Source organism: Butyrivibrio sp. INlla14, assembly GCF_900102515.1.
Lineage (GTDB): Bacteria > Bacillota > Clostridia > Lachnospirales > Lachnospiraceae > Butyrivibrio.
In genome coordinates this window covers 1-57,671 of the sequence record NZ_FMVS01000010.1, presented here as the reverse complement: position 1 = coordinate 57,671, position 57,671 = coordinate 1, and the positions used below count along the sequence as shown (strand labels likewise).

Genomic DNA, 57,671 nt, shown 5'->3' with positions numbered 1-57,671 from the left:
AACAACTTAATAATACACTTTTTACGGCATTTCTACAACCAAAGTTAGACAATTTGGGACACTTTTGCGTTATTGTGAAAAAAAGCTGCGAACCGCATATTTACACATTTTAGCGATTCACAGCTTAGTTATTAATAAAACTTTTATCAAAATTTCGGTTATTTCACATGATTTCTTTTACTCTTACAGCTCATAGTATTCTGCATTAATATATTTGGTGTCATCTTCAAAGGCAGATGGTGTCTCCTCTTCATAGCCTTCATCTGATCTAGCGCCAAAAAGATTGCCAAATAATGACTTGATATTATCTGAGCCGATGAATGCTACGTCGCGGGATACAGCGCTTACAGCAGCCTTCTGTTCACTTGAACAGGTAATCTTAGCGCAGTCCCTTACCCTTAGCTTCTGTGTGATAAGTTCAGCAGGAACGTCCTTGTCTATTTTGAGAAGGGCGCAATCCCTGACAGTTATTCCGCCAGGTGCTTCTTCCAAGGTTCTTCTATCTATGCTGGCGATTGCTACATCCTCAATCGTTGTTCCTCTGCTGATTATGAGCTTATTGCATTTTACATATATCTCTTTTAACAGCTGTTCACAATCTGCATCTACTGTAAGGTTGCCCTCAACAATAAGAGACTTGATCTTTCCGATCATGTCTTTGTTCTCTGCAGAGATATGTGCATTGCCTATGATATATAGACTTTCTCCGTTAGCATCGATGAAGCTTGAATCAATTTCACTTTGGTCTGCCACAACAACACTGCAATCATCAGGTATTTCAGCAATTTCAGCCTCTATATTAAAAAGCGGAATTGCGGTTTCAATATGGCTCTTTCTGATATAGGCCTTATCTGTGCTGAACTTTATATTTTTCTCTGCCATTTTTGCAAAATCAACTGCCATTTCTGAATCATAGATAAAGTTAGCTGCAAAGTATCCGGAATTCTCAGGCGCTCTCATAGCAAAATACTTGTCCAGCTTGTATCTGTTATCCATAAGTGTGTAATTATCAGGATAAGCCTTGGTCATTCCGTTTATTGTCAGACCTGGAAATGGTAAAAGAGCTGCTATGCTCTTGGGGCATAAAATCAGTCCATTTACAGATATCCTGCTAAATTTCTTTAATGCCTCCTGTGAACCTGGAGCCACCTTAAGCACTCCATTTATAGTGATAGAGGTTCCCTCGGTCACATTCGACTGGGGCGAAATTTCATAGATACCATTTATATTAATAGTTTTACCGCCATCCTCGCTTAAATCCTTGCTTCTTACTTCTTCAGCTTTAATGTTAAATGGCAGCCTGTTGAGTACCTCCTTGCTCCTGTCATCAACAATAAGTTCCTCTGTATAAACTTTTATCTGACTAAATTCCTTATAGTTCTCTTCATTGATCTTTCTGGCATCACAGGTTTCACAATTGATCCGTAGCTTCATCTTCTCCTCCTATAACATTTCTTTCAGGTGTTTTCTTGCATCGTGTAATTTGCTTCTGACTGTTCCCGGTGGGATTTTTAACATCTGCCCTATTTCTTTGGATGAAAAGCCATCAAAAAATTTCAGTACTAAAATCTTTCCTTCTAGTACATCCAGGGCTTCTATCAGGCACATAATATCTGCTTCTTGGTACCTATCCAAGAAGAAGTCTTCTGTCACATCCGCGGTTAGACTTTCATTCTTCCTCTTTCTCAAAGTATCGATATAAATGTTCTTGATAGTTCTATAGAACCAGGCGCGTTGTCTACTAAAGTCCAGCCCCTGGATATCACCATAGTGATCTATAGCCCTCAAAAATCCCTCCTGAACTATTTCTTTTGCCATATCCTCATCCTGGGTCATCATGCGACACCACCTGACAAGCTCAGTATTAAGTTTTTCATACAGGTAAGCAATCTCCTGCTCCATTCCCCTAGACTCCCCAAGTAAAAAAAGATATGTCAAAAGACTTTTCTGTATATATAACGTTTGGAAAAGAAAAAGTGTTGGAAAAAAATTAAAAAAATTACAAAAATCCCCCAGCGCATATCAAATAACACTGGGGGAATAATTATTTCTTTTTACTTATTCTGCATCTTCTGTTGCAGTTGACTTGATGTGAAGCTCTTCAAGCTGCTTGTCTGTTACATAGCTTGGAGCGCCCATCATAACGTCTGCTGCATTCTTGTTCATAGGGAAAGGAATAATCTCACGGATTGAGTCCTCACCTGCAAGAAGCATTACCATACGGTCTACGCCAGGAGCAATTCCTGCGTGTGGTGGTGCACCATAGCAGAATGCGTTGTACATAGCTGGGAACTTAGCCTTAACATCTTCCTCGCCAAGTCTTACCATCTCAAATGCCTTGATCATGATCTCAGGATCATGGTTACGAACAGCACCTGATGAAAGCTCGATTCCGTTTACAACAAGGTCGTACTGATCTGCTGTAATTGAAAGAGGATCGATCTCGCCTCTCTCTGCCTTAAGAAGTGTCTCAAGTCCGCCTGATGGCATTGAGAATGGGTTGTGGCAGAATTCAAGTTCTCCTGACTCCTCGCCAATCTCATACATAGGGAAGTCTACAATCCAGCAGAATTCATATTTCTCTTTGTCCATGTGTCCAGGAACAGCAGCACCAAAGGTCTTAACGATAACACCAGCAGTCTTCTGAGCCATGTTAAGCTTGCCTGCTGAGAGAACTACAAGGTCTCCAGCCTTAAGTGAAAGAGCTGAAACTACAGAATCCTTGATAGGAGCAACAAACTTGGAGATTCCTCCAACAAGTTCTCCGTTCTCATCCATTCTAAACCAGTAAGCCTTGTTACCTGACTGAACCTCTACATCACCGATAGTCTTGTCGATGAACTTACGGCTCTCCTTGAAATCAGAAATAACAACAGCCTTAATTCTAACGCCTGTTTCTGCGCCTGCTGTAAGAGCGCCCTCACTTGCCTCTGCTGCCTCAGCAGAAACTGTTGATGCAAATGGACCAAAGCCGCAATCCTTGAGAACCTCTGTAACATCGTCTACTGTAAGATCAATTCTAAGGTCTGGCTTGTCTGAACCATATTTCTCCATAGCCTCAAGATATGGAATACGAGTAAATGGAGCCTTGGATGCACGGTTATATGTTCCAAACTTCTCAAATACTGGAGGAAGAACATCCTCGCATACTGAAAATACATCTTCCTGAGTAGCGAAAGCCATCTCCATATCAAGCTGATAGAACTCTCCCGGGCTTCTATCTCCTCTTGCATCCTCATCACGGAAGCATGGTGCAATCTGGAAATAGCGATCAAATCCAGCTGTCATAAGAAGCTGCTTGAACTGCTGTGGAGCCTGTGGAAGTGCATAGAACTTACCAGGATGCTTTCTTGCTGGTACAAGGTAGTCTCTTGCTCCCTCAGGTGATGAAGCTGTAAGGATAGGAGTTGTGATCTCCATGAATCCATGCTCTGTCATAGCCTGACGAAGTGCTGAGATAACATTGCTTCTAAGGATAATGTTCTTCTTAACCTCTGGATTACGAAGGTCAAGGTAACGATATTTAAGACGAGCTGTCTCATCAGCTTCTCTTGAATGGTTGATCTCGAAAGGAAGCTCGTTGTAACGGCAGCGGCCCAGTACTGTGATAGACTCAGGAACAACCTCGATATCGCCTGTCTCCTGCTTAGGGTTCTTACTGCTACGCTCTCTTACTACACCCTTAACGGAAATTGTTGACTCTTTATTGATGGCCTTGGCAGTCTTGACCATTTCCTCTGTCTCAAGGACGATCTGTGTTGTGCCATAGAAGTCACGAAGGACAACGAATCCAAGTCCTGAACCAACTTCACGCATGTTCTCAAGCCATCCAACAAGAGTAACGCTCTCGCCAACATTGGCCATGCGCAGCTCACCACAGTTATGTGTACGTGATTGCATCATGATATTTCTCCATTTCTTTTAAATCTAGCAGAAAAATCAGGAAAACCTGCATCCTGCGTTATTTACATCATACAAAAAATAAGTGCGTGATACAGGAAAAAATCCAATATCACGCACAACATTTTAAAACAACATTATACTTGTTGCAAGTTGAATTTATACTTTATATCAATACAAGTTTATTTAACTTTATTGCCGCCCCATTCAACTACTGTAAAGCCGCCGCGAAGTGGTGTCTCAAGATACTGAGGATTGATCTTGATGTATCTATCTGTTGGATACCAGGCCATAAATACACGGATCAGAGTATCAGGTTCAGGTGAAACTGTAAGCTTAGCTCCGCGATTATAGGTATTGCCCTGGAAGCTCACCATATTATAGGGATTCTTTTCCATCATAGGAAGCCAGAACTCGATAAATTCTGCTCTCTCAGAATCATTCAGTCCAAGGATTGCAAGCTTCTCATTAAGGAACTTCTCTGTATCCTCACCCTTTACACAGAAGCCTGAATAAAAGTCATAGGAATAGTTTGGATCGCCTTCCCAGAAAAGATAGTCATAGGTCTGTCCCTCAAAAGTTATCTTACCGTCTCTATTAGCGGTTACATTCCAGGTGTTCTCTGCATTAAACTCCGGAATAAGGTCCACAAGATTTCCATCATAATCAAGCCTTACAGATATTTCTGTATTGTCCTCTAATGGATACAGGTAAATTACCGGCTTGAGGTCTCCAGAATCCGCAGGGCTTCCGCCAGTTCCCACTGTTCCATCTGTGCTATTGCTGCCAGCAGAAGTGCAGCCTACAAGTCCCATTAGTAATGCAATTAGTATCATTCCAACAATCGATCTTCTCTTCATAAGAAAACCTCCTTAACACCCCTAGTACAAAAACGAAAAGCTACTGTACTACTATAATTATAGCGCCAAAAACAATGTTTTTGGCGCTATTTACAGAGAATTTACAAAGTATTAACAATATCGTTTAAATATTAGTCTAGCTTAAGAAGCATTGTGAGAACACGAGCAGCGGATTTCTCTAAATCTTTTCTTGAAAGTGCCTTTTTATCAATAGCAGCAAGGAGCTGGTCTGTATAGCCACAGCCCATTTTGATGTCATTGCCTGCAAGGACTTCCTTGTAATGCTCACCATAGCCCCACCAGTCACTTACTACTACACCTTCAAATCCCCATTCATCTCTGAGGATTCCTGTAAGAAGATCATGGGACTCAGAAGCTCTCTGTCCGTTAATTACATTGTAGGAAGACATGATGCTCCAAGGTTCTGCCTCTTTTACAATTATTTCAAAGGCCTTTAAGTAGATTTCTCTTATGGCTCTTTCTGATGCTCTTGAATCGCTGCCCTTTCTGTTGGATTCCTTGTTATTAAGGGCGAAGTGTTTAGGTGTAGCAGCGATATTGTTGCTCTGGATACCGCGAACCATAGCTGCTGCCTGCTTACCAGCAAGGAATGGATCTTCTGAGTAGTACTCAAAGTTTCTTCCGCAAAGTGGACTTCTGTGGATATTTACTGCAGGAGTAAGCCATGCACCAAAGTTACACTCTTTTGCCTCAGCACCACCAGCAACACCAACATCATAGCAAATGTCTTCGTTCCAGGTGCATGCAAGAAGAGTTGAGCATGGAAATGCTGTTGTCTGAACGCCAACTTCAGGTGCGATCCTGACTCCGGCAGGACCATCGCAGGTCATGGCTGATGGAACACCAACTTCTGGAAGGTTGCCATAGCCAAAGGTGTTGGCCATACCCATATTGGGCTGTCCGCCAAGGAGGGAAGCAAGCTGCTCATCAGAAAGCTGCTTCATGAAATCTTCAAGGGTCATCTTGCATTCTGCAACTTCAATGAATTTCTTCGGATCCTTGTCACTTGGTGGAAGGAAGAGCTGGAACATATCCTGCGGACGAACCTTAGGTGTCTTTAGTACTTTCCAGTTGATAGTTTCCTTCCAGTCTTTATCTCTTTTAAAGATTGTAGCGTAGGTATCAACAGGCTTAAGCTGTGGAAGCTCTTCGAAGCTTCCGTCAGAGAGCATTCTCTTTTTAAGTGATGTTGGCACGAGCTTATTTGAAACCTGCTCTACAACTACGTTTTTCTTAAGTTCATATTTATAATCAAGTTCTCTTACGTCTCTTACGGATGTTCCAAGATAGAACTTATACTGGCCTTTTTCCAGAACCCAGGCAGCTTTTTTAACCTTTCCAAGGTCATCATAGGAAGCCATATCATCCATATAAAGAGCTATTGTCACGCGCTCGCTCTCACCTGGTGCAAGAAGGCGTGTCTTATAATATCCGCCAAGAACCTTAGCGGGTTTTCCAAGCTTGCCCTGAGGTGCGATGTAGTAGAGCTGCACTACTTCTTTTCCTGTACGTTTTCCAACATTGGTAACAATTGCTCTTACTACGATAGCATCAGCAAGATTATTTTCTGTCTTTGTTTCATCAGCTGATTTTCCTCTGTTTTCCTTCGCTTTTGTGGATACGGCAATTGAATCTTCTACAACGCTCTCAACTGTGAAAGCTTCTGCCTTGCAGTCCTCAAGCAGGAATGTAGTGTAGGAAAGGCCAAATCCAAATGGATAGTTTACCTTTTTAGCAGCCCCTGGAATTGTCTCAAAGTATCTGTAACCAACATAGATATCTTCTGTATAATCTACGTACTCATCATCCTCATGGAATCCGTCTGTTGATGGGTAATCCTCAAGCTTTGCCGCAAATGTATCTGCAAGCTTGCCTGATGGATTGACCTTACCTAGAAGGATTCTTGCTGCAGCAAGGCCGCCTTCTATTCCGCCCTGCCATGCCATAAGAACTGATGAAATTTCATCATCATTTTTAAACCATGTAGTATCAACTATTCCGCCTACGTTCATAACAACAATAACGTTAGAGAAGCTTTCCTTAACCTGCTTGACCATTTTCTTCTCAGCATTGGTCAGATAGAAATCACCGTGTTCGAATACTTTGTTGGCCTGAGCTACAAGTCCTACGTCCTCACACTTGATCTCTCTGTCTACTCCAGCTACCTTTCGATCCCAGCCTTCGCCGGAAAATCTGCTGATAGAAATGATTGCAGTATCTGTGTAAGCTGCAGCGTCAGACAAAATATCATCCGGGAGTGCTGGTTCTTTTAACATGCCAGGGGCAATGCCCTGTCTGTACTGCTCTTCTACGTACTCTTTGTAGAACTTGGCGGACTTGTCATAAATCGCAATATCCTCTGTATACTGAGAAAGTCCCTCATACAGGTTTCTCACATAAGGCACGGTAACATCTCCGCTTCCGCCACCTCCCTTAACATAGTCAAAGGTTCCCTTTCCAAAAAGCGCTACCCTTTTACCTTTCCTTATTGGAAGAACGTTTCTTTCATTCTTAAGAAGCACCATACCTTCGCAGGCTGCATCACATGAAAGTGCGATGTGCTCCTTGCTGGCTGTGACTCTCTCACCATTTGCGCCAAGTGGAAGATTTGGTGTGTATTTGATTCTTGCCCATTTTTCCATAATATACCTCGCTAAACCTCTAATATTTTTATGATGTATTTGTCTAAATCATAATGCACATAAACTTGCAGATTATGCTCATTGACTTTATGCCCAGAACAAATATGTGTAATCAGGAATTCACGTAACATATATATGCTTTGCACTTGAAATCATAGCATATAGCTGCATTTGAAACAATTATGGCAAGCGTTATTTAACACAAATTTAACTGTAAGAATCACGCTAGAAATTTCATGCAAAAGTTAGCGTTATAGTTACAGCTATAGTCCAGGCATACTGGTGCATTACTGGCAACTTGATCATTATGGTTGATATCGTCATATTTACAACCTGATTATCATAATTGACATAGTCACTTTTATGAGTTATAGTTTCGATGTTTCTGAATTTCTATCTTTAGTAATTCACTAAGTGGCTCCAGTTTTAATCTAGCCACGAAAATCAGCAATTATATGCCAAAATGATGCTAGTAAGAAGAGCGCATAGCGAGTCATAGCTTCTCTTTTGGCTTAAGCATGCTTTTAACATGCAGCTTAATAAAAGTCCTTGTTTCGCATGTACACCATTCACCGCTTAATTCAGCGGAAACATGCGCAATACTGTGCTGTTGTATCTGGCGTGTATGCATTTTTATTCAGTCAGACTACTTACTGGTACACATGTATTCCGACTGAATATTTTAATATGCATTGAACATGTTTGACTTTTATGTACACGCATAATGACTCCTTAATCACAACTGCATGTATAGCAAGCTTAGGTAAGATCAACTAGTACATGCACCCAAAAACTAGTTGTAAATATGCGAGTAGTGCTCTAACCGCAGTAATATGCACAAAGATTGTCTTCCGTGCACTGCGGACTCGCTCTCTTGCTCTCTCGTTCTCTCTAGCCTATTAACTGTGGTAAACTTATATGTAGATTTTATTATTGCAAGTTTTAAGCAGATAGAATGACCTATAAAGTATATATGAATTACCAGGGAGAATTAACACTATGAACATATGCCTTCTTAATGATTCCTTTCCGCCTGTCATAGACGGCGTTGCCAATGTAGTCATGAATTACGGAAGTATCCTGACTACAGAACTTGAATCAAATGTAATAGTAGGTACACCCAGATACCCAGATGCCAGTTATGATGGATATCCTTACAAGGTTGTTGCCTATCCAAGTTTTGATACAACCGATTTTGTAAAGGGTTATAGAACAGGTTATCCACTATCCATAAGGGAAATTGACCAAATGGCTGATATGAAGCCTGATATCATACACACTCACTGTCCTGCTGCCTCTACAATCATGGGCAGAATCCTTAGAAGAGAGACAGGAGCTCCTCTTATCTTCACCTACCACACCAAATTTGATGTGGATATAGCAAGAGCTGTGGGCGATGGCTTACTAAAAAAGGAAACAATCAAGACAATGGTTAAAAACATCGAAGCCTGCGACGATGTCTGGGTTGTATCAGAAGGAGCCGGCGAAAACCTGCGCTCACTGGGCTTTCAAGGTGAGTACAGAGTAATGCCAAACGGCGTTGATTTCCCTAAAGGCCGAGCCAGCTTAGAGGCGGTAAAAGAGCTTCAGAATTCCTATGATATTCCTGTAGGAATTCCACTATTCCTATTCGTCGGCCGTCTCATGAAGTATAAAGGTCTTCCGATCATAATTGATGCCATGAAAGAATTATCCACGAAAGGTATCGATTACAGGATGGTCTTTGTGGGCGGAGGCGCTGATGCTGATGAGATGCAGGCGCTTGTAAAAGAGTACGGAATATCTGACAAAGTCATCTTTACTGGCCCGGTTCGCGACAGAGAAAAACTTAGAGCCTGGAACACTAGAGCAGACTTATTTCTCTTTCCATCTACATACGATACAAACGGCATTGTAGTTAGAGAAGCGGCTGCCTGCGGACTTGCCAGCGTTCTGATAAAAGGCTCCTGCGCAGCAGAAGGTATAACCCATGACAGGAACGGATATCTCATAGAAGAAAATGCTCAGTCAATGGCAGCTCTCCTTGAGCTGCTATCTGGAAACCTTGATAGAATGCATCAGGTTGGGCAAAACGCCATGGATGAAATCTACATTTCCTGGGATCAGGCCGTTCGAATAGCCTATGACAGATACAAGGAAATCCATGAAATGGCCAAAAGTGGAGAACTTGGAATCAGAAAGCATCAAAGTTTTGAATACCTTATGAACTCTGCAGCTGATATTCTCAATGGAACACAGAGGGTATTCGTTGATATTCCAAGAGAAATCCACGAAGGTATGAGGGAGAACTACGAAGAATTTAGGATTAACGCTCGAGAGAATTATGAAGAATTCAGGAGTAATGCTCGCGAAAACTACGAAGAATTCAAGGACAATGTTCGTGATAACTACGAAGAATTCAAAGGAAAAGTCAGCGATAACCTCCAAGAGATGAAAGGCAACATGGAAGATTTTAAGCAAGACTTCCGAGAGAATGTCGAAAGTATCAAGAGTGATATAAACGATGGTATCGACAGACTTAAAGACAACATAACAGGCGACTTCTCAGATGATAAATATGATGATACCTGAAACATCGCGCTAATAACACATTTTCTGTATCTATCCTAATCAGTAAAGAAGGCTAATATGAAGAAAGAAAACATCAGTCAAAATAATCATGATTGGTACAAACCCATGAGCTTCTACCAGATCTGGGTCAGGAGCTTTTGTGATGGAAACGGAGACGGAATCGGAGACCTGTACGGAGTCTATGACAAACTGGAATATATCAAATCCCTGGGAGTAGATGGCATATGGTTTTCTCCAATTTACCCATCCCCCAATGCGGATTTTGGATATGACATTTCAGATTATAAGGATATCCATCCTGATTTCGGAGACCTTGACCAGTTTAAAAGAGTGTTAAACAAAGCTCATAGTCTCGGACTTAAGATAATCATGGACCTTGTTATAAATCACACTTCAGATGAGCACCCCTGGTTCATTGAATCAAGAAAGGGCAAGGATAACCCCTATAGTGACTATTACATTTGGAGAGATAAGCCCAATAACTGGAAGAGCCTTTTTGAAGGTGAAGCCTGGGAATACGATCCCATAAGAGGTCAGTACTACCTTCATATATTTGCAAAAAAGCAGCCTGATCTAAATATGGATAACCCCAAGGTCCGCCAGGAGGTAAAAGATATCATGCGGTTCTGGCTGGATATGGGCGTGGACGGTTTCAGAGAAGACGTGATAAACTTCATTTCCAAAAAAGAAGGACTTCCTGATGGATTATCTTTTTTACCGGCAGCCACAGGAATGTCCCATTACAAGGATGGTCCTCACATTCATGAATATCTGTCAGAATTTAGGAAGGTCTGCAATGAATATGACTGTTTTCAGTTAGGCGAAGGTCCCATGACAACAGTTAATTCCGCCATGAAATACCTCACAGGCAAGACCAAGTCCCTGGATATGATGTTTTCCTTTGATCATATGATGGCAGACTGTCTGTATACAGAATATCTCCACAGGCCATTTTCCCTGATAAAGCTAAAAAAAGCTTTCACTAAATGGCAAAATGCCTTAAATGGCAAGGCCTGGAATGCGCTATATCTTGAGAATCACGACCATCCCAGGATCATAAGCAGGTACGGAAGCGAGTACTTCTGGAGAGAAAGCGGAACCATGCTGGCAGCAAGCTACATCTTTCAGCAGGGAACGCCTTTTATCTACCAGGGCCAGGAAATTGGCATGACCAACATTAAGCTCATGTCAATTGATCAGTACATGGATGTTTCATCAATCACCAATTACCACACTTATCACCTAAAGGAAGACCCTGAAAGACGTCTTCACCGCATCCACTTATCCAGCAGGGATTCAGCCAGAACTCCAATGCAGTGGAACGCTACTGACAACGCAGGTTTTTCCAAGGTTAAGCCCTGGTTCTACATAAACCCCAATTACAAGCGTGTGAATGTGGCAAAAGAGGAACCTGATAGCCTTAGCATTTTGAACTTTTACAGAAAATGCCTCTCCCTCAGGAAATCTTCTGAGACGCTTATCTACGGACAATACACAGAGCATTTTCCAAAGGACAAGAATATCTATATGTATGAGCGAAGCCTTGACGATGAAAGCTATTTGGTTATATGCTCTTTCTCTAGGTTCCCTGTTAAGGCCCATAAGCCCCCAAAATTTTCCGGATGCCACGGAGAGCTGGTTCTATGCAACTATCCAGATATGAAGACAGATCCTCACGCAGGAATAGTCGGTAATATCCATCTGGGCCTTAATGAACAGGAGCTTAAAAAGGGATATCTTCGTCCTTATGAAACCAGGGTGTATAGATATATACGTCGAAGATAAAGCTATTACCTTCTTTCGATGTACAAATATGAGGAGAATTATTATGAAAAGAAAATCTGTTAAAACTATCGCTGCTTCTATAGCAATGATAATGTGCCTAAGTGCCTGCACCAGCACTGGAAATGTAGTAAATGATGATGGTGCAACCGGAGTTTCAGCCGAGGCAATTGGAGATGCCACTAATTCAAGTACTGTATCAGACGACACAGCAGCCACAGGCTACCAGGTAACTGTGGTTAACCACCCTATTTCCTCATCCCAGGATGGAAAGGTTCTCTGCACTGGCAGCTACCCTGAGATTGTCCTGTCAGATGAGTGCAAAGAAAAATATCCAAAGCTCTCTGAAAACTTAGATAATTACAATGAGACCAATAGCTTTGGGGCAACTAATAACATTTCCGAATATGCCTCATGGGCACTGGAGGATACATACAATAGCGAAGGCTATTACGACTCTAAATCAGCTGAAATAGTAAGATTTGACGACAAGCTTTTTACTATATTTGAAACAAGTGGTAGTTTTACTGGAGGGGCTCATCCAAATCATTATACATATGCTACAAATTATGATCCTGCAACTGGTGAAATATTAAGACTTGATAAGGTTTTAAATGATTCCTCTCTACTTTCTGATGGCATCAGAACTGAGCTTGAAAAGGCTTATCCAGGAATCATGGAAGAGGTAGACAGTTTCTATTTTGCAGAAGATGGCGCAGATCCTGATCAGTTTGTTCAGAAACTAAAGGACGATACCTATACCTGGACAATAGATGATAAGGGACTTAACATTTTCTTTTCACCCTATGAGATTGCTTCATATGCAGCAGGAGATCTTAATATAGTTCTGTCTGCAAAAGACTATCCTAATCTTGTAAAAGCTGATTACCTGCTGGATAAGCCCCAGGACCTTTCTTCTATTGTAAAACACACAGACGCTGAAACTATAGAGGTTGCGCCAACTGAAAATGAACCAGTTCCAGAAAGCGTATCTATTTCAAATCCTACCTGGAAATATTATAAAGCATCGGAAGCTACAGTTCCGGCCAGCAGCCACTTAAAGCTGACTAAGACCAAGGAAGAAAAATCCGACTATCTCGACATCTACACATGGGCTGAGGCCAATGATCTGCAAACAGAAATGCTGACCCACGAGGATGACAACTATTTTTATAGCGGAACAAACGAAGTAGAATATGCAAACTCCTACCAGGGGATTGATATCTATGATACTGAGATGAATACCATGTATTACAGCTATGATCTGTCTGAACTATGCGATGGTCCTGACTATGAAGAGGAGAAAACTTCTGCAGTTCACCAGTTTATCCGCTATGCCACAATCGTTGACAATATTCTATATGCAGAAATTGGCCACCTTGATTATTCTTCTGAAGAATCAGATTCCAGCTATATTGTTGCTATAAACCTTGCAACAAATGAGCTTGTATTTAGAAGTGAACCTCTTGTTGCAAATGGAAGCAACTTCAAAATAGTTGATGACACAATCATCTGCGGTTATGGATTTACTTCAGAACCTGATCATATCTATCTTCTTGATAGATTTACCGGAGAAAAATATGACTCAATCCAGATTAACTCTGCTGCAGACCAGTTCCAGATAAAGGGCGACACTCTATACGTTGCCACCTACAATACAGCTTACGAATTTACAATTTCACGCTGAGTGGCATATGGCCCTAAATTCGCATCAGCCAAGTTGCAAATGAATTTGTATGCAAGCATCCATTCGCTTGCCGGTCTTGTGCAACAAAAAGCGCTCCAGGACAAAATGTCATGGAGCGCTTTTTATATTCGTATTGGACTGGCTTTCACACTAAGATGAATACGTATCTAGCAACTTGCATATCGCGGAATATTCATCACGTAGCCAGATGCAGCAGGTTTGTTGCTATGTTGAAGTACACGAGAAGTGAAAGTGCATCAACAATAGTTGTGATAAATGGACTAGCCATTACAGCCGGGTCAAAGCCCACCTTGGATGCCAGCATAGGAAGACAGCATCCAACCATCTTGGCGATCAGAACTACTATCAGCAGTGTAAGGCAGATTACTGCTGCCACTGTGATTGCAAGCTTATCAAACAAAAGCAGCTTTATAAAGTTTGCAACAGATAGTGTAAGTCCGCAGAGCACTGCTACACGGATTTCTTTCCATACTATCTTTAAAAGATCTGAAAATTCTATCTCTTTAAGTGACAGGGCACGGATAATAGAAACACTTGCCTGTCCTCCGGCGTTACCACCCGTATCCATCAGCATTGGGATGTATGCTGTCAGTACAACATAGGCTGAAAGAGCATCCTCAAAGCCTGTAATTATGGCACCTGTAAAAGTAGCACTTATCATGAGGAATAAGAGCCAGGGTATTCTGTTTTTGTAGGTTTCAAATATTCCAACCTTGGGATATGGCTTATCGGATGGCATGATAGCAGCCATCTTCTCGATATCCTCGGTAGCCTCTTCTTCCAAAATGTCAACTACGTCATCGATAGTGATGATACCAACCATACGTGTTTCCTGATCTACAACAGGCATGGCTGTGAAACCGTATTTCTGGAACATTCTGGCAGCTTCTTCCTGGTCAGTAAGGGTTCCGATACTGATGACATTGGTGTTCATAATATCACCAATGACTTCATCTGGTTTCATAATGAGCAAATATCTGAGGGCAACAGTTCCTACCAAAACCTTTTGGTTTGTAACAACATAGCAGATGTTGATTGTCTCTGAGTCAAGGCCCTTTTTGCGAATACGCTCTATAGCATCTGCTACCGTCATATTCTCCCTAAGGTCCACATACTCCACAGTCATGATACTGCCGGCGGAATCCTCAGGGTACTGAAGAAGATGGTTGATATCAGCTCTGGTCTCAGGGCTGGCATTAGCCAGAATACGCTTAACAACGTTGGCAGGCATCTCCTCCAACAGGTCGGTAGCATCATCGGCCATCAGATTTTCAATAACGTTGGAAGCTTCTCGGTCCGACAGTGAACGGATAATATATTGCTGGTTATCCAGTTCCAGATCGGCAAATACATCAGCAGCCATGTCCTTGGGCAGGATTCTGAACATCTTAAGGGAATCCTCGTCCTCCATCTCTCCCATTGCAGCAGCGATATCAGTAGTGTTCATATCTGCAATAGTCTGGCGAAGCTTGGTATATTGCCTGGACTCAAGAAGTTCTTGCAAGATTTCAGCGATTGTCTTCTCTTCTTGTAATTCCATTGTAATAATCTCCTATTATATTAAGTTGGGTGGTTTTTAACATGGTACTTCGACCAGGAGCAGGATCACTACTACTAGCATATAAATGTGAACTTGACTTCATAAAAACCACCTTCCTTTCTTTCGGAGATTTATTCATTATGGAATGCCCAGAATAGTGGGTTTTCTCGAATGAATACGAAAACGCATCAGATTTATATTAGTGGCAAAAGAATTGCCGGAAACTTTTTTCTGCGCAATATTACTTTAGCACAGAATCAAATCAGTTGGTACTAAATTTTCTAACATGTTCTATTTTCTACATTTTATCCAATGGTACTTACAGTCCAATGTATTTTTTTCTCAAATATAACCCTAAAACTATAAGTCCCAGAGTCTCTATCAGGTGAAAAATAACCGAAGTCCACACGATTCCAATCCTATATCCTCCAACTGTTATGGTCTGCATTTCAAGAAGGACAAAAGATAATAGAAAAAATGCCATAAGTATCATGGTCAGAACCTTTATAAGCTTGTCATTAAGAAATATTCCGGTCATCAGACTTCCCAGCAAAAGAGCTATGAGGATACCAATATACTTAAATCCATGAGTGTTATTGTAAATAGCAATAAAATCCTCATTTGAAATAGAATCGCTGCTAAAATCAATAAGATCTGCTATGAATCTTCTGTAAACCAAAGAACATATATCGTAAACCATTCTGACAGCTACAAGAATAACTCCCCACAGCTCAAGGAGCCTTAATATGGAATTTCCTGTAAGTGCCGGCACTTTGTTGCCCATAGCCTCTTTCTGAAGGACGGCCATTTTAAGACGATCCGCTTCATCCACCACAGATAAGGCCTTTTTAAGCCTGTCATAGGCCGATATAAAAACTATTGCCATGAGAATGACCTGCGCTGCTGCCACTGCAATCTGCCCTACCAGAATTGCAGGATTTGCAAGATCAGGCTGACTAGCGTTTGCCTTCGGAACAAACCTTCTTACTAAAAACAATGCAATATTAGATAAAACATGTATTCCTGCTGCCCAGAAAAGGGAATTTGACAGGAAATGTTCTTTTCTATTTACATACATATACGAATCCTCACATCACGCCCGTATTGCCCATCTCATCTTGGTTGATTTACTTCTAGGATTTACTCTGCATTCCTCAGCAGATGGCCTTGTTACATCATCAGAAATATCGCTGTAGAGTCCAGCCTTCTTGCCCTCTTTAAAGGCTTTTTTAACAAGTCTGTCCTCTCCTGAATGGAAAGTCAGAATTGCTACCCTCGCTCCTGGCTTCAATATTCCAGGAAGCTTTTCCAAAAATGCATACAAAACCTCAAACTCACTGTTAACATCTATTCTAAGAGCTTGAAAAACCCTGGCGCAACTCTTTTTAATAGCATCACTTTTTTCCTCTTTGGGAACCTTCCACAAAGCTGCCTCTATAGCCTGTCTAAGAGCTGTAGTGGTATCCATAGGTTCTCCCTTTTTCATAAGGTTAAATACTTTGTCGGCTATCTCCTCAGCATAGGGTTCATCGGAGTTTTCCACCATCATTCCTACAAATTCATCTCTGGTTATGTTGTGCAGGCGCTCTGCTGCTGATTCTCCATGCTCTGGATCAAGCCTTAGATCCAAGGGCCCGTCAATCTTATAAGAAAAGCCCCTGCTGGGATCATCGATCTGCATGGAGGATACTCCAAGATCTGCCAGTACAAAGTCAAATTTCCCTGCTTCTTCGGCAACCTGATCGATATTGGCAAAATTTGTAAGCCTGAATTTAAAAATATCCTCTCCAAATCCCGCGTTTCTAAGGCGTTCCACAGTCTTTTTTGATTCTATTGGATCAACGTCAAGGCCGTAAATACAACCACTGCTAGTAAGCTTTTCCAGCATCTTCCTGGTATGGCCACCATATCCTAAAGTACAATCAAGGCCCTGCTCTCCTGGCTGTATTTTTAGCACATCCAGTATTTCTTTTACCATAATGGAAATATGCATCCCTGCAGGAGTTGAGCCCTTTGATATTACGTGTGCAACAGTATCTGCGTATTTTTCCGGGTTCTGCTCTTTATATTTTTCCTCAAACTTCTTAGGGTATTTACCTGAATAATGCACTCTTCTCTTGTGCTGCTTTTCTTCCATAATGAAACCTTTCAATTAATCCTCTGTCTAGGTTACAGCGGCATTGCCCTTCTTCTGGAATGCATCTTGGCTTCCATTGCATGCTGAACATAAATATCTGCGTTCTCTGTGATGCCGTGTTTCTCCTTATCACTGATAGGTCTTACCACCTTGGCAGGGCTTCCAAAAGCCATCATGCCGTCAGGAATAACAGTGTTCTCTGTAACAAGGGCTCCCGCTCCTATGATACAGTCATTTCCAATCTGAGCTCCATTCATAATGATAGCTCCCATGCCGATCAGAACATTGTTGCCAACGCTGCATCCATGAACTATGGCGCTGTGGCCGATTGTCACGTTGTCACCTACAGAAAGCTTATAATCCTTGTCCACATGAAGAACTGCCAGATCCTGGATATTAGTGCGGTTTCCGATGTGGATTTCTCTTGAATCTCCTCTTATTACAGAGTTGTACCAGATGCCGCAGTCACTTCCCACTGTTACATCTCCCACAACCTGTGCTCCTGGTGCAATAAATACACTGTTGTCAATCTTTCTCATACAATCCCCTCACTGCAAATCTTTTCAAAACTAACTCATTTTATCTCTTATGTTATTGCAAAAAAAGACTTGTTTTTTTCCAAAAATATTATAGCTCGTACTTGGATTTTTTCCTGCTGATCTCACTAATATAAGCAGCTGTTATCATACCAGACGGAAGAGCGATCACAGCCACTCCTACCAGTGCAGATACCATAGTTATCAGGCGTCCCACATTGGTTGTTGGATAAATATCGCCATATCCAATTGTTGTTATAGAAATAGTCGCCCAATAGAGTGCATCAAAGAAATTTGCAAAAAGATCCGGCTCTAGTTGGAAAATAAGCATCGCCGATACAAAAATGTAAATGATTATAAGTATCAGTACTGCCAAGAGCTCTTTTTTTACTTTTCTAAGGACATTTGCAATGACAACAGCAGTTTTCGAATACCTGATCAGTTTGAGCACTCTGAATGCTCTAAAAAGCTTTAGTAACCCGATAGATGCTCCCACCGGCGTAAAAAGATAAATGACCGGCACAATTGACAGGAAATCAAAAAGAGCCATCGGTGAGAGAATGTAAGCGATATAAGCTTTAAAGCTCTTGTAGCCCATCTTGTAATCCGCAGTCCAGACACGTGATACATAATCAATAACAAAAATCAGTGTCGTCAGCATTTCAATTGCATAAGTGTAAGAATTATCCGACTTTAAAGTCAGTGGAATCATTCCAACAATTACAGCAGTGGTCATAAGTACATCATAAGCTCTGCTGGAAGCATCTCCGATACTCGATACTTCGATAACCTCGTAAACCCTTTTCTTGATCTGCTCTTTCTGCATATCTTTCTGGCCCTCTCACAGTCTTTTCTTTAGCTACCAAAATTACCTGTTACAAATGCAAGAATCCCCAAGGCTGCAAGTATAATGCTGAAGATCCGACATAAGATTACAAATATTCTGGAGTATATGCCGACTTTAGACTTTTTTACGCCCAAGTCGTCTATATATACGTCTTTCCCATGCTTGTTTGTCATAAATTCTTACCCTGCCCCTCTTTAAGAAATCAGCAAAACCGACACATCATTGACGTTTGTTCCTGTCGGGCCCGTGATAATAAGCCCATCCACAGCCTTAAGAGCATTGTAAGCATCGTTATTATCAAGATACAAATTGATATTCAGCCCTTTTTCCTTAAGATCTGATACTGTTTCTCCATCCGCATATCCACCTGCTGCATCTGTTGGGCCGTCCGTTCCATCACTTCCAACAGAGAACACTGCTGCATTAGAAAGGCCGTTTAGTCCTATTGCTGCAGATAGGGCAAGTTCCTGATTGCGGCCGCCTTTACCTGTACCTTTTAAGTGAACCACCGTCTCACCTCCAGCAATAAAGGCAAGTTTCTTATCGCCCTTTCTACTGTTACTTATTGCAATACTTGCTAAAAAGCTTCCTGCATCTTTTGCTTCACAGGAGAGCATATCAGTAAGAATAATAGGTTCATAGCCAAGATCTTTTGCAGCATTTGATGCAGCAGTGCAAAGTTCCCTGACTGAGCCGGTAATAACTGAAGTTACATTGCTTAATTCCTTTGGTGTCTCTTTTCCAAGAAGATTTCTAGCTTCATCTGACAATTTGAGATTGTACCTTGCTGCAATTTCCTGTGCCTGCTGACATGTAGAAGTATCTGGAACCGCAGGGCCACTGGCTATCATATCAAGGGGGTCACCTAAAATATCACTTAGCACAATGCTGTAAACCTTGGCAGGCGCAGCAACCTCTGCAAATCTTCCGCCCTTTACTCCGCTAAGGCGCTTTCTGATGGTGTTTATCTCCACAATATCTGCGCCACAGGCAAGAAGCTGCTTAGTAATATCCTGTAGTTCCTCCCCCGGAATAAGCGGTGATTCAAATAATGCGCTTCCGCCACCAGATAAGAGAAAAAGCACTGTATCATCCTCTCCAAGTGGCCTTACCAGATCAAGGGCTTTTCTGGTGGCACTAAAGCTATTCTCATCCGGAACCGGGTGTCCCGCCTCACAACAAGTTATGCCAGGAATGTTTCCTTTTACGTGGTCATATTTTGTTACAACAATTCCTTCTGAAATATCCGGCATTTCTTTTACAGCAGCATTTGCCATCTGCCAGGCCGCCTTACCTGCTGCCACTAAAACCACCTTGCCAGTGCCTTTTTTAAAGCCCTTTAGAGCTCTTTTAACTGCTTCATCCGGAAGAACCGCGTCTATGGATTTTTTTATGATAATATCTGCATCTTTTCTAAGTGAACTGATCATATATACCCTCTCCCTTTTTATTTCAAATATGAAATCGAGCCTACAATACAAAGGATGGAGCGGCACATAGATATGCTACCCGCCGCCCCATCGTAATTTCAAAATATTTTCACTATTGTGTCATGAGTTTAGCGCAATACTCATTAAGTCATCTGGGCTCTATCACCTGATCAGTGAAGGAACAGGCTCAGGATTGCTATCTCGGCAATTGCTGCGATACCCATGATGAGTGAGCCTAGAGTCCATGCCCTATAGCCCTTATCAGGTGTCATTGAGCCAAAGTTTGTAACAACCCAGAAGTAAGAGTCATTTGCATGAGATACTGTCATAGCGCCGGCACCGATTGCCATGCAAACCAGTGTAACCTGTACAGGTGTTGTAAATCCAAGAACAGGAAGGAGCGGAGCAACTATACCAGCTGTGGTTGTAAGTGCAACTGTTGATGATCCCTGAGCTGACTTAAGGATTGCTGCAAGAAGGAATGGGAAGAATATTCCAACTGTAGAAAGAACTGTCGCATGCTCTGAAATATAGTTGACCATATCTGAAGATGCTATTACCTTACCAAGAACGCCGCCTGCTGCGGTTACAAAGAGGATTGGTCCTACAGTCTTTAAGGTGTCATTAGTAATATCGTAAAACTTCTGGATCTTGCCTGCGCCTACAAGCTGCAATATTGCGCAGATTGTACCAACTGCAAGAGCGATGATAGGTGTTCCAAGGAATGTAAATATCTGAAGCGCAAAGCCTGTCATCTTGGCCATAGATGCTATTGTTGAAAGAGCCATGAGGATAATAGGAACGATGATAGGAGCAAGGGCAGAAAAGCCGTTTGGAAGCTTGCCAAATTCAGCTACAAGTTCTTCATAGGTCTTTGAAACCTCGTCATTATCAGCCTCATCATCTGCCTTTATCTTTTTGCCTACTGCCAATGCATAGAAGTATGCCGCTATGATTGGGAAAATGGAGCAAAGAGCACCAAGTCCCATTACAAGTAAGAGATTGTTACCAATGCCAAGCGTGTTGGCTGCTGCGATTGGTCCAGGTGTAGGAGGAATGAATACATGTGATGTGAAAAGACCTGCTGCAAGGCCTACAGACATAGCTACCGAGGAAGCTGCTGTTCTTTTTACGAGGGCTTTACGGATTGGATTTAAGATAACAAATCCGGAATCGCAGAATACTGGGATAGAAACAACCCAGCCCATAAGCTCCATTGCAAGCACCGGATGTTTTTTGCCAACTATCTTTATGACTATGTCAGCAAGTTTAAGCGCTGCTCCCGTCTGCTCCAGGATGCTTCCGATAAGAGCTCCCAGGATAATTACGATACCAATTGATGTAAAGGTTCCTGAAAAGCCCTGGCCGATAACAGTAGCAATACCTGCCTTGGTTGATCCATCATCAAGCTTTACATCAGCAATCGGGATTCCAGCAAGGAGTCCCAATATCAGTGAAATACACATAATTGAAATAAATGGATGTATCTTGAACTTAGAGATCATTACAATCATAAGCACGATTGCAAGAATAAAGATGATAATTAGTGGAAATCCTGTCATACAATTGTCCTCCCGAATATTTTTGTGTGATAATTCATTTATCACTATATTTAGTATACCACTGCTGCTTTTTATGTATATGTTGTATATGATGATTTTAATGACTGATAATTGTGCATTTTTATGCTAATATAGTTAAAAATACCTCAAAAAAACAGTCTATTAGCCTTGCAAATCCTTGAGAATACACAATACAACTAGATAAACAATAAGGGAAATTAATAAACGATGGCATACTTATACGAGACTCACTTACACACAATAGAAGGCAGCGCCTGCTCTGATACTCCGGGAAAAGAGTACATCGCGCACATGAAAAAGATAGGCTACAGCGGAATCATTGTCACAGACCACTTCTACAACGGAAATACCGCCGTTCCCAGAACTCTCCCCTGGAAAGAGTGGGTAGAAAACTATTGCCTTGGCTACGAGCATGCTTATGAAGCCGCTAAAGACAAGGACTTTGATGTATTTTTTGGAATTGAAATAAATTTTGAAGGTGATGAATACCTTCTCTATGGAATTGATAAAGAGTGGCTTTTAAAGACTCCTGAGATAATCCACATGACAAGGCCTGAACTTCACAAGGCCGTTAATGCTGTTGGCGGAATCATGCTCCAGGCTCATCCCTACAGAGAAAGGGGATATCTAAGCACTATCCATCTTGCTCCAAATGATGTGGATGGCATTGAGTGCTTCAACGCAGAGAACCCTGACCATCAGAATTCTCTAGGGTTTAGATATGGCAAGGAACATAGCTTCTTAATGAGTGGAGGCTCAGATATCCACCACCTCACTCAGAAGCACATGGGAGGAATGCTTTTCCCATATAGACTTAGTTCTATCAAAGATTACATTAAAGGATTCTTAGGTGGAGATGGAACCCCTGTATTTGTAAGAGATATAGACACTATCCCTGATATGACACTTGATGAGAATAAGGGCCTTGATATTTCAGCCTTTTATCATCCTGTATCTGAGGAAAAACAGCTAACAGAAGTCTCTCTGCCACCGACGCTACCTGTAGTTGTGCACTAAGCGGAAATAGGACTAGGGGACGGAGTCAACGGCTTATTTTGCAAGTTCCCAGAATGCCACTGCACTGCAGGCGGCAACATTTAAAGAGTCAACACCATGGGCCATTGGAATCATGACGCAATAGTCGCAGGCTTCAATAGTTTCAGGCAGAAGTCCATCACCTTCAGCACCGAGGAAAACAGCAAGTTTCCCGGTGTTTTTTAGTTCTGGATCATCTAATACTTTGGTATCATTTCTAAGAGCAAGAGCTACAGTCTTAAAGCCTAGTTCCTTAAGTGAACTAAACTCTCTGCCCTCTGGAAGAAATGTCCAGGGCACCTGAAATACAGTTCCCATGCTAACTCTCGCAGCCCTTCTATACAACGGATCTGTACAGCCACTGGTAAAAAGAACTGCATCCATTCCAAGGGCAGCTGCGCTTCTGACTATGGCTCCAAGGTTAGTTGGATTTGTTACATTTTCAAGAACCGCTATTCTTCTGGCATTTCCAGCCACCTCCGCTACAGACGGCAGTTCTTTTCTCTTCATGGCACAGAGAACGCCGCGTGTCAGATGAAATCCGGTTATCTTAGAGAGAATATCCGGCTCTCCTATATACACTGGAATCTCGCCATTTTCTCTGCATCTATCAATTATTTCTGCGGCATCCTTCTGGGTCTGTCCCTTTTCTATCAAAAGAGATATAGGCTCATAGCCCGCATCCAGAGCACGGCCTATAACCTTGGGACTTTCAGCAATAAAAATACCAAGGTCTGGCTCATTTATGTGAAACAGCTGATTCTCCGAAAGCTGATGGTAAATAGAAAGCTCCGGAATATCAAGTGTTGTTACTTCTTTATAGTTATGATTCATTTCTCAGTACTCCATGTCCTTAAGACCGAATAAATAAAAGAAAAAGGCCTGCTCAAATGAACAGACCTTATCCTATCAACTCAAATCAATTATTTGATAAGCTGAATTCCGCCGAGTACTGGAAGGGGCTCTGTGCTGAGCTTAGCAGCTCTAACAAGGCCGATGATCCAGAATACAAAAATGCAAAGGCTAAGAATTCCACAAATAGTTCCTACAACGCCACCAACTCTGGAAATGATGTTAACAATTGTAGCTGCGAGGTTGATAACAAGAGACTGATTGAGGTGATGCTTAACAACTTCGTCTTCCTTGTCACGGATGCAAAGAACTACAATCCAGCCAATCCATGTGATGTAGCTAAGAATTGAATGAGACTTTGTATTTGTATTGGTTTCCATACTTTCATCCTCCTATATAAACAATACTAGGTAATATCATACAACGATATTATAGTTTTTTCCACCTCAAATTAGCAGAATAATACCTCAATAATTGTTCCATAAAAGAATTGCAGTTTCCATTACAGGTTCGTATATCCCATGAGGTACTCATCCACCTCTTTTGCGCAGGCCCTTCCCTCTGCAATTGCCCATACTACAAGAGATTGTCCCCTATGCATATCCCCTGCGGAAAAGAGCTTAGTTCCCGTTATATGATAGCTGTCATCAGAAGTTACCACCACTCCCCTTGGGCTTCTCTTTACGCCAAAAGCTTCAGCGGTGTAATCCTCACAACCAACAAAACCTGCCGCTATGAGAAGAATGTCACACTTTATTGTCTTTTCAGTTCCAGAAACTTCTGTAAGTTTCCCATCCTTAAAGGCTACCTTAACAGTTTCAATACTCTTTAGATTTCCCTTTTTATCTGTAGCTACGCTTTTAACAGTAGTTTCAAATACTCTCGGATCATTTCCGTAAACACATACAGCTTCTTCATGACCGTAGTCAGTCTTAAGAGTTTTAGGCCATTCAGGCCATGGGTTTGACTCAAGCCTTTCTACAGGAGGCTTTGGCATCATCTCAAGAGCTGTAACACTCTTTGCTCCCATTCTTATGACTGTTCCTATACAATCATTGCCCGTGTCACCACCGCCTACGATAACAACATTTTTGCCTGCAGCGTCAATATATCCCCCCTGACTCTTTAACTTTTCCACAGACACCCTGTCTTTTTCCACATCGCTATGCTGATGATCACTGCTGTTTTCCACACTGCTCTCAGATGCCTTTATCAGAGCCTTGGTAGTCTGTGTCAAAAAGTCAACCGCATAGTAAACTCCCTTGACCTTTTCAGGGTCAGCAACCGCTAGAGGCCTTGCCTTCTTGGCTCCGCAGCATAGAACCACAGCATCATAATCTTCAAGGAGTTTCTGAGAAGTCCATTCAGGCCCGGTACTGCCCTTTTTGTCCGATATCTTATCCTCTGATGTAATTCCAATATTAACTCCGGTATGGAAAAGAACCCCCTCTTCCTCCATAAGCTTTCTCCTGCGCTTTATAACGCTCTTATCAAGCTTCATATTTGGAATTCCATACATCAAAAGGCCGCCTATTTCGTCTTCTCTTTCAAATACCTCTACGCTGTGCCCTCTGTGATTTAATTCATCAGCAACAGCAAGCCCTGATGGGCCACTTCCTACAACCGCAACCTTCTTGCCGCTTCTGATAGCAGGGACAACTGGCTTAATATAGCCATTTGCAAAGGCTGTTTCTACAAGATACAGCTCATTATCATGAACAGTTACCGCATCCCCATTCTGGCCGCACATGCAAGCCTTTTCGCAAAGTGCGGGACAGACTCTTCCTGTAAACTCAGGAAAATTGCTGGTCTTATGGAGTCTTGCAAAGGCGTGCTTGTCATGTCCTTTATAAATCTCGTCATTCCACTCTGGGATCAGATTGTGAAGGGGACACCCTGTCACCATTCCGCCAAGGTTCATAGCTGACTGGCAAAAGGGAACTCCGCAGTTCATGCACCTGGCTGCCTGCTGCCTTCGCTTTTCTGGAATCAGTGCTTTATGAAACTCAGCAAATGTCTTTATTCTTTCTTCTGGAGGAACATCTCCATTATTAACTCTTTTATATTCAAGAAAACCTGTTTCTTTTCCCATCGTCATCCTCCTTATGCCAGTTCCTTAAAGGCTTCAAGTACAGCAGTATCGTGATCTATACCCTGTTCTTCAAGTCTTCCGATTGCCGTGATCATCTTTTGATAATCATTAGGAACAATCTTTTTAAAGTCCGGAATAAAGCTGTCAAAATCCGACAGGATTTCTTTTGCAAATGCTGAATCTGTCTCTTTTACGTAGTCTTCAAGAATACCCTTTAATTCTGCGATATCATATTTCTCAGTTACTTCGTATAAAGAAGCCATATCTTTATTCATTCTAAGGTAAAGAGTATGCTCCCTATCAAGGACATAAGCTATTCCACCACTCATTCCTGCTGCAAAGTTTTTGCCAGTCATTCCAAGGATAACTGCTCTTCCACCAGTCATATACTCAAGGCCATGGTCGCCACAACCTTCAGCTACGGCTATCGCGCCTGAATTTCGAACGCAGAATCTCTCTCCTGCAATGCCGCAGATATAAGCCTTTCCCGTAGTTGCTCCATAGAGAGCCACGTTGCCTATAATGATATTCTCATGGGCCTTGTATGTCGCCTTTCCAGAAGGTCTTACTACAACCTTTCCTCCAGATAATCCCTTGCCAAAGCCGTCATTGGCATCTCCAAAAAGCCTTATTGTAACGCCCTTTGGAAGGAATGCACCAAAGGACTGTCCTCCGCCGCCGTGGGCTTCTACTGTTATGGAATCATCAGGAAGAGAATTCTGAAACCCTGCTGTAACTCTGCTTCCAAGAAGTGTGCCAAAGCTCCTGTCAGTACTGGATACATCCACCTTGATATTTACAATTCCATCTTTTTCAGGCTTATTCTTTTTGCTAGTAGTAATATTTTTCGTACTCTGGCTAAGGCTGAGTCTGCCTACATTTTTCTCGTACTCGGGAATAAGAACCTTTGCATCCAAAGTCTTTTCAAGACCAAAATCAAAGACTTCCTTGGGATCAAAGTGGTTGTCGGTTCTTTCTACATAAGCCCTGTCAAGAATCCTTGAAAGATCTGCTGCCTCTTTTCTACGTCTTATATCAGGAGCACTTCCCTCATAGCTTCTCATGACAAGTTTATCTGTTCTTCCAACCATTTCAGCCACAGTCCTAAATCCCAGCTGGCTCATGATCTCTCGCAGCTGCCTTGCCACAAAGAGCATGAAGTTCATGACATACTCTGGCTTTCCTTTAAATCTTTTCCTGAGTTCTTCGTTCTGAGTTGCAATGCCAACAGGGCAAGTGTCCTTATTGCAGACACGCATCATCATGCACCCCATGCAAACAAGTGGCGCTGTAGCAAAACCAAATTCCTCTGCGCCGAGAAGCGCAGCAATTGCCACGTCTCGTCCGGACATGAGCTTACCGTCTGTTTCCAGGACAACACGGCTTCTAAGGCCATTATCCAAAAGCGACTGGTGAGCCTCGCTAACACCAAGCTCCCATGGGAGGCCAGCATGATGAACTGATGAAGAGGGCGCAGCACCTGTTCCTCCGTCATAGCCTGAGATCAGTATCACCTGTGCTCCTGCCTTGGCAACACCAGAGCTGATAGTTCCTACTCCAGCCTCTGAAACAAGCTTAACTGATATCCTTGCCTTATCATTGGCATTTTTCAGGTCATAGATAAGCTGCGCCAGATCCTCAATAGAGTAAATATCATGATGAGGAGGTGGTGATATCAGGGCAACTCCCGGGGTTGAGTAACGAGTCTTTGCAACCCAGGGGTAAACTTTTTTACCTGGAAGGTGTCCGCCTTCTCCGGGCTTTGCTCCCTGGGCCATCTTTATCTGTATTTCCTGTGCACTCAAAAGATACTGGCTTGTAACGCCAAACCTTCCTGAGGCAACCTGCTTGACTGCACTGTTTCTCTCAGTTCCAAAACGGGCTATATCTTCGCCGCCCTCACCAGTATTTGACTTTCCTCCAAGTCTGTTCATTGCTATAGCAAGGGTCTCATGGGCTTCTTTTGAAAGTGAACCATAGCTCATGGCTCCAGTCTGGAAGCGCTTTACAATATCCTCTTCACTTTCAACTTCTGAAAGAGGCACCGGCTCTTTTGCTGGAACGAAGGATAAAAGAGCTCTCAAGGTATGAGGCCTGTCCTCGTCATCCACCATCTGAGTATATTCCTTAAATCTCTCGTAGTCTCCCTCTCGTACTGCTCGTTGGAGAGTCACGATGGTCTTTGGATTATACATGTGATCTTCTTTGTCCGCTCCGCTTCTAAGAGAGTGGAAACCTATTGAGTCAAGGCTTGTATCTGCAGAAAGTCCAAGAGGATCAAAAGCCTTGTTGTGCCTAAGCTCAACGTCTCTTCCAATTTCCTCTATTCCAATTCCGCCTACTCTGCTTGTTGTTCCAGTAAAATACTTATCCACAAACTCTTTAGACAGACCTATAGCCTCAAATATTCTTGCAGACTGATAGGACTGAAGAGTTGAAATGCCCATCTTGGCCGCAATCTTGACTACACCGCCGAGAAGTGCCTTGTTATAATCGACAATTGCAGTGTGGTAGTCCTTATCAAGGATTCCAATATCTATAAGTTCAGCAATACACTCCTGGGCCAGGTAAGGGTGGATGGCGCGTGCGCCAAAGCCCAGGAGGGTTGCTATCTGATGAACATCCCTTGGCTCACCGCTTTCAAGAATAATAGATACTGCGGTGCGTCTCTTGGTTCTGACCAGGTGCTGCTCTACAGAAGATACAGCCAAGAGAGATGGGATTGGCATATGGTTTTCGTCAACTCCTCTGTCGGACAAAATAATGATATTCACACCATCTGCTACTGCTTTGTCCACAGACACATCCAGCTGTTCAAGGGCTTTCTCAACTGATGTGTTCTTATAATACAAAAGAGAAATCTTTCTTACTTTAAATCCAGGCTGATCAAGAGCCTCTATCTTCATGAGGTCTACGCCTGTAAGAATTGGGTTGTTGATCTCCAAAACCCTGCAGTTGTCGCTTTTTTCTTTTAACAGATTACCATCAGATCCTATATAAACTGTTGTATCGGTTACAACCTTCTCTCTAAGCGAGTCGATAGGCGGATTTGTAACCTGGGCAAAGAGCTGCTTGAAATAACAAAAAAGGAGCTGGTGGTGAGTTGAGAGCATTGCAAGAGGTACATCAGTACCCATGGAAACAGTAGGCTCTATGCCGTTTGTAGCCATGGGCATGATCTGATCCTTGACATCCTCATAGGAGTATCCAAATACTTTATAGAGCTTATCCCTCATTTCCTGGGTGTTAGTCGGTATCTTTTTGTTAGGAATACCAAGCTCTCCAAGGTGCAAAAGATATCTGTCAAGCCACTCTCCATAAGGCTTTGAGGATGAATATTTTTCCTTACACTCATCATCTGAAATAATGCGTCCTTCTCTAGTATCAACAAGGAGCATATGTCCTGGTGAAAGACGGGATTTCTTTTTAATATTCTCCTCAGGGATATCAAGAACGCCCACCTCTGATGAGAGGATGAGCTTATTGTCCTTGGTCACATAATATCTGGATGGACGAAGGCCGTTTCTATCAAGGGTTGCCCCAAATACCTCTCCATCAGTAAAAAGAACTGCTGCTGGGCCGTCCCATGGTTCCATCATGGTAGCGTAGTAATGATAGAAGTCTTTGCGTCCCTGGTCCATGAAGTCGTTATGCTTCCAGGGCTCAGGAATTGTCAACATCATGGCAAGAGGAAGGTCCATGCCATTCATATAAAGAAATTCCAAGGTATTATCAAGCATTGCAGAATCTGAGCCAGAGGAAGAAATGACAGGATATACCTTTAAAAGGTCATCACCTAGCACATCTGAAGACATGGTTTCTTCTCTAGCAAGCATTCTGTCGCTGTTACCGCGGATAGTATTGATCTCACCGTTGTGAGCTATCATCCTGTAGGGATGAGCCCTTTGCCAGGATGGTGTTGTATTTGTAGAGAATCTACTGTGGACCATGGCAATAGCAGTAGTGTATTCAGGAGAAAGCAGGTCCTGATAGAACTTTCGAAGCTGTCCTACCAAAAACATCCCCTTATATACAATAGTTCTGGATGAAAAAGAGCAGATATAAGTATCTTCTGAGGACTTCTCATACTCTCTTCTAAGGCAGTAAAGGCGCCTGTCAAATTCGATACCACGAGATATTTCTTCTGGTCTTTCGATAAAGCACTGAGCAATATAGGGCATGCAGTTTCTTGCTACTTCACCAAGAATCTCCGGATGGATTTCTACCTCTCTCCACCCCAGGACCTTTAAGTTTTCCTTGCCGGCAATAACCTCAAGAAGTCTTTTTGCAAACATGCGCTTCATGGAATCCTGTGGTAAAAAAAACATACCAATGCCATAGTCCCCTGCATTTCCAAGAGTAATTCCGCACTTTGCTGCTGCCTTTTTAAAGAATTTGTGAGAAACCTGTGTGAGTATTCCTACACCATCTCCAACTTTTCCTGTAGCATCTTTTCCCGCCCTGTGCTCTAACTTTTCCACAATACTCAGGGCATCATCTAAAACTTTGTTATCTGGTCTGCCATCTATGTTTATAACTGCGCCTATTCCGCAGGCGTCTCTTTCCCTCATCCACTGGTCCACGTTTGGTTCTCCTTCCCCTTTAAAAAAGTTATCTAAGCGAGAACAGCATCTCTCCATATGTTGGATAGCTGAGATACTTCTCTGGAATAAGTGCCTCTGCCTCATCCGCATATTTTCTTACTTCATCCATATCAGAAAGAACTGTCTTCTGATAGAAAGCTGCTGTCTTAAGAGCTTCTGTCATCTTCTCGGCCTTTTTGGTGTCCTTATCAAGCTTTTCAAGGGCCTTGTCCATTGCCTCGCTGGACTTATCAAGTGACTTAAGTATTCCTATTTCAAGCTTGCAGCTGTTCTTGTCAAGAAGGCTCATCTTCTGAGAAGCTTCTCTGCTAAGGTCCTTCTGGTATGCTACAAGGCCCTCTGTTAAGTCTTTTCTGATCATTTCCTGCAAAGTCAGAGCTTCAATATGAATTGACTTAGAGTAATTCTCAAGGAGAATCTCATATCTTGAGTGGATTTCTTCCTTGGTAAAGATCTGGTGCTTTGTGAAAAGATCTATTGACTCCTTGGAAATCCAATATGGCATAGCATCTGGAAGTGACTTAAGATTTGGAAGTCCGCGCTTTTCAGCTTCTTCTACCCACTCGTCTGTATATCCATTTCCGTTAAAGAGAACTCTCTTGTGGTCTGCAAGTATCTTTTTAAGAAGCTTCATAACCTCTCCCTTAAGGTCTTTTCCCTTGTAGGAAGAAAGCTTGTCATATATTCTTGCCACCTCTTCTGCTACTGCTGTATTGAGAACGATATTGGCATTTGCTACAGAAACAGCGCTTCCTGGCATACGGAATTCAAACTTGTTTCCTGTGAAAGCAAATGGTGATGTTCTGTTTCTGTCGGTGTTATCCTTGGTAAAGTGAGGAAGAACTGTAGCACCCATAGTCATCTGAACCTTGCCTGTGCTCTTATAAGCTGATCCTGCCTCTACTCCCTTTAAGACCTCAGCAAGTTCATCACCAACAAAGATTGAAATGATTGCTGGAGGTGCCTCATTACCACCAAGTCTATGATCGTTTCCAGCAGATGCTACTGAAAGTCTGAGGATTGGCGCATACTCATCAACTGCTGCAATAACAGCCATAAGGAACACGAGGAAAGGAAGGTTCTCCCCAGGGTTCTTGCCGGGATCAAGAAGGTTGATTCCTGTATCTGTGCAGATTGACCAGTTGTTGTGCTTACCTGATCCATTGATTCCTTCAAATGGCTTCTCATGAAGAAGACATGCAAAGTTGTGCTTGTCAGCAACCTTTTTCATAACTTCCATAGTGAGCTGGTTGTGGTCTACTGCTATATTTGCTGTTTCAAATACTGGAGCAAGCTCATGCTGTGATGGAGCAACTTCGTTGTGCTTGGTCTTGGCTGGAATTCCAAGCTTCCAGAGTTCTTCATCAAGATCATGCATGTAAGCAGATACCTTGGGTTTGATCACGCCAAAATAGTGATCTTCCATCTCCTGACCCTTGGATGCAGGAGCACCAATAAGTGTTCTTCCTGTAAAAAGAAGATCCTTTCTCTTTTTGTAGAAATCCTTGTCGATAAGGAAATATTCCTGTTCTGAACCTATAGTGGTATTTACTCTGTTTACATCCTCATATCCCAGAAGATGCATGAGCTTAACTGCTTCATTTGAAAGAGCCTCCATTGATCTTAAAAGAGGTGTCTTTTTATCAAGTGCCTCTCCGCCATATGAGCAGAAGGCTGTTGGAATGTAAAGTGAACCATCCTTGATGAAAGCTGGTGATGATGGATCCCAGGCTGTATAGCCTCTTGCCTCAAAGGTTGCTCTAAGGCCACCACTTGGGAAGCTTGATGCATCAGGCTCGCCCTTTACCAGCTCTTTTCCTGAAAATTCCATGATCACTTTGCCATCACCTGTTGGTGAAATGAAGCTGTCATGCTTTTCAGCTGTAAGTCCTGTCATTGGCTGGAACCAGTGTGTAAAGTGTGTAGCACCGTTTTCCACAGCCCATTCTTTCATGGTTGCTGCGACGCAGTTTGCAACCTCAAGCTCTAGATGTGTTCCTTTTTCAATTGTCTTATGTACTGCCTTGTAGATATCCTTGGGAAGGCGCTCTCTCATAATCTTGTCGTTAAAGACAAGGCTTCCAAATTCTTCTGTAAGCTTACTTGCTTCTATCATACTTTTTTTCCTCCGTTTTCTTTATATTCTGATTCTTGTCGCCCGAGGTTCGTACTAAACTCAAAAATTCTTCGCTAAATACTCTACTCTTGGGACTCTCACTCTCCTGAGGCACCATAATTACTTAAAACTCTGGCTGAAGGATCTGTTACATTGCAGCCCTTCCAGCTCTTATTTGGCATCCAGAAATCCACAACCATTTCTGACTGCCCTGGGTAATACTTTTCAAAAATCTCTCTATATAAAAGCGACTCTTTTGTAAAAGGTGTCGCATGAGTATACTTTTTTCTGGCTATTTCATATTCTGCATAGGTATAAGTCTTATCTGCATGATCCATGAGGTCATCTCTAAGAGAGTGCCCTACTGCATCTGAGAAGGCAGCCTTTTCTCTCATCAGGATTGAATGTGGTATTACCTGGTCTTCCTCAAAGGCCTTACGCAAAAGATATTTGCCAATGCCGTAGGTATTTAGCTTCCTTTCAGGATCTATACCCATAACATAAGAAGCAAAATCCAGATCTCCAAATGGAACTCTAGCTTCTAAGGAGTTAACACTTATACATCTGTCTGCCCTGAGCACATCGTACATGTGGATCTGGCTGATTCTTTTTACTGCTTCCTTTTGAAAAGCCTCAGCGCTTGGTGCAAAATCAGTGTACTTATATCCCAGGAGTTCATCTGATATTTCTCCTGTGAGAATTACCTTGATGTCGGTATTTTCATGGATCCATTTACACAAAAGATACATTCCAATGGATGCCCTTATGGTAGTTATGTCGTAGGTTCCAAGTGCCTCTATTACTGGCTCCAATGCGTTTATGACATCATCTTTTGTGATTATCACCTCATGGTGATTACTGTGAATGTAATCTGCTACTTCTCTTGCATATTTAAGGTCAATAGCATCTATGTCCATTCCTATGGCAAATGTCTCTATCGGCTTATCTGAAAGCTTTGCAGCGACTCCACATACAAGTGATGAATCAAGACCTCCTGACAAAAGAAATCCCACAGGAGCATCTGCATCGAGTCTCTTCTGAATTCCTCTAAAAAGCTTGTCATGGATATTCTTTGTGATGTCTTCCAGCGACTCTTTTCTGTATATATCTTCTGAGTTTTGCACATCACTCATAGATAATTCTTTTGTTTTTGTCACGTCCCTGTAGCAGACAAACTTGCCATCCTCGTAATAGTGTCCCGGTGGAAATGGCTTTATTTTATTGCAAACGCCCACTAGGTTCTTGGGCTCAGAGGCAAATACGATATAGCCATCACTGTCATAGCCATAGTACAAAGGCCTTATTCCTATAGGATCTCTTGCAGCAATGAATTTATCTTTTTCTCCGTCATATATGACACAGGCAAATTCTGCATCGAGAAGGGCAAACATTTTTGTTCCAAGCTTTTCATATAAAGGAAGAAGAATTTCGCAATCACTTTCACTTTTAAAAGAATATCCAAGGCCTTCCAGATATTTTTTTAATGCCTTAAAACCATACAGCTCTCCGTTGCACACCACTGTATTTCCATTAAGGTTAAAGGGCTGCATTCCGCTTTCTGTAAGGCCCATGATTGAGAGGCGGTTAAAGCCTATATAGCCGCCTCTCACTTTTTGGACCCTGCTCATGTCAGGGCCCCTGGATATTGTTTTTGCAAGCATCTCTTCAAAAAAGGATTGGGAGAGATCGCTCCGTGCATATGTAATGATTGCGCACATGTTTTTTCCTCCTATTCGACGTCTGCTAGCGCCGCAGCACCTTCTTCACCGGTACGAATCTTAACTACGTTATCAAGTGTGTATACAAAAATCTTTCCATCGCCGATGTGACCAGTGTAAAGGGTCTTCTTGGCAGCCTCTATCACTTTCTCGACAGGAATCTTACTTACTACTACCTCAAGCTTGATCTTGGGAAGGAGAGTGGCATCCATCTCGACTCCTCGATACATATCTCCAGAACCTTTCTGGACGCCACATCCCATGACTTGAGTAACAGTCATTCCGGTAACTCCAAGCTCGTTCATAGCTTTTCTAAGCTTGTCGTAGCGGGATAACTTGGCGATAATAACAACTTTATGAATACCTGTTTCTGTATGAACTGGTGCAGATACAACTGGAACTGCAGCATTTTTCTGGAATACTGAAGCTTCTTCATAGTTGCTTACACCAAGGTCGGTATTTTCGTTAACGGACATCTGAAGTGTATTTGAAACATCCATGATGGCAAATCCTGAATAAGCTGATGCAAGACCGTGCTCTGTAGAGTCAAGGCCAAGGATTTCCTCTTCCTCTGAAACTCTAAGTCCCAGTACCTTCTTAATTACAAAGAATGTAATTGTGATGGTAACTACTGTCCATGCTGCTACAGCAAGGAAACCAACAAGCTGTATTCCAAGAAGTTTAAATCCACCGCCATAGAAAAGGCCTGTCATCTCATTGCCAGAACCATCTGCAATTGAATAACCAGGAGCTGAATTTGTAGCAAAAAGACCTACTGCAATTGTTCCCCAGATACCATTGAGGCAGTGAACTGCAACTGCTCCAACCGGATCATCAACATGAAGCTTGTAATCAAGGAACCATACTCCAAAGCAAACAAGAAGACCTGCAACAATACCAATTACAATTGCACCAAAAGCATCTGTTACGTCGCAGGGAGCTGTGATAGCAACAAGGCCTGCAAGAGAAGCATTAAGACACATTGAAACATCAGGCTTACCATATTTAAGCCATGTAAAAATCATGCAGGTTACTGTAGCAAGAGCTGGAGCAATAGTTGTAGTTACAAAGATGCTTCCAAGCTGCTCAATAGATGTTGCTGCTGCGCCGTTGAAGCCATACCAGCCAAGCCAGAGGATGAAAACACCAAGAGCTGCTGCTACAAGATTGTGTCCAGGGAAAGCATTTACCTTTACAACCTTGCCAGACTTATCTTTTTCAAACTTACCAATACGTGGTCCAAGGAAGGTAGCACCGATAAGAGCCGAGATACCGCCGACCATGTGAATTGCTGTAGAACCTGCAAAATCATGGAAGCCTATCTGTGAGAGGAATCCGCCGCCCCAGATCCAGTGAGCTTCAATTGGATAAATTACTGCTGAGATAACTGCTGAGTACACGCAATAAGAAATGAATTTAGTTCTCTCAGCCATTGATCCTGAAACGATTGTTGCTGTTGTCGCACAGAACACAAGGTTAAAAACAAAATTAGACCAGTCAAAATTTGCATAACCTGTAAAGATATCAAATCCAGGCTTTCCGATCACTCCTGCAAGATCTTCCCCAAGTAAAAGCCCAAATCCGATTAGGATAAAAACTACAGTTCCAATACAGAAATCCATAAGGTTTTTCATTATGATATTTCCTGTATTCTTGGCTCTGGTAAAGCCAGCCTCGCACATTGCAAAACCGGCCTGCATCCAGAACACCAAAGCCGCGCCTATTAGAAACCAAACGCCAAATACACTTGCATTTATTTCACTCAAGATTTCTCCACTCATACACTTTTCTCCTCCAGTTTTTGATTTCTTTACACGGCCAATGTAAAAATATGTAAAAAAAACGACGCAATAAGGCTCTTGAATGCCCCATTGCATCGCGCACGAAAGTATGACCGAGACTTACTGGTCATAAATATTGATATAAACAGAAAGCGCCTTAGAGAGTAATCTCTAAGACGCCCTTGTCTTTATGTTTATGAATTCTAAGACAGATAAAAAAACATGTCAAGAACTTTTTGTATACAATAATACAAAATTATACAAAAATCTTTTTTCTCCACTTTCCACGCATGTATCTGACTACACATCCTATTCCAGTGATAGCCCAGGTAAGTCCGTTTGTATACCAGCATCCCCAAAGGCCAACTCCGGGAATTGCCATAAGGATTGTTGCAAAACCTATTCGTCCTACAACTTCTATGATTCCGTTAATAAGAGCAAAGGCCGCATCGCCTACACCATTTAGCATTCCCCTAAATACATAGATAAGTCCCAGGAAGAAATAGAACATGCTGGTGATCCTAAGTCCTGCAGCTCCAATCTCAATCGCTTTCTCATTCTTGGTAAATATCCAGACAATATTTTCGCCAAAAGCAAACATTACAGCTATCATGATCACACTAAATACAGCCACTAGCATAACACTCTTTATGCATCCACTCTTTACCCTGTCAAGTTTCTTGGCACCGGCATTCTGTCCAGCAAAGGTAGATACTGCAGTTCCAAGTGAACCAAAAGGCTGCTGAACGAACTGCTCAACTCTTCCTGTAACTGTATATGCTGTCATGACATCACTGCCAAAGCTGTTAACAACGGTCTGGAGAGCCAGACAGGAAAATGCAATAAGAGCGTTCTGAAGGGCAAGTGGTATACCGAGTCTTACTGCTTTATCCACAATGTCAGTATTAAGGTCCATATGATATTTCTTTAGCTGAAGATAGGGATTTCTTTTTACTCCCACAAGGATAGAACCTATCATCGCTATGGTCTGGGAAAAGACTGTAGCTACGGCAACTCCTGCTACTCCCCAGTGAAGCAAAACTACAGTGACAATATCAAGAACAACATTGATAAGACATGCTACAACCAGGAAAACAAGCGGAGTTTTACTATCTCCAAGGGCCCTTAAGATTGAAGATATCATGTTGTAGCCCGCTACAAGGAAAGTGGCACCGCATACTATTCTCATATAGAGAAGCGCCTCTGGCATACATTCTGCCGGAGTCTTCATAAGAGTAAGAATAGGCCTTGCAAATACGACGCTGACAAAGCTCATAAGTATGCCTGCTGCCAATGTGATGTAGATGGCATTTCCTACTATCTTCTTTACATAATCATCCTTGCCTGCACCAAAGTTCTGAGAAATCATGATGCCGACACCAGCGCTCATACCAAGGCACAGGGAAAAGAAAAGGAAATTGACACTTCCTACTGCACCTATTGAGGGCAAACTATATTCGTTGCCAAATCGGCCTATGATAATGCTGTCAGCCAGGTTATAGAACTGCTGGAATAGGTTTCCCAAGAGCATCGGTACTGTAAATTTGACCAAAAGAGCAATCTCATTGCCCTTTGTCATATCAGTTACATATCTTTTTTCCATTTGATAATCCTTCCTGATCATCCATATTTCTATTGATAGATGGCGCTACGCCATGTACTTATCTAATTCTCACTCTATCATCAATATAGGTAAAAAGATAGCCTTCTATTTATTAAGTTTCTCGTAACATTTTTTGACACAAAAACAAGCAATTTATTACCAAAAACAAAAACTTTGTTAAAAATATGTTTACAAACTAAAACGTTTAAGCTATGATTATAAGTGAATTAACTGACAATTATAGTTCTATTTTCTCTTTTGTATAGTTAACAACCTATATATTCAGAAAACTGCAAAATGTTACAAAACTTGTAATCACACGTAATAAAGCCATTCTTTAGGAAACTACGATAACTTTTAAATGGTTTTTTACGATGTCGTGCGCGCCGATATCGTTTAAATAACTAATCTTTCTTAAGGAGGAACGTGTAAAAATGCATAAAGGTACAAAATCTTTTTGCAAAAGAGTGGTTGTGGGGGCACTTTCTACTCTGCTTGTAGTATCTGGCTTAAGTTTTCCTTCAGTAACAGCTGAGGCAGCTGGTAACTATAATTATGGTGATGCGCTTGCTAAATCTCTTTTGTTCTATCAGCTTCAGGAATCTGGAAAGCTTTCAGAAGAAACACTTTCAAGAACAAACTGGAGAGCTGATTCAGGCCTTAAAGATGGTCAGGACAATGGTCTCGACCTTACAGGCGGATGGTATGACGCAGGCGACAACGTTAAGTTCAACCTTCCAATGGCTTATTCTTCAATGATCCTTGGATGGTCATATCTTAATAATCCACAGGCTTATAGCCAGTCTGGCCAGTCTAAGTGGATGCTCCACGATATCAAGTGGGCAAACGATTATTTCGTAAAGTGTAATCCTGACTCAAGAACCTACTACTATCAGGTAGGCGACGGCGGCAAGGATCACGGCTTCTGGGGAGCTCCTGAGCTTGTAGAAGCCAAGATGGACAGACCTTCTTTCAAGGTTGATGACACCTCTGCAAATGGTGGTTCATGTGTTACAGGTGAAGCTGCTGCTTCTCTTGCAGTTGCTTCTATCGTATTAAAGGATACAGATCCTGCAAGAAGCGCTACATATCTTTCACATGCTAAGACTCTTTTCGGAATGGCAGAAAGAGCTAAGAGTGATGCTGGATATACAGCAGCTAGCGGATTCTATACATCTTACAGCGGATTCTATGATGAGCTTGCACTTGCTGGATGCTGGCTCTATAAGGCAACAGGCGATGAGACTTATCTTGAAAAGGCTGAGCAGTTTGCCGAGAACTTTGGAACTGAGTTCCAGGGCGGCACAGAGATGGCTTACTCATGGACAATGTCATGGGATGACACACACATGGGAGCATGCCTTCTTCTTGCAGAGCTTACAGGAAAAGATAAATACTATACAGCAATTGAGAACAGTATCGACTGCTGGAATGGCAAACTTGCTGGATCAAATCCTATAACAATCAGTCCTGGCGGACTTTCATTCCTCAGCCAGTGGGGTTCAGTTCGTTATGCTAACAACCAGGCTTTCATAGATGCAATCTATGTTGGACTTGAGAAGGCTGATGCACAGCACATCGCAGAAGCTAACAAGTACATTGAGAGAACTGTTAACTATACACTTGGTAGCTCAGGCCAGAACTTCATGGTTGGCTACAATGCACAGTCTCCAAAGAATCCTCATCACAGAGCAGCTCATGGTTGCTGGTCAAACAACCTCAATGCAGAGCCTGCAACATCAAGACATACTCTTGTTGGTGCGGTTGTAGGTGGACCAAATGCAGCTAACGACAGCTACAAGGATGATCGTAGTGACTACATTGCAAACGAAGTAGCTTGTGACTACAACGCTGGATTCACAGGTGCTTGCGCTTACATGTACGAAAAGACAGGCTTTGGAGCAGTTACAACTCCTACAGCAATCGAGCAGACAGACGGCGCTGAGTTCGTTCTCAAGGCCGGCATCAATGCTCAGGACAGCAACAACAAGATCAACTTCGTTGAAATCAAGGCCGTTATCGAGAACCACACAGCTTGGCCAGCAAGAGTAACAGATAACTTAACACTTCGTCTCTTCTTTGACCTTAGTGATGTTCTTGCACAGGGATACAGTGCATCAGATATGAAGATTTCTACAACATATCAGCAGCACAAGGCTCAGATTTCTGAGTTCAAGGAGTCTGATAAGGCTGGTATCTACTATGTAGACGTTAATCTCGCAGGCGCAAACATCTATCCTGGTGGACAGAGCGAGTGCAAGTGCGAGCTTCAGCTCAGATTCACAGCTCCTGGCAAGTGGGATTTCTCAAACAGCCCATGTGTAAAGGGTCTTGGCGGAACAAGCAACAATCAGATGACAGCTCCAAGTGGAATGCAGCTCTTTGAGGGCTCAACACTTGTTCTTGGAGAAGGCTTTGTTGCTCCAGATCCAGTAGTTGATCCTACACCTGTAGATCCAGATCCAACTCCTGTTGATCCAGATCCTACTCCTGTTGTAGTATCAGGCGAAGTTAAGGCTGAATATTCAATCAACAACTGGGGTTCAGGCTATCAGGTTCTTATAAAGGTTAAGAACGATTCTGATTCCAGAATCAACAGCTGGACACTTAAGGTTAACAAGAACGATGTTGGTATCGATTCAAGCTGGTGCGTAAATGTCAAGGAAGAGGGTAACTACTATGTAATTACTCCAATGTCCTGGAACGCTTCTCTTGAAGCATCTGGCAGCACAGAATTTGGTGTTCAGGGCTCAAGCCACATCGGAAATACAATTGAAATCATTGCAGAAGGCAAATAAAAAATAAAAGAATCACAAAACCTGGACAATCCACAGTCTACTGCAACTTAGGCTGTGGATTGTTTTAACTAATAGAGGTTTTCTAGGAGAAAAATATGCGTAAAGCCACAAGATTTCTTTGTAGCAAAGCACTTATAGGAACATTATCAGCTGCTATGATCCTCACCGGATCCGGCCTTGCAACACTTAATGTTCACGCAGCAAATAATGGCACTGCTGCCAGTTCCGCTTTAGCTACAAGCTTAACAACTGAATACACAATAAATAACTGGGGATCAGGTTATCAGGTTCTTATAAAGGTCAAGAACGAAACCGGTAAAAGAGCTGATTCATGGGCCCTTAAGATCAATAAAAATGATGTTGGAATTGATTCCAGCTGGAATGTGAAGATCGTAGAAAACGGCAGTTACTACGAGATCACTCCTATGGATTGGAATAAAACAATAGAAGCCGGACAGGCTGTAGAATTTGGTATCCAGGGTACTGGCCATGTTGGTAATACAATTGAAATCATCACAAACGGTTCTACCAGCGGCGGTCAGCAGGATCCAACTCCTACTCCAGATCCTGAGCCTCAGCCAGATCCACAACCTCAACCAGATCCACACACAGGAGATTCAGAGGCTGTAGTAGGTGATGACTGGCTCCACACTTCAGGCGGAAGAATATATGATAAATATGGTCACGAAGTATATTTGACTGGTGCTAACTGGTTTGGATTTAACTGTTCAGAAAAAGTATTCCACGGCCTTTGGAGTGCTAACATGAAAGAAACCGTTGAGAGCATGGCTGATCACGGTATTAACCTTGTTCGTGTACCGGTTTCTACTGAACTTCTCTTAGAGTGGAAGGCAGGAAAAAATGTTAAAGTAAACATCAATTCCTATGCTAACCCAGAGCTTAAGAGAGCTGACGGTTCAGATATGGGTTCTAGAGAAGTATTTGATGTATTCCTTGCTCTGTGCAAAGAAAACGGTATAAAAGTTATGGTTGACTGCCACAGTGCAGATGCCAACAACTCTGGCCATAACTACAATGTTTGGTACGGTCCTAAGGGCTTTACAACAGAAGACTGGATTGAAGGATGGACCTGGTTTGTAGGCGAATACAAAAACGATGATACAATCGTTGCCTGCGATCTTAAGAACGAACCTCATGGCAAATTCTCTCAGTCAGAGAAGGTTTCTGCAAAGTGGGATGATTCAAAAGATGAAAACAACTGGAGATACGCAGCAAGCCGTTGCGGCAAGGCAATCCTTGATGTGAATCCAAATCTCCTTATCATGGTAGAAGGTATTGAAGAGACTCCAAGACCTGGTTATGACTATAACTCAGGCACACAGGATCCTAACGCTACAGAAGATCAGCTCAAGTACTATGGCGACTGGTGGGGCGGAAACTTAAGACTTGCCGGAGACCTTCCAGTAGATCTTGGCAGATATCAGAGCCAGCTTGTATATTCACCTCATGACTACGGCCCACTTGTATATGAGCAGTCCTGGTTCAAGAAAGACTTCTCAGAAAAGACTCTTCTTGATGATGTATGGTATGACAACTGGTTCTACCTTCAGGATCAGGAAATCGCTCCTATTCTCATCGGTGAGTGGGGCGGCTTCATGGATGGCGGCAGCAATGAAAAGTACCTTAACATCATGGCTGAATTCATCGCCAAGAACCATATTAACCACACCTTCTGGTGCATCAATCCTAACTCAGGTGATACAGGCGGACTTCTTGAAGGCGACTGGGTAACATGGGATAGCGCCAAGTACAACATGATGAAAAAGACTCTTTGGTCCGATTCAAAGACTGGCAAGTTTGTAGGACTTGATCACGAAATTCCTCTTGGATCAAAGGGCGAAACAGTAACTGCTTATTATAGATAAAATACCCCTTAGTTAATATATATTTTAAAAGGGCAACTACGCATCACACGTAGTTGCCCTTTATTATGTCTGTTTATAATGTCCTTTTTATATTACTGAGCTGCTTTTCTAGCCTCAAGCATTGGCTGATACTTTTCTGTATCGAAAGCTGTAAGGTCTGCCCATCCAAGTCCTTCAAGCTGAGCTGTCATAGCATCCCACTGAGCTTCGAAATCAGCATCATCCTTGGCAAATACCATTCTCCAGGAAGCATCCTTGATTGTATCGCCACACTGCTTACGGATAAGGCTGATATCTGTTGTATCGATTGCAAGAGCAATGTTGATACTAGGAACAACTGTCATCATCTTGTTGTTAAGAAGATACTCAACATCATCAGCTGCGCCATACATTTCTGTCCACTCCTTGGTGGTTGTTGTCTGGTTCATCTCGATTGTTGATGACCACATATCTGTTCCATAAGGCTCGTTTGTATCTGGGTTAACATCACAAGAAGCTACGATCCACTGGTTGATCTGGTTGTTACCATCATTCCAGTTTCCGCCGCCCTGATCTTCAGGAACAGCAACTTCTGCTGAGAATCTGTTGATACCATCTTCTGTGAGTTTGTACTTACCATTTTCTACTGTGTAGATAAGTCCTTCTGTACCGCCATGCTGGATCTGAACTCCCTCTGGAGAAGCGTACCAGTCAAGGAACTCCATAAGTCTTGCAAAGTTCTCATCTGAAACCTGTGAACCAACACAGAGAACACGACCATCGCCGTAGTATGTGTCAGAAGCCTGGTAAAGGTTTGTATCTGCTACAGGAATCTCGATGTAGTTTGTTCCTTCGTTACCCTTTGCTGGTGTGTTCCAGAAACCATACTGCCAGCTGTACCAATACAGGTATACTCTCTTATCCTGCATCTTAGAAACCATTGAGTTCCAGTCCTGTGTAGCTGAGTCAGGATCTACAAGTCCCATCTGGTTAGCCTGATAGAAGAATTTAAGCATCTTGTAGTATGCGCCATCCTTGTCTGTAAGAGGAGCAATAGAATTATCTGTTCCAATAAGAACTGATCCGTTTACTTCCTGTCCATACCACTTTGTAAGCTGAGCTACGCACTCCATGTACTGGCTATCCCAGTCTTTCCAAAGGCTGATAGCAAATGCAGGATCACCCTTATCATTCTTTGGATGTGCTGTCTGGATGTCCTTAAGGACACTAAGAAGGTCATCAAGGTTATTAAGCTTTGGTGAACCTGCTTCTTTGTACATATCCCATCCGATACGAGGATATGAATAAACGTGAAGCTGTTTGTATGCTGTAGGACCATTGTTGTTCATCTCAAGAGGAATAGCATAAATCTTGGTTCCGTCTCCCATCATTGAGTTGAACTGCTTGATCTGAGGCATAAACTTGGCAAGGTTTGGATACTGCTCGATAACATCTGTAAGGTCATGGATAAGTCCTGACTCTACGCATTCCTGAGCATCTGCATTGTCGAGAATAATAAGATCTCCAAGAGCACCAGCAGCGCAACGTGTCTGATAAAGAGCTGCGCCATCACCAGAAACCTGCGGTGCTATAATGTTAAGATCCATGTTGAACTTATCTTTTACAATCTTTCCATACCATCCGGACTGAACGCCCTGGAAATTAGCTGCTACATCGTAGAAATCTACGGTGTATTCTGATGAGTGGTCAGCTGCAGCTGGAGCAGCGGCTGTGTCGCCTCCTGCAGTCTCTGTAGAAGCTGTCTCTGTATTTGTTTCAGTCTTGGTTTCAGTCTGAGCAGCCCCTCCTGTGCTCTCTGTGCCAGTTTCACCACAGCCTGCCAGCATAGATGCTGCCATGAGTGTAGAAAGAGCAAGAGATGCAATTTTCTTAAACTTCATTTTCATTTCCTCCTTTTCTTTTAAAACACTTAATACCGGTCGCCACCGGTTTGTGCGCATATAAATGTACTTGGCTGAGATTCTTTACAAGGAACCTACCGCTATCACATGCAAGCATGTGATCCGGTAGACGTTCACACTAGCCTCGATAATACCTCGGCAAGTGTTTTCAGCCCTTTACTGCTCCGATCATGATTCCTTTTACGAAGTATTTTTGGAAGATTGGGTACACTAGCATGATAGGAAGTACTACGATAACTGTAATGGTCATTCTTACACTGGTTGTGGTCTGGGTGGTTGCTGCTGCAGCCGCCAGTGAAGAGGTACTTGTATTACTCTGAGCCAGGGATGCAAGGGAGCTGGCCTGATTCAGGTACTGATATAACACAAACTGCAATGGATAGAGCTTTGTATCTGTCATAAGAAGCAGTGTGTCCTGGAAAGCATTCCACTGATTTACAGCTGAGAAAATAGCAACTGTAGCCATGATTGGCTTTATTACTGGAATGATTACCCTAAAGAACACTGTAAGCACTCCGGCGCCGTCCATCTCTGCTGCTTCCTGCAGCTCTTTTGGCACAGACTCAACGAAGGTCTTGGTCAGGATCAGGTTAAAGGGTGATACGATTGCTGGCAGAATATATCCCCAGAAGTTGTTGGTAAGGTGCATGCTCTTCATGACCAGATACCAGGGAATGATTCCTGCATTGAAATACATTGTTGCTACGATCAGCCTGTACCATACCTTCCTAAGCCACATCTTTTCCTGAGTGAACATAAATCCCAGGTAAGCTGATGCAAATACTGTAAAGCCAGTACCTAGAACTGTACGAAGAAGTGATATCTTAAGGGCCTGGAAAAGGCCATCAATCCTAAAGGCTGATAAATAATTGTGGAAGTGTATTCCCTGTGGCCAAAAGAGGATATCTCCCTTTGCGCTCAAATCATTGGCACTTATTGTGTTGATAACGATATAGTAAAAAGGATAAAGGCACAGGAATGCAGCTATCGTAAATACTATGTAGCATATGATCTCAAGGGTTCTGTCACCTGCGCTAACCTTTATTTTTGTTTTCTGCTCTATTTCTTTTTTCATGGCTCTTTTCTCCGTAACTACCTTTGGAATTTCTAAATCTTTTCTCAGGATCATAGGATGCTCTCCCCTCTGATTGACTTAGATGCTCCGTTGACGATTACCAGAAGAACAACACTGACAAGGCTCTTTAGCATACTGATTGCTACTGAAACTGAATATCCGCCGCTGCCCATGGCCATGTTGTAAACATAAAGATCCAGAACCTGAATAAATTCTTTGTTGAAGGCGTTCTGGAATACGTAGTATTGCTCCATACCGTTGTTTAGGAAGTTTGCTACATTGATGACCAGAAGTACAAAGTATGTAGGCAAAAGACTTGGTATTGTAATATGCCAGATTATCTGCATTCTGTTGGCGCCATCAACTCTGGCTGCCTGAAGGAGTTCATCATCAATGCTGGAAATTGCCGCGATATACATGATTGCTGCCCAGCCCAGGTTCTTCCAGGTAAGCCACAGCCACTGTGTAAACCACACATGTTCTGATTGCTGTAAAAAGAGAATTGGCTGTTCTATCCATCCTGCCTTCATCATAAGAGAATTCATCATACCTGTGCTGCTGAAAAGAGCAAAAGCAATTGAGTAAACCATTACCCAGCTTACGAAGTTTGGAAGTGTGGTTACTGTCTGAACAAATTTACGGAACTTGACACCTCTGATCTCGTTGAGGAAAACCGCAAATATCATAGGAAGCCAGCTAGTTCCAAGCGTGATACCGCTCATCGCAAATGTGTTTTTGAGAACCTGGATTATCTGCTGTACTTTTACAGGGCTGCTAACAAGTGATGCGAACCACTTAAAGCCTACAAATGGGCTGTTTGCCAGCGTCTTTGGCGGCTTGTAATCATAGAATGCATAAAGCCATCCGTACAGAGGATAATAGCAGAACAAAAGAACTAAAATAATGAATGGTAAAACCATTAAGAATAACTGAATTGAATACGCCTTTTTCTTAGACACCCCTACTCCTCCTTTGGTTTAACGTTAAACTAAACAGGTAAAAAATTTTCCACTTACTTTTTTTCACACACGGATTGTCTGATCACCATTTTGCATGGAATCTTGTAAACCTCTGGCTTGTCTCCACTATGCAATTCCCCTTTTGCATGACTTTCAAGTTTATCCAGAAGTAGTTCCGCAGACTTTTTGCCAATCTCTCTTAGTGGAAGTTCTGTAGTTGTAAGCTGTGGCCTGAAAAACGCTGAAATGCTCTCATTATCAAATCCGACCACCGATATATCTTTTCCTATAGAGATCCCCTTCTCATACAGGTAGTCATATATTCCGCCTGTCATCATGTCTGAAATTCCAAAAAGAGCTGTAACCCCCTGCGGTACAAGTTTCTCTGCACCTTCATAACCTGACTTTCTAGACCAGTCCCCGTAGTAGATATACTTAGGGTCGAACAAAAGTCCTTTTTCAAAGACAGCTTTCTGATAACCCATAAGTCTCTGAGCAGTGTGGATGTTATCAATGCGGCCTCCAACAAAGCCTATCTTCTCATGTCCATGTCTTATAAGATATGACACCATTTCATAGGCACTCTGCTCATCGTCTATGACTACCGAAGGAATCATTGGGCTTTCTGAGTATGCATAGCACATCACAACAGGCAGCTCAGTGGTTTTATTGAAAGTCTTGATAATTCTGGCATGTCCAGCCACATAGATGATTCCGTCAACCTGAGCTGACATAACATCCTTGATGACAGGATCAATAACTGAATGATATTCGTCGTCTCGCCCATACCAGGTATCCTGCCATCTGTCATACAATCGCAGGTTGTGAACAACAACCCTGTAGTCCAGCTTCTCACAGGTTTCCATTATGCTCTCGATAATTGCTGGAGACGTGAACTGTGCAATATCTTCGGCAATAAGAGCGATGGTTCTGCTTCTTTTGATCCTAAGGCCCTTTGCCATGATATTGGGCTTATATCCAGTTTCCTTAATGACTTCCAATATCCTCTGTCTGGTTTCCTCGCTAGTCTTAGCTTTCCCGTTTATTACGTTGGATACTGTAGTTGCAGAAACACCGCATGCTTCTGCAATTTCTTTTAGGGTTACCATTAGTTCTCCTTGAAACTATGCCGTATATAAATTAACGGCGTTGTTTAGTTATGAATGGTAAATCGTTAAACTAATTTTACTATAGTTTCCTCGGGCCATAATTGTCAATACATTTTATCAATTTGTACAGCAAATACAATTTTCACTAGAAACTTTTGTGCAATTTGACTTTGACACAAAAATAATAAAACAATAATATGAAATAAGTTACTAATAACAACGATATCCACGTAAATATTGCAATAATAATAGACAATTGCGCTTAAATACGGTGTGTTTATCGTTAAACTAATATGTGCAGGCTTCATTCTCTACATTCCTATGGACCCAAGCACATTTTCGGAGGACCATCATGATTTATTACGTAGATTCCGCAGCTTTTAGAGATGGCGATGGAAGCGAAAAAAGGCCTTTTAAGCATATCAACGATGCTGCAAAGATCGCTGTAGCCGGTGATGAAGTCATAGTTAAGCCAGGTGTGTACAGAGAGCACGTTATCCCTGTTAATGCCGGCACCAAGGAAAGCCCCATTGTCTACCGCTCTTTGGAGCCTTTGGGAGCTGTTATTACAGGTGCAGAACTTGTTTCTGGCTGGAAAAAGGTTAAGGGAAATACCTGGACTGTACGCGTTAGCAATACTATGTTTGGCGCCTATAACCCATATGTGGAAAGGGTTTATGGCGATTGGTACTTCTCTCCTATCATCAGACATACAGGTTCAGTTTTTGTTAATGACAACATGATGTATGAAGCTTCTTCCTTGGAAGAGTGCCAGAAGGGAAAGGGTGATCCTCTTGCCTGGGATCAGGAAGCTTGTAAATATCTCTGGTACACAGAGCAGGATGAAAAGACAAATGAGACAGTTCTTTATGCCAATTTCCAGGGACTTGATCCAAACAAGGAGAAGGTCGAGATCAGTGTAAGGCGCAATGTCTTTATGCCTACCAAGAATCACGTCAACTACATCACTGTAAGCGGCTTTAACATCAATAAAGCTGCTACAACCTGGGCTCCGCCCGCTGCTTATCAGGACGGAATGATTGGTCCTCACTGGAGCATGGGCTGGATAATTGAGGACTGCGAAGTTTATGGAAGCAGATGCTGTGGAATTTCTCTTGGCAAATATCTGGACCCCGAAAATGATATGTATTTTACCAAGAACCATGTAAAGAGCCCTACTCAGATGGAGCGTGACGCTGTCTGCAGAGGTCAGTATCACGGCTGGTTAAAAGAAAAAGTTGGCCACCATATCATTCGCCGCTGTCATGTACATCACTGCGAGCAGACAGGTATTGTAGGTCGAATGGGCGGTGTTTTCTCAACAATCGAGGATTGCGAGATTCACGATATCTGCACTTCACAACAGCTTGGCGGAGCAGAGACCGCCGGAATCAAGCTCCATGCTGCAATTGATGTAACCATAAGAAGAAATCATATTCACCACTGCATAGAGGGTGTATGGCTTGACTGGGAGGCTCAGGGAGCACGCATCAGCCAGAACCTTATGCACGACAACTATAGACATGGCGGCCTTAAACAGGCACAAGGCGCTATGTTCTCAACGGACATTTTCATTGAAGTTGGTCATGGCCCTACACTTATTGATAACAACATACTTCTGTCACCTACAGCAGTAACTATTCCAAGTGAGGGTATTGCAGTTATCCACAATCTGATCCTTGGTGGTTTTGCCCTTGTAAACTCAGGTGTAGACAGCGTTGTTAACGGTCAGAGAGAGCCTCGCTATACTCCTTACCACATCCGCCACAGGACTGAGGTTGCCGGCTTTATGACAATCCTCCACGGTGATGACAGGATTTACAACAACGTATTTATCCAGCAGCATCCAATAACTGACAAGAAGAAAACTCCTGCTGATTCTGAATATGAAGTAGTTGGAACCAAGCCTTTTGACATCTTCCCTTCCTACGAGGAATGGATCAGTCAGTTTGACTTTACAAAGAACCCTGATATGGGCGGCCTTGCAGAGGCACACTTTGGACATCTCCCTGTATGGATTGAAGGAAACGCCTACTTTGGCGGCGCTACTGTCTCTAAACATGAAAAGAAAAAGAATCATCTGGAAGATAAGAAGGCAAAAGTCACTGTAGAGATTAAGGAAAAAGATGGAGACTGGTATCTGAAGACAAATTATGGAAAAGCTCTTGGAGATCTACTCGATGGCATCATCACAACTGACACCCTTGGAAAAGCCTTTGAGCCTGAGCAGAGATTTGAAAATACCGATGGAACTCCTATTACATTTGACAGGGATTTCCTGGGCAATCACAGGTCATCTGATACTATTCCAGGACCACTTTCATCAGTAGGAAGCAAAGAATTCCTTGTTTTTAAAAAACTCGAACTTAGATGAATAGGTAAAAGAAAAAAGCTGGCAACTGCGCTTAATTAAATAGTGCAATTGCCAGTTCTTTTTATTGCTTTATTGTTATAGTCATAACGTTTAACCCTAGAAGGTTCTGATAACTTGCAGAGGTAGCAAGCTTCATGACCATTCTAAGTCCAATATTCTTTGTTTTATCTTCCGGACTTATCTGATCCGCCATACTAACTGGGTCAAAGGATGCGCAATCATCTTTGATTCTCAGCACGATCTCATCAGATTTTTTGACTATCCTCGCATCCAGATAGTGTTTTTGCTTATCATGGGTAAAGCCATGTTCTACTACATTTCTAGTCATTTCTTCAAGACACAGTGCTGAATACATCGCAGTCTTTTTATCAAATCCCTTTTCTGTGCAGAATTCCTGAGCCTTCTGAGCTGTAGAAGAAACATCACTTGCATTTTCTACGTTAAATACTATTCTGTCATCATCAGAAACTCCAAAGTCCTTCTTAAACAGGAGCCATTCATCTATATTTTGAGGAACCCGGCGCCAGAAAATAATGGCATAGATTGGATAAACAACAGCTGAAATAACAATTCCTATTGGTGTTGCCAGCCAGACACCAAATATGCCAATAATCGGTGCAAGGATTACAGAGGGCAATACAACGCTTACAAATCCATCAATGATTGAGAATATATTAACGCAAATATTCTGTTTCATGGCCTGCAGATAATTGGTTTGAATTTGAACCACGATTATAAGCGGAATAGAGAGGTCATACACTACAAAATACTGATATGCAAGCTTATAGACATTAGAAGTTTTATCAGGGAAGAATAATCCTACAACAAACCCTGAAATTGCAAGCACGATTACCGTTATCAGAACTGACAATAATAAGGCTTTTGTACTGGCTATCTTAATTAGTTCCTTTATAGCGTCCTTGTCCTCTTCTCCAACATTGACGCTAGCAAGCATCCTGACAACTGCACCAGTCCCAAGACATAATGCAATAAATAGTCCTCCAACCATTCCCAGAGATGACTTCGCAGAAAGACCATCCTGTCCTGCATAATTTAATACAATTCTGTTAAGTGCCAGATCTCTTAGAGCCAGGCAAAAAACAAGCAATGCTCCAGGAAATCCTATCTTTATAAGTTCTCCTGTATCACTCCACAAAATATTTTTCCTATTATATTTGAGCTGAGCATTTCCAAAGATGTAATAAGTAACAAGTACCAGGAAATATATCCAGTTACAAATCGCTGTAGAAAGGGCAAGTCCCAATATTCCCATATTAAAAATTACAACCAGAACTATATCCAGAGTTATATTGGATATGATCATAGCTGCTACTCCAATATAATTTCTCTTACTCTGTCTCTCCAGTTGCAGAAAAGCAGACAGTTGCTGAGCCAGTAGCTGCGGAACAATTCCAAATGAAAAACCGACTATGTATAGAGCAAGTGTATCACGAAGCTGCGCATTAGCACCGCAGATATCTGCTACTACCTTAGGTATAGCAAAACCTATCAGCATTACAACCATACCAATTATTGTTGTAATTGTTATGTTCAAGGAAAATATCCCCCTGGTTTTGTCCAGGTCACCGCTTCCCATATAACGCCCGCTTAAAACTGAGCTACCTCCTAATAGGACAGACCCAATCGCCGATAGCACAAAGTTTACTGCACCAAAGAGGCCGATAACGCCAACGGTTGTGGCATCAATAAATCTCCCGGCAATAACGCCATCCACAATGGAATTAATCGATCCCATCGCCACTATCATGATCTGAACAGGTAAAAGCTTAAAAAACAATCTGCTACCCATGGATTCCTTCATTTTTATTTTCCTCTAATTGTTTTCGATCATTTGTGTATTACCCAAATCAAAAAATACACCAGCACATATATTTATTATTTCGGCATAAATATCAGTTAAATTTACCCCTATTAGACGTAAAAAGAGATGAGTCCATCTGCAAATTTGCAAATGTCTCATCTCTTTTATTTAGTAGAAGTATTAACTCAATATATAGATATTATCGATCAAAGTGCCTCGTGGCATGTACGAGCGATAACGTCAAGCTGCTGTTCCTTAGTAAGGTTGATGAACTTAACAGCGTATCCTGATACACGGATAGTGAAGTTAGCATACTCAGGCTTCTCAGGATGCTCCATAGCATCGATAAGCTTCTCCTTACCAAATACGTTAACGTTAAGGTGATGTGAACCCTGGTTGAAGTAACCATCAAGTACGCTAACAAGCTTGTTAGCTCTCTCCTCGTCATCATGACCAAGAGCGTTAGGGTTCATTGTCTGTGTATTTGAAATTCCATCGAGAGCGTACTCGTAAGGAATCTTAGCAACAGAGTTAAGTGAAGCAAGAAGGCCGTTCTTCTCAGCACCGTAAGATGGTGATGCACCAGGTGCGAATGAAGCGTAAGCAGGTCTTCCATCAGGTGTAGCACCTGTAGCCTTACCATAAACAACGTTTGATGTGATTGTAAGAATAGATGTTGTAGGCTCTGAATCACGGTATGTGTGATGCTTCTCAACCTTCTTCATGAATGTCTTAAGAAGCCATACAGCGATCTCATCTGCTCTCTCATCATCGTTACCATATCTTGGGAAGTCTCCCTCTACCTTGTAATCAACAACAAGGCCTGACTCATCACGAACTGTTGTAACCTTAGCATACTTAATAGCTGAAAGTGAATCAACAACGTGTGAGAAACCAGCAATACCAGTAGCGAATGTACGTCTTACGTTTGTATCGATAAGAGCCATCTCAGCTGCTTCATAGTAGTACTTGTCATGCATGTACTGGATAAGGTTGAGGATATTTACATAAAGTCCTGCAAGCCAATCCATCATGATGTCATACTTGTGCATAACTTCGTTATAATCAAGAACCTCTGATGTGATAGGTGCCATCTCAGGTCCAACCTGCATGTGCTTGCCATCCTTTGTAAGGAACTTCTCATCCTTACCACCGTTGATAGCGTAAAGAAGGCACTTAGCAAGGTTTGCTCTAGCTCCGAAGAACTGCATCTCTTTACCAGTCTGTGTAGCAGATACGCAGCAGCAGATGCTGTAGTCATCGCCCCAGATAGGTCTCATAACATCATCGTTCTCGTACTGAATTGAAGATGTTGTAACAGAGATCTTAGCAGCATACTTCTTGAATGTAGCTGGAAGCTTTGAAGTATAAAGAACTGTAAGGTTAGGCTCTGGTGAAGGTCCCATGTTCTCAAGTGTATGAAGGAATCTGAAGTCGTTCTTGGTTACCATGTGACGTCCGTCCATACCAAGTCCACCAACCTCAAGAGTAGCCCATACTGGGTCACCTGAGAAGAGGTTGTTGTATGAAGGAATACGAGCGAACTTAACCATTCTGAACTTCATTGTCATGTGGTCGATAAGCTCCTGAGCCTCTGACTCTGTAAGAGTTCCCTCTTTAATATCTCTCTCGATATAGATATCAAGGAATGTTGAAACACGTCCAACAGACATAGCAGCACCGTTCTGAGTCTTGATAGCTGCAAGATATCCAAAGTAAAGCCACTGAACAGCCTCTTTAGCGTTCTTAGCTGGCTGTGAAATGTCGAAGCCGTAAACAGCTGCCATTTCCTTCATTCCCTTAAGAGCTCTGATCTGCTCTGAGATCTCTTCTCTCTGACGAATGATGTGATCAAGCATTGTTCCATCGCCGCAGTTGTTGTAATCTTCCTGCTTCTTGGCAATGAGGTAGTCGATACCGTAAAGAGCAACTCTTCTGTAGTCGCCTACGATACGTCCACGTCCGTATGTATCTGGAAGACCTGTTACGATGTGGCTGTGTCTGGCAGCTCTCATCTCAGGTGTGTAAGCATCAAATACTGCCTGGTTGTGTGTCTTGTGGTACTCTGTGAAGATCTTGTGGAACTTCTCATTTACCTTGTAGCCGTATGTCTCAGCAGCTTCCTCAGCCATCTTGATTCCGCCGTAAGGCATGAATGCTCTCTTAAGAGGCTTGTCTGTCTGAAGACCAACGATCTGCTCAAGATCCTTCATAGACTCATCAATATATCCAGGACCGTAAGCTGTAAGACTAGAAACAACTTCTGTCTCGCACTCAAGGACACCGCCCTTTTCACGCTCCTGCTTCTGAAGCTCCTGAAGCTTGCCCCAGAGCTTGTTAGTAGCATCTGTAGCATCAGCAAGGAAGCTCTCATCTCCATCATATGGTGTGTAGTTGTTCTGGATGAAATCTCTTACGTTTACATCATCCAGCCAGTGGGTTCCTTTAAACCCTCTCCATGCTTCGTTCATAATATAAACTCCTTCTCAAATATTTAACATGAATTGTTAAAATATTGTCACTTATATTTACCGTTGAGTATATTAGCAAAATAGAAAAGCCTAAACCTTGATTGTAATCAAATTTGGTAAATAATTCACAATTTCTACACATATTTTTTCGATAAAAAAACGAGGTATCAAGTACAAACGTACTCGGTATCTCGTTTCTAAGCATTTTAGCTATATTGACAACTTTTCTCACTCGCCTCTTAAAATCTTTGTGGCGTTCTGAACACGATCTGCTGTTGGAGACTGAACCCCTTCAAGCTTATAAGGAATTCCAAGTGCCTCAAATTTGTGCTGTCCCATGGTGTGATATGGAAGCACCTCTATCTTCTGAACATTTGAAAGGGTCTCAATAAAGGCTCTTGTCTGATGAAGATAATCATCATTATCTGTAATTCCAGGTACTAAAACGTGTCTGATCCAGATTGGCTTGCCAATCTCAGACAGATACTTCATGCCCTCTATAATATTGTCATTAGGAAGTCCTGTGAGCTCTATATGTTCCTTGCAATCTATATGCTTGATATCAACCAGCAAAAGATCTGTATACTTCATAAGCTCCTGAAACTTGCCAAAGAATTCACTGTTTCTATCAGGGTCAAAAGGCTGAAGTGCTGTATCAATACAAGTGTTGATGCCACGCTCCTTGGCCATCTTAAAAAACTCGATAAGGAAACCTATCTGCAGAAGTGGTTCTCCTCCGCTTACAGTTATTCCTCCATCTTCGCCCCAGTAGCCGCGATATCTCTCTGCAAAGTCCAGAAGTTCCTGCGGCGTTCTCATATCATCTGAATGAGGATCCCAGGTATCTGCGTTGTGGCAATATTTGCAGCGAAGTTTACAGCCTTTCAAAAAAACTATGAATCTGATTCCAGGTCCATCTACTGAACCAAAAGTTTCTACAGAATGAATTGCTCCTTTTAACATCTAATACCTCTTTTAATCTTACTGAGATACATATATCTCTCTAAGTGCATCTCTGTCAATAACCTTGATCTTGGCGTGGCCACGCCTCTCGATAAGGCCCATTTTCTCCAGTTCCCGAAGCTTGCGGCTGACTGTTTCCATTCGAAGACTTACACTCGCCGCAATGTCATCGAGTTTCAATACTATATCATCTGATGGGCTTCTGTCTACCCTATACATCAAAAAGCCCGCCAGACGTGCCATTGGGTCCTTTGTAGAAAGAAGCATGTTTCTCTCATTGGCATCATGGAGTTTTTTACTAAGCATAATAATGATATTCATAGCAGCGGTTGGATCTTTTACCACCTTGATGAAATCATCCCTGTGGATCTGACAAATGGATGCGTTGGACAGACAAACTGCAGAATACGGATAAACACTGCCATCCAGAAACATTCCTTCCCAGATGATATCATGATCTGCCAGGATTGTTATAATCTGTTCTCTTCCCAGGGAATCATAGCGGCATAATTTAACCCTGCCCTTCCTGATGATACAGATAGAATCCACCACTTCACCCTCGTTAAAGAGATAGCTCCCTTTTTTGAGATTGGCATGCTTGGAGTGCTCCATCAGGCTGACCTGGGCATTTACTGGAAGACCCTCGATAAGAGGAACGCTTTCAGTGCAAAATCCGCCGCACTCCTCACAAATATTGAGGCCTATAATGCCCCTCTTTAGTTCTTCTGCCCTTTCCTGATTCTGGTAGACACCCTTTCCTTTATATGAAGTTGTCTTTGTCTGTTCTTTATTATCCTTCATATTATTTCACCCACGAATGCCGTATTTATCGCTGCTGATTACTATGTGTGTCGTGCATCACTCATAGTTAATGATCATTTACTGACGAGACCACAGATAACAATATGCCTGAGTTCTGGCCGCAAAGGGCTGAGTTTTTAGTAGTTCCCTTACCTGCTCTTTTGTATACCAGCCTGGCTCTATCTCTTCGAGAGTTGATGAGCTCTTGGCAAAAGAACCATCTGCTCTTCCTACACAGCACACATTCTTTTCATTAGAAAAGCCCACTGCGCTATAACTCTCACCAATCCAATCATCTACTGCCACAAGGTCTAATCCCGTCTCTTCCTTGAGCTCGCGCCTTGCGCTTTCTTCCGGAACTTCTCCCGGATCTATAAGACCTGCCGGGAAGTTATAAACCCATGCTCCCGGAGCCATCCTGAATTCCTTATTTATGAGTATCTTCTCACCACTCATATCATGCATAATAAGAACCACCGCATCCGGTTTCTTATTATGTATATCGTCAAAGTCCTTGAGATCCGGATTTCTACTGATGATCTCATAAGTCTTTTCCTTGTCATCTTCTGTTCTGTAGTGCAGGTCATATCTTGTTATAAATTTACCCTGCTCCTTCTTTTCTAAATATTCGAATTTCATTTATGGTATTACTCCTGTGCATCCTCAATATCTATCAATTCTCTAGTGGTACCAATTTCCCATTTTTAATCATTTTTCCGTAATTAGCCTTTATTTCTTCGATATCATATATGTTATCACTTGTCGAAATATACAACCCTGGTATTCCATAATACATCAACGCCCCATTATCATGATCATTCATTGTACTTACTCCCAGAGAAACCATTCCTTCCTCGTCTTTATTCCCATTACAATAACAGTAACAATAGCAGATCCTATATTCATTATTTGTAGTCTTTACATCATAAGAACGAACAAAAAAAATACTATAATGATTACTAATCAATCCGCCATTCGCTTTTGATAACCTATCTGAACACTTTTTGTACTCAAGCACTTCTCCATCAATGTAATCTAAAAAAGCTTTCGCATCATAATTCGCTACATTTACTGAAGGATAATCATATGCAAAACAATTATTCAATCGCTGTATATCATCAGAATTAATTATTTCTATCAGCTGATTCATAACTTCATCTTTGCAAAATTTATAGTCCACAAAAGCCTGCAATTTTCCCTTATGCCTATTGCTTGAAATATCATAATTGCTATTCCCACATCCACATAATATAACTCCTATAAGTCAATTCTCTAACGGCACTAATTCTCCATTATCAAATTTTTCTCCATAATTTGTCTTTATTTCTTCAATATCATTCGCATTATCACAAGTTGATATATACAACCCTGGTATTCCATAATACAACACAGCTCCTTTGTCGTAATCCTCTAATGTACTCACTCCTAGAGAAACCATCCCTTCCTTGTCAGGGTCTCCATTACAATAGCAATAGTTATAACAAATTCTATATTCATTTTGGGTTGTTTTTATATCATATACTCTAACAAAAAAAATAGCATATTGATTACTAAACAGCCCTCCATTAGACTTCCTTATTCTATCAGTAACTCTTTCGTAATCTAGCACCTCTCCTTCGATAAAATCTAATATTTCTCCAGCATTGCATTTTGTTATATTTTCTTCAGATTTCTCTTTTGTAAAACAATCACTTAACTTTTGCGCATCTCTGGCATTTATTATCTCTATCAATTGATCAATCACCACATCCGCATATAAATCATAATCCATAAACGTTTGTAACTTCCCTTTATGTCTATTACTTGAAATATCATAATTGCTATTCCCACATCCACATAATATAACTATCAGTAAAACTGCTAGTGTCTTGTCTAATTGATATTTAATTAAATTAAGGCTATTAATTGCTGGGCTTTTCCATTATAATTAAAAGAAAACGGCGAGGTTACTTATGGCAGGAAAACCCAACAAAAATGCAATTTACTTAACTGATGAGGAGTACAATACACTTTCTTCACTTTCAAAAAAGAAATCAAGTTGTAAGACACTTAAATGCAGGTGTCATGTACTCATGGATCTTGATAATAACCACGGCAAACGTCTTACCTACAGCCAAAGTGCAAGAGCAAATGGTGTTTGTCCTGCAACAGTTT

Annotated in this window: 38 protein-coding genes and 1 pseudogene; 8 read left to right on the top strand and 31 right to left on the bottom strand. The window is 42.0% G+C overall.

Annotated features, from left to right (window positions below; translation table 11 throughout):
- Nucleotides 1-183: 183 nt before the first annotated feature.
- The 5 genes from BLO53_RS08220 to BLO53_RS08200 all read right to left on the bottom strand — a co-directional run bounded on the left by BLO53_RS08220 (nt 184) and on the right by BLO53_RS08200 (nt 7,423).
- On the bottom strand, nt 184-1,434 hold the full coding sequence (locus BLO53_RS08220) for a hypothetical protein (protein ID WP_092060438.1): 1,251 nt from the start codon (nt 1,432-1,434) through the stop codon (nt 184-186).
- A gap of 9 nt (nt 1,435-1,443) precedes the next feature.
- Nucleotides 1,444-1,902 (bottom strand): RNA polymerase sigma factor, encoded by a 459-nt coding sequence (locus BLO53_RS08215; RefSeq protein ID WP_092060436.1) that lies wholly within the window; start codon nt 1,900-1,902, stop codon nt 1,444-1,446.
- A 156-nt stretch (nt 1,903-2,058) separates the two neighbouring features.
- Complete coding sequence (gene aspS / locus BLO53_RS08210) at nt 2,059-3,903, bottom strand: aspartate--tRNA ligase (protein ID WP_035789702.1); 1,845 nt, start codon at nt 3,901-3,903, stop codon at nt 2,059-2,061.
- A 179-nt stretch (nt 3,904-4,082) separates the two neighbouring features.
- Nucleotides 4,083-4,760: a hypothetical protein gene (locus tag BLO53_RS19620; protein WP_092060434.1), complete on the bottom strand. Its 678-nt coding sequence runs from the start codon at nt 4,758-4,760 to the stop codon at nt 4,083-4,085.
- 131 nt (nt 4,761-4,891) lie between these two features.
- Nucleotides 4,892-7,423, bottom strand: coding sequence for a glycoside hydrolase family 3 protein (locus tag BLO53_RS08200; protein ID WP_092060432.1), 2,532 nt, complete (start codon nt 7,421-7,423; stop codon nt 4,892-4,894).
- 999 nt (nt 7,424-8,422) lie between these two features.
- Here BLO53_RS08200 and BLO53_RS08195 point away from each other — a divergent pair.
- The 3 genes from BLO53_RS08195 to BLO53_RS08185 are packed head-to-tail and all read left to right on the top strand — an operon-like array spanning nt 8,423 to nt 13,463.
- On the top strand, nt 8,423-9,994 hold the full coding sequence (locus BLO53_RS08195) for a glycosyltransferase (protein ID WP_092060429.1): 1,572 nt from the start codon (nt 8,423-8,425) through the stop codon (nt 9,992-9,994).
- 57 nt (nt 9,995-10,051) lie between these two features.
- Nucleotides 10,052-11,779 carry an alpha-glucosidase gene (locus BLO53_RS08190; protein ID WP_242875345.1) on the top strand — a complete coding sequence of 576 codons (1,728 nt, stop codon included), beginning with the start codon at nt 10,052-10,054 and terminating at the stop codon, nt 11,777-11,779.
- Between the two features lie 43 nt (nt 11,780-11,822).
- On the top strand, nt 11,823-13,463 hold the full coding sequence (locus BLO53_RS08185; RefSeq protein ID WP_176757215.1) for an RsiV family protein: 1,641 nt from the start codon (nt 11,823-11,825) through the stop codon (nt 13,461-13,463).
- A 196-nt stretch (nt 13,464-13,659) separates the two neighbouring features.
- On the opposite strand, the gene mgtE is transcribed toward BLO53_RS08185, so the two are convergent.
- From mgtE to BLO53_RS08150, 7 genes are all read right to left on the bottom strand, one after another.
- Complete coding sequence (gene mgtE / locus BLO53_RS08180) at nt 13,660-15,024, bottom strand: magnesium transporter (protein WP_092060425.1); 1,365 nt, start codon at nt 15,022-15,024, stop codon at nt 13,660-13,662.
- A 319-nt stretch (nt 15,025-15,343) separates the two neighbouring features.
- A complete protein-coding gene (locus tag BLO53_RS08175; protein ID WP_026489456.1) occupies nt 15,344-16,102 on the bottom strand; it encodes a hypothetical protein in 759 nt (252 codons plus the stop codon).
- A gap of 15 nt (nt 16,103-16,117) precedes the next feature.
- A complete protein-coding gene (gene rsmH, locus BLO53_RS08170) occupies nt 16,118-17,161 on the bottom strand; it encodes a 16S rRNA (cytosine(1402)-N(4))-methyltransferase RsmH (RefSeq protein ID WP_092060582.1) in 1,044 nt (347 codons plus the stop codon).
- Between the two features lie 32 nt (nt 17,162-17,193).
- Nucleotides 17,194-17,700, bottom strand: a complete 507-nt coding sequence (locus BLO53_RS08165; RefSeq protein WP_026489458.1) for a gamma carbonic anhydrase family protein — start codon at nt 17,698-17,700, stop codon at nt 17,194-17,196.
- Between the two features lie 88 nt (nt 17,701-17,788).
- On the bottom strand, nt 17,789-18,523 hold the full coding sequence (locus BLO53_RS08160) for an ion transporter (RefSeq protein WP_092060423.1): 735 nt from the start codon (nt 18,521-18,523) through the stop codon (nt 17,789-17,791).
- Between the two features lie 215 nt (nt 18,524-18,738).
- Complete coding sequence (locus BLO53_RS08155; protein WP_092060421.1) at nt 18,739-19,974, bottom strand: glycerate kinase type-2 family protein; 1,236 nt, start codon at nt 19,972-19,974, stop codon at nt 18,739-18,741.
- 170 nt (nt 19,975-20,144) lie between these two features.
- Nucleotides 20,145-21,536 (bottom strand): GntP family permease, encoded by a 1,392-nt coding sequence (locus BLO53_RS08150; protein ID WP_092060419.1) that lies wholly within the window; start codon nt 21,534-21,536, stop codon nt 20,145-20,147.
- Between the two features lie 228 nt (nt 21,537-21,764).
- On the opposite strand from BLO53_RS08150, the gene BLO53_RS08145 reads away from it, so the two are divergent.
- Complete coding sequence (locus tag BLO53_RS08145) at nt 21,765-22,574, top strand: PHP domain-containing protein (protein WP_092060417.1); 810 nt, start codon at nt 21,765-21,767, stop codon at nt 22,572-22,574.
- Nucleotides 22,575-22,607: 33 nt separating this feature from the next.
- On the opposite strand, the gene BLO53_RS08140 is transcribed toward BLO53_RS08145, so the two are convergent.
- The 8 genes from BLO53_RS08140 to BLO53_RS08105 form a co-directional block, all read right to left on the bottom strand.
- Nucleotides 22,608-23,426, bottom strand: a complete 819-nt coding sequence (locus BLO53_RS08140; RefSeq protein WP_092060415.1) for a TrmH family RNA methyltransferase — start codon at nt 23,424-23,426, stop codon at nt 22,608-22,610.
- Nucleotides 23,427-23,515: 89 nt separating this feature from the next.
- Entirely contained in the window at nt 23,516-23,824 is a 309-nt protein-coding gene (locus BLO53_RS08135) for a hypothetical protein (RefSeq protein ID WP_092060413.1), read from the bottom strand.
- Nucleotides 23,825-23,946: 122 nt separating this feature from the next.
- On the bottom strand, nt 23,947-25,536 hold the full coding sequence (locus tag BLO53_RS08130; protein WP_092060411.1) for a glutamate synthase subunit beta: 1,590 nt from the start codon (nt 25,534-25,536) through the stop codon (nt 23,947-23,949).
- An 11-nt stretch (nt 25,537-25,547) separates the two neighbouring features.
- Nucleotides 25,548-30,107 carry a glutamate synthase large subunit gene (gene gltB / locus BLO53_RS08125; protein WP_092060580.1) on the bottom strand — a complete coding sequence of 1,520 codons (4,560 nt, stop codon included), beginning with the start codon at nt 30,105-30,107 and terminating at the stop codon, nt 25,548-25,550.
- A gap of 40 nt (nt 30,108-30,147) precedes the next feature.
- Nucleotides 30,148-32,256: a glutamine synthetase III family protein gene (locus BLO53_RS08120; protein ID WP_092060409.1), complete on the bottom strand. Its 2,109-nt coding sequence runs from the start codon at nt 32,254-32,256 to the stop codon at nt 30,148-30,150.
- Between the two features lie 98 nt (nt 32,257-32,354).
- Nucleotides 32,355-33,974 carry an asparagine synthase B gene (gene asnB / locus BLO53_RS08115; RefSeq protein ID WP_092060407.1) on the bottom strand — a complete coding sequence of 540 codons (1,620 nt, stop codon included), beginning with the start codon at nt 33,972-33,974 and terminating at the stop codon, nt 32,355-32,357.
- 11 nt (nt 33,975-33,985) lie between these two features.
- Complete coding sequence (locus BLO53_RS08110) at nt 33,986-35,755, bottom strand: ammonium transporter (protein ID WP_176757214.1); 1,770 nt, start codon at nt 35,753-35,755, stop codon at nt 33,986-33,988.
- 256 nt (nt 35,756-36,011) lie between these two features.
- Nucleotides 36,012-37,358: an MATE family efflux transporter gene (locus BLO53_RS08105; RefSeq protein WP_092060405.1), complete on the bottom strand. Its 1,347-nt coding sequence runs from the start codon at nt 37,356-37,358 to the stop codon at nt 36,012-36,014.
- A 434-nt stretch (nt 37,359-37,792) separates the two neighbouring features.
- On the opposite strand from BLO53_RS08105, the gene BLO53_RS08100 reads away from it, so the two are divergent.
- Together BLO53_RS08100 and BLO53_RS08095 are read left to right on the top strand one after the other, a co-directional pair.
- Nucleotides 37,793-40,156 (top strand): glycoside hydrolase family 9 protein, encoded by a 2,364-nt coding sequence (locus BLO53_RS08100; protein WP_092060403.1) that lies wholly within the window; start codon nt 37,793-37,795, stop codon nt 40,154-40,156.
- Between the two features lie 95 nt (nt 40,157-40,251).
- A complete protein-coding gene (locus BLO53_RS08095) occupies nt 40,252-42,042 on the top strand; it encodes a cellulase family glycosylhydrolase (RefSeq protein ID WP_092060401.1) in 1,791 nt (596 codons plus the stop codon).
- Between the two features lie 92 nt (nt 42,043-42,134).
- On the opposite strand, the gene BLO53_RS08090 is transcribed toward BLO53_RS08095, so the two are convergent.
- The 4 genes from BLO53_RS08090 to BLO53_RS08075 all read right to left on the bottom strand — a co-directional run bounded on the left by BLO53_RS08090 (nt 42,135) and on the right by BLO53_RS08075 (nt 47,086).
- Nucleotides 42,135-43,922, bottom strand: coding sequence for a sugar ABC transporter substrate-binding protein (locus tag BLO53_RS08090; RefSeq protein ID WP_092060399.1), 1,788 nt, complete (start codon nt 43,920-43,922; stop codon nt 42,135-42,137).
- A gap of 169 nt (nt 43,923-44,091) precedes the next feature.
- Nucleotides 44,092-45,072, bottom strand: a complete 981-nt coding sequence (locus BLO53_RS08085) for a carbohydrate ABC transporter permease (protein WP_330365699.1) — start codon at nt 45,070-45,072, stop codon at nt 44,092-44,094.
- Complete coding sequence (locus BLO53_RS08080) at nt 45,069-45,977, bottom strand: ABC transporter permease subunit (protein ID WP_242875344.1); 909 nt, start codon at nt 45,975-45,977, stop codon at nt 45,069-45,071. The genes BLO53_RS08085 and BLO53_RS08080 overlap by 4 nt, the downstream gene beginning before the upstream one ends.
- A 53-nt stretch (nt 45,978-46,030) precedes the next feature.
- The gene (locus BLO53_RS08075; protein ID WP_092060397.1) at nt 46,031-47,086 is read right to left on the bottom strand and encodes a LacI family DNA-binding transcriptional regulator; all 1,056 of its coding nucleotides are present in this window, start codon (nt 47,084-47,086) and stop codon (nt 46,031-46,033) included.
- Between the two features lie 352 nt (nt 47,087-47,438).
- Between BLO53_RS08075 and BLO53_RS08065 the strand changes: the two genes are divergently transcribed.
- Complete coding sequence (locus BLO53_RS08065; RefSeq protein ID WP_092060393.1) at nt 47,439-49,460, top strand: right-handed parallel beta-helix repeat-containing protein; 2,022 nt, start codon at nt 47,439-47,441, stop codon at nt 49,458-49,460.
- A 61-nt stretch (nt 49,461-49,521) separates the two neighbouring features.
- Here the strand turns inward: BLO53_RS08065 and BLO53_RS08060 are convergent, their stop codons facing one another.
- From BLO53_RS08060 to BLO53_RS08030, 7 genes are all read right to left on the bottom strand, one after another.
- Nucleotides 49,522-51,282 carry an MATE family efflux transporter gene (locus BLO53_RS08060; RefSeq protein ID WP_092060391.1) on the bottom strand — a complete coding sequence of 587 codons (1,761 nt, stop codon included), beginning with the start codon at nt 51,280-51,282 and terminating at the stop codon, nt 49,522-49,524.
- Between the two features lie 206 nt (nt 51,283-51,488).
- Nucleotides 51,489-53,753, bottom strand: coding sequence for a formate C-acetyltransferase (gene pflB / locus BLO53_RS08055; protein ID WP_092060389.1), 2,265 nt, complete (start codon nt 53,751-53,753; stop codon nt 51,489-51,491).
- Nucleotides 53,754-53,981: 228 nt separating this feature from the next.
- Nucleotides 53,982-54,716, bottom strand: coding sequence for a pyruvate formate-lyase-activating protein (pflA, locus tag BLO53_RS08050; protein WP_092060386.1), 735 nt, complete (start codon nt 54,714-54,716; stop codon nt 53,982-53,984).
- 18 nt (nt 54,717-54,734) lie between these two features.
- Nucleotides 54,735-55,517: a Crp/Fnr family transcriptional regulator gene (locus tag BLO53_RS08045; protein WP_026489479.1), complete on the bottom strand. Its 783-nt coding sequence runs from the start codon at nt 55,515-55,517 to the stop codon at nt 54,735-54,737.
- A 78-nt stretch (nt 55,518-55,595) separates the two neighbouring features.
- The gene (locus BLO53_RS08040) at nt 55,596-56,156 is read right to left on the bottom strand and encodes an NUDIX hydrolase (RefSeq protein WP_092060384.1); all 561 of its coding nucleotides are present in this window, start codon (nt 56,154-56,156) and stop codon (nt 55,596-55,598) included.
- Between the two features lie 34 nt (nt 56,157-56,190).
- Nucleotides 56,191-56,697 carry a DUF5104 domain-containing protein gene (locus BLO53_RS08035; RefSeq protein ID WP_092060382.1) on the bottom strand — a complete coding sequence of 169 codons (507 nt, stop codon included), beginning with the start codon at nt 56,695-56,697 and terminating at the stop codon, nt 56,191-56,193.
- 84 nt (nt 56,698-56,781) lie between these two features.
- Nucleotides 56,782-57,288 carry a DUF5104 domain-containing protein gene (locus tag BLO53_RS08030; RefSeq protein WP_092060380.1) on the bottom strand — a complete coding sequence of 169 codons (507 nt, stop codon included), beginning with the start codon at nt 57,286-57,288 and terminating at the stop codon, nt 56,782-56,784.
- A 181-nt stretch (nt 57,289-57,469) separates the two neighbouring features.
- On the opposite strand from BLO53_RS08030, the pseudogene BLO53_RS08025 reads away from it, so the two are divergent.
- A pseudogene (locus BLO53_RS08025) lies at nt 57,470-57,671 on the top strand (helix-turn-helix domain-containing protein); the annotation flags it as partial.

What these genes read in the sequence shown, in the direction of transcription:
- BLO53_RS08150 (WP_092060419.1), bottom strand. Translation starts at nt 21,536, where the DNA reads ATGACAGGATTTCCACTAATTATCATCTTTATTCTTGCAATCGTGCTT.
- BLO53_RS08130 (WP_092060411.1), bottom strand. Translation starts at nt 25,536, where the DNA reads ATGGGAAAAGAAACAGGTTTTCTTGAATATAAAAGAGTTAATAATGGA.
- asnB (WP_092060407.1), bottom strand. Translation starts at nt 33,974, where the DNA reads ATGTGCGCAATCATTACATATGCACGGAGCGATCTCTCCCAATCCTTT.
- pflB (WP_092060389.1), bottom strand. Translation starts at nt 53,753, where the DNA reads ATGAACGAAGCATGGAGAGGGTTTAAAGGAACCCACTGGCTGGATGAT.
- BLO53_RS08110 (WP_176757214.1), bottom strand. Translation starts at nt 35,755, where the DNA reads ATGAGTGGAGAAATCTTGAGTGAAATAAATGCAAGTGTATTTGGCGTT.
- BLO53_RS08105 (WP_092060405.1), bottom strand. Translation starts at nt 37,358, where the DNA reads ATGGAAAAAAGATATGTAACTGATATGACAAAGGGCAATGAGATTGCT.
- gltB (WP_092060580.1), bottom strand. Translation starts at nt 30,107, where the DNA reads ATGAGGGAAAGAGACGCCTGCGGAATAGGCGCAGTTATAAACATAGAT.
- BLO53_RS08190 (WP_242875345.1), top strand. Translation starts at nt 10,052, where the DNA reads ATGAAGAAAGAAAACATCAGTCAAAATAATCATGATTGGTACAAACCC.
- BLO53_RS08090 (WP_092060399.1), bottom strand. Translation starts at nt 43,922, where the DNA reads ATGAAGTTTAAGAAAATTGCATCTCTTGCTCTTTCTACACTCATGGCA.
- BLO53_RS08215 (WP_092060436.1), bottom strand. Translation starts at nt 1,902, where the DNA reads ATGGAGCAGGAGATTGCTTACCTGTATGAAAAACTTAATACTGAGCTT.
- BLO53_RS08135 (WP_092060413.1), bottom strand. Translation starts at nt 23,824, where the DNA reads ATGGAAACCAATACAAATACAAAGTCTCATTCAATTCTTAGCTACATC.
- BLO53_RS08175 (WP_026489456.1), bottom strand. Translation starts at nt 16,102, where the DNA reads ATGTATGTAAATAGAAAAGAACATTTCCTGTCAAATTCCCTTTTCTGG.
- BLO53_RS08140 (WP_092060415.1), bottom strand. Translation starts at nt 23,426, where the DNA reads ATGAATCATAACTATAAAGAAGTAACAACACTTGATATTCCGGAGCTT.
- BLO53_RS08145 (WP_092060417.1), top strand. Translation starts at nt 21,765, where the DNA reads ATGGCATACTTATACGAGACTCACTTACACACAATAGAAGGCAGCGCC.
- BLO53_RS08220 (WP_092060438.1), bottom strand. Translation starts at nt 1,434, where the DNA reads ATGAAGCTACGGATCAATTGTGAAACCTGTGATGCCAGAAAGATCAAT.
- aspS (WP_035789702.1), bottom strand. Translation starts at nt 3,903, where the DNA reads ATGATGCAATCACGTACACATAACTGTGGTGAGCTGCGCATGGCCAAT.
- BLO53_RS08075 (WP_092060397.1), bottom strand. Translation starts at nt 47,086, where the DNA reads ATGGTAACCCTAAAAGAAATTGCAGAAGCATGCGGTGTTTCTGCAACT.
- BLO53_RS08095 (WP_092060401.1), top strand. Translation starts at nt 40,252, where the DNA reads ATGCGTAAAGCCACAAGATTTCTTTGTAGCAAAGCACTTATAGGAACA.
- rsmH (WP_092060582.1), bottom strand. Translation starts at nt 17,161, where the DNA reads ATGGAAGAAAAGCAGCACAAGAGAAGAGTGCATTATTCAGGTAAATAC.
- pflA (WP_092060386.1), bottom strand. Translation starts at nt 54,716, where the DNA reads ATGTTAAAAGGAGCAATTCATTCTGTAGAAACTTTTGGTTCAGTAGAT.
- BLO53_RS08045 (WP_026489479.1), bottom strand. Translation starts at nt 55,517, where the DNA reads ATGAAGGATAATAAAGAACAGACAAAGACAACTTCATATAAAGGAAAG.
- BLO53_RS08160 (WP_092060423.1), bottom strand. Translation starts at nt 18,523, where the DNA reads ATGCAGAAAGAGCAGATCAAGAAAAGGGTTTACGAGGTTATCGAAGTA.
- BLO53_RS08120 (WP_092060409.1), bottom strand. Translation starts at nt 32,256, where the DNA reads ATGATAGAAGCAAGTAAGCTTACAGAAGAATTTGGAAGCCTTGTCTTT.
- BLO53_RS08165 (WP_026489458.1), bottom strand. Translation starts at nt 17,700, where the DNA reads ATGAGAAAGATTGACAACAGTGTATTTATTGCACCAGGAGCACAGGTT.
- BLO53_RS08195 (WP_092060429.1), top strand. Translation starts at nt 8,423, where the DNA reads ATGAACATATGCCTTCTTAATGATTCCTTTCCGCCTGTCATAGACGGC.
- BLO53_RS19620 (WP_092060434.1), bottom strand. Translation starts at nt 4,760, where the DNA reads ATGAAGAGAAGATCGATTGTTGGAATGATACTAATTGCATTACTAATG.
- mgtE (WP_092060425.1), bottom strand. Translation starts at nt 15,024, where the DNA reads ATGGAATTACAAGAAGAGAAGACAATCGCTGAAATCTTGCAAGAACTT.
- BLO53_RS08155 (WP_092060421.1), bottom strand. Translation starts at nt 19,974, where the DNA reads ATGATCAGTTCACTTAGAAAAGATGCAGATATTATCATAAAAAAATCC.
- BLO53_RS08185 (WP_176757215.1), top strand. Translation starts at nt 11,823, where the DNA reads ATGAAAAGAAAATCTGTTAAAACTATCGCTGCTTCTATAGCAATGATA.
- BLO53_RS08200 (WP_092060432.1), bottom strand. Translation starts at nt 7,423, where the DNA reads ATGGAAAAATGGGCAAGAATCAAATACACACCAAATCTTCCACTTGGC.
- BLO53_RS08060 (WP_092060391.1), bottom strand. Translation starts at nt 51,282, where the DNA reads ATGAAGGAATCCATGGGTAGCAGATTGTTTTTTAAGCTTTTACCTGTT.
- BLO53_RS08085 (WP_330365699.1), bottom strand. Translation starts at nt 45,072, where the DNA reads ATGATCCTGAGAAAAGATTTAGAAATTCCAAAGGTAGTTACGGAGAAA.
- BLO53_RS08100 (WP_092060403.1), top strand. Translation starts at nt 37,793, where the DNA reads ATGCATAAAGGTACAAAATCTTTTTGCAAAAGAGTGGTTGTGGGGGCA.
- BLO53_RS08040 (WP_092060384.1), bottom strand. Translation starts at nt 56,156, where the DNA reads ATGAAATTCGAATATTTAGAAAAGAAGGAGCAGGGTAAATTTATAACA.
- BLO53_RS08030 (WP_092060380.1), bottom strand. Translation starts at nt 57,288, where the DNA reads ATGGATTATGATTTATATGCGGATGTGGTGATTGATCAATTGATAGAG.
- BLO53_RS08065 (WP_092060393.1), top strand. Translation starts at nt 47,439, where the DNA reads ATGATTTATTACGTAGATTCCGCAGCTTTTAGAGATGGCGATGGAAGC.